Genomic DNA, 57,546 nt, shown 5'->3' with positions numbered 1-57,546 from the left:
AGATCTACCGCAATGCGCTGAGCTTCGGCAACTTCACGCAGTCCGGCGACTATCTCGACCCGGCGCGCCAGGTTTTGGGCACGGAAGAGGAAAACTGGCTGGCCGGCAAGCTGCGCGGCTCGACCGCGAAGTGGAAACTGGTCGGGCAGGGCGTCATGTTCGCCCAGCTCAAGTCGGTCGGCGGCGTGGTCGCCGACGGCGGCGGCACCTTCTTCAATCCCGACCAGTGGGACGGCTACCAGCCGGCCCGCGACCGGGTATACGACGTCATCAAGGGCGGCGCCGGCGCGCCGGCCGTCAACAACGTGGTGATCCTGACCGGCGACATCCACAGCTCGTTCGCGGCCGACCTGTCGCAGGATCCGAACAACGGCGACGTGGCCTCCGGCGGCTACGACGGCGACACCGGCGCCGGCTCGCGCGCGGTCGAACTGGTGGCGACCTCGGTCACGTCACCCGGCGCGATCGACCCGAAGGGCATCGCCGCCGCCGCGCTCAAGCTGGCCAACCCGCATCTCAAGTATGTCGACCTGACCGAGCGCGGCTACATGCTGCTCGACATCGACGCCACCCGCGTCGTATCGGAATGGTGGTATGTCGACACCGTCACCAGCCGCAGCACCAGCCAGTCCATGGGCCATGCGGTGCAGATCGGCGACGGCGCCAACCGGCTGAGCGCCGGCGCGCAGACCGCGGCGCGGCCGAATCCGCCGGCGCTGGCGCCTTAAGCGCGCCCGGGCAGCGCCAGCCGGCGCTGCATCGCCGCAAACTCTGGCCACAAAGTCGGTGCGCTTCCGGCATGCATTGGTAAAATGCCCATTCGCCTCTTACCGTGACGACATCCCATGCGCACCGACACCTCCCCGGCTATTCTCCGCAGCAACTATGCCCCGCCGAATTACCTGGTCGACACCGTCGAACTGGGCTTCGACCTCGACCCCGCGCTGACCCGCGTTGCGGCGCGCCTGACCATGCGGCGCAATCCCGACGGCCGCAGCAACGAGATCGTGCTGTACGGCGACGCGGTCGAACTGGTGGCGCTGCGCATGAACGGCAAGCCGCTTACCCGCCGCGCCTACCGGCTGAACGGCGGCGAACTGCATATTCCGAATGCGCCCGACGAAGTCACGCTGGAGATCGAGACCGCGCTGCAGCCCGACGCCAATACATCGCTGATGGGCCTGTACGTATCGAACGGCAATTTCTTCACCCAGTGCGAGGCGGAAGGCTTCCGCAAGATCACCTGGTTCCCCGACCGCCCCGACGTGATGGCCCGCTACACCGTGATGCTGCGCGCCGACAAGCGCGCCTACCCGGTGCTGCTGTCCAATGGCAACCTGGTGGAGGAGGGCGACCTCGGCGACGGCCGCCATTACGCGCTGTGGGAAGACCCGTTCATGAAGCCGTCCTACCTGTTCGCGCTGGTGGCCGGCAAGCTGGTCTGCCAGGAAGAGCGCATCACCCAGCCCTCGGGCCGCGAGGCGCTGCTGCAGGTGTGGGTGGAGGAGGGCAACCTTGACAAGACCCAGCATGCGATGGATTCGCTGGTCAACAGCATCCGCTGGGACGAGGCGCGCTTCGGCCTGGAACTGGACCTCGACCGCTTCATGATCGTCGCCGTCGGCGACTTCAACATGGGCGCGATGGAAAACAAGGGCCTGAACATCTTCAACACCAAGTACGTGCTGGCCAACCCGCGCATCGCCACCGACGCCGACTATGCCAACATCGAAGCGGTGGTCGGCCATGAATATTTCCATAACTGGACCGGCAACCGCGTCACCTGCCGCGACTGGTTCCAGCTGTCGCTGAAGGAAGGCCTGACCGTGTTCCGCGACCAGGAGTTCTCGGCCGACATGGTGGGCACCGACAGCGGCCGCGCGGTCAAGCGCATCGACGACGTGCGCGTGCTGCGCCAGGCCCAGTTCCCGGAAGACGCCGGCCCGATGGCGCACCCGGTGCGGCCCGACAGCTATGTCGAGATCAGCAACTTCTATACCGTCACGATCTACGAGAAGGGCAGCGAGGTGGTGCGCATGTACCAGACGCTGCTGGGCCGCGACGGCTTCCGCAAGGGCATGGACCTGTACTTCGAGCGGCATGACGGCCAGGCCGTCACCTGCGACGACTTCCGCGCCGCGATGGCCGACGCCGGCGGCCGCAACCTCGACCAGTTCGAGCGCTGGTACAGCCAGGCCGGCACCCCGCGCGTGACCGTGGCGACCCGCCACGACATCGAGGCCGGCACCTATGACATCACGCTCGCCCAGTCATGCCCGCCGACGCCGGGCCAGAAAACCAAGCTGCCCTTCCACATCCCGGTCAAGGTCGGCCTGCTGGCCGCGACCGGCGCCGACCTGCCGCTGGTGCTGGAAGGCGAGGATGCCGCCAGTGCGCCGACCACCCGCGTGCTGGAGCTGACCGAGGCCAGCCAGACCTTCCGCTTCACCGGCATCGAAGGCAAGCCGGTTCCCTCGCTGCTGCGCGACTTCTCGGCGCCGGTGATCCTGGAATACGACTACAGCGACGACGAGCTGGCCTTCCTGATGGCCAACGACAGCGACCCGTTCAACCGTTGGGAAGCCGGCCAGCGGCTGGCCACGCGCCGCCTGCTGACGCTGACCCGCATGGTGCAGGACCAGGAGCCGATGCGCGAGACCACGGCCAACCTGGAAACCTACACGGCGGTGCTGCACAAGACCCTGGACGACGCCACGCTTGACCCGTCGTTCCGCGAGATGGTGCTGACGCTGCCCAGCGAAGGCATGCTGGCCGAGCAGATGGACGTCATCACGCCGCAGGAAATCCATACCGCCCGCCAGTTCATGCGCCGCCTGCTGGCGCGCACGCTGCGCAACGAGCTGGTGCAGCTCGTCGACCTGAACCAGACGCCCGGCGACTACAGCCCGGACGCGCTGTCGGCCGGCAAGCGCGGCCTGAAGAACGTCGCCATGCTCTACCTGTCCGAGCTCGACGACACCGACACCCATGCGATGGCGCAGGCGCAGTACGACCAGGCCAGCAACATGACCGACCGCATCGCCGCGCTGTCGGCGCTGCAGAACAGCAGCGCGCCGGGCCGCCAGGATGCGCTGGAGCGTTTCTACACCGAGTTCGAGGACGAGCCGCTGGTCATCGACAAGTGGTTCGCGCTGCAGGCCACGTCGCCTGCGACCGATGTCGCCGCGGTGCGCGCGCTGATGCGGCACCCGGCGTTCAGCATGAAGAACCCGAACCGGGCGCGCAGCCTGATCTTCAGCTTCTGCAACGGCAACCCGTCGCGCTTCCACGCGGCAGACGGCAGCGGCTACAGGTTCTGGGCCGAGCAGGTCATTGCGCTCGACGCGATCAACCCGCAGGTCTCGGCCCGCCTGGCCCGCACCCTGGACCGCTGGCGCAAGTACGCGCCGGCGCTGCAGTCGCAGATGCAGGACGCGCTGCAGCGCGTGGCCGCCACGCCCAAGCTGTCCAAGGACCTTTCCGAAGTCATCAACAAGTCACTCGCCACAGATTAACGTCGTCTAGGAAAAATATTTATGAAACGTATCAGCCTGACCCAGCATTTGATTGAAGAACAGCGCCAGCACAACACCATCCCCGCCGAGCTGCGCCTGCTGATCGAAGTCGTCTCCCGCGCCTGCAAGACCATCAGCCATGCCGTCGGCAAGGGCGCGCTGGGCGAAGTGCTGGGCACCAGCGACGCCAGCAGCGAGAACATCCAGGGCGAGATCCAGAAGAAGCTCGACATCATTTCCAATGACATCCTGCTGGAAGCCAACGAGTGGGGCGGCCACCTGGCGGCCATGGCGTCGGAAGAGATGGAAAGCATCCACCCGATTCCCAACCGCTACCCGATGGGCGAATACCTGCTGCTGTTCGACCCGCTCGACGGCTCGTCCAACATCGACGTCAACGTGTCGATCGGCACCATCTTTTCGGTGCTCAAGGCGCCGCCCGGCATGGCCAACCCGACCGAACAGGATTTCCTGCAGCCCGGCCGCCAGCAGGTTGCCGCCGGCTATGCCGTCTACGGCCCGCAGACCGTGCTGGTGCTGACCACCGGCAACGGCGTGCAGTCGTTCACGCTGGACCGCGAGATGGGCTCGTGGGTGATGACCGACAGCCGCGCGCAGATCCCCGAGGACACCAAGGAATACGCGATCAACGCGTCGAACGCGCGCCACTGGCATCCGCCGGTCAGCCGCTACATCGACGAACTGCAGGCCGGCGTGACCGGCGAGCGCGGCCGCGACTTCAACATGCGCTGGGTCGCCTCGATGGTCGCCGACGTCCACCGCATCCTGACCCGCGGCGGCATTTTCATGTATCCGGCCGACGCCCGCGACCCCGGCAAGCCCGGCAAGCTGCGCCTGATGTACGAAGCCAACCCGATGGCCTTCATCGTCGAACAGGCCGGCGGCGCCGCCACCGACGGCCGCCACCGCATCCTCGACATCCAGCCCGAAAAGCTGCACCAGCGCGTCGCCGTCTTCCTCGGCTCGAAGAACGAAGTCGAGCGCGTGACCTCCTACCACAACGAGGCATGATCGCCGGCAAGCACAAGCAGTGGCAAGTTACGCGGATTTCTTGTTAGAATACGCGTCTTCGCTGATGTAGCTCAGTCGGTAGAGCAACTGATTCGTAATCAGTAGGTCGGACGTTCGATTCGTCTCATCAGCACCAGGAGATTCAAGCAAAAAGCCCAGCTTATAAAGCTGGGCTTTTTGTTTTCCGGCTGGCGATTAATAAACGTGCCTCCGGAATCGCCTGGCCCGTGCCGCGTCTACTCCTCCAGCCGCACGTCCTTCAAATGAAAATAGTCGGCAAAGCAGACATTGCGCCAGTCTTTCGCGTCCGGCTGAATATCGTCGAAAAATGTCATCGACCGTGTTTTGTCCGGATATCGGGAAACTTCCAGCGACGCGCCGGGAGCATGTTCAGCCTGTTTGAACCTGGCATCCATCGACTGTTTCAGCGGCCGGCTATATTTCAGGCTTGTCAGGGTATCAGTGAAAGAAACGCCATCGGCGCCGGCGCGCAAGGTGACCGCAGTGATAAAGATGCCGACGAAGCTCATAAAGATAGGCATCAGTTTCCGGCTCTGGAAAACTGCCTCCCTATTGGCCGAATAGACATGGCGCGCCGCGTGGAAAGCCAAAAGGCTGACCAGCAGGAGGTCGACCGTGTGCACGCGGGAGGGGCCGGAACCATTCAATGCGTAGGCCCGGGTAAAGAGGGCGGCCCATAAGGTAATGAACAATGCGGCTGCGATCATCCTGAATTCGGATTTTTCGAGCGTGTTTTTCTGCAATGGGTTGAATACGATCAGGCTGCTGTAGAAAAGCAGCCAGCAACCCAGGAAAACATGGGTGTACCGCTCGAAAATCCACAGGAATGATTTGCCCATGCTTCGGAAAAGCGCGGGTGGCGCCAAGGTCGCTTCCCGGGCCAGATTGCCTGGCGCATTAATGACGATCAGTGCGCCCAGGATTGCAAACGCAAGAATTATCCCTGTTCGAAAAATGACACCGTTTTTTCTTCGGGCGACTACGCAAAATGAAAAAAGCAGCGACAACAGGGCCGCATGCGCAACCATCAGTGTTTCATTGAAGCCGGCCAGGACCAGGCTTGCGCCGGAAAGCATGAATGTCCTTGCCCAGGATGGTGGATCTTCATGTTTGCGGGCTTGCAGGAAGATGCCGGATTCCTCCGCAATCAGTACAAGAAATAAGGCACAGCCGATGCCGTAGGTAAAGCCGCCCGCCATCCAGAAAACGGCTTCCCGAAAACTGAATACTGCAATTGCAATGGCAAAGAATACGAACTTGTAGCTTTTGGTCGGGATTCCCGTTTTATTGAGAAAGTGGGAAACCGCCAGGAAATTGGCGGCGAGGATCGCAAGCGGCGCGAGAAAATAGCCGTTGAGGAGAATTTCCCTGGAAGAGGCAAACGCCGATATGAGCAGGGTTGCCGCGTAACGCCCGCCCCAGCTCATGTATTCCGATGCCACTGAGCCAAGTATGCCGTCCCTGTTTGCGCGGGCGCCATAGCAAAAATCGTCGACCGCAGGAAAGGCGTTGGTCGTGTTCCAGATGAGCCAGGTAAAGCAGATTCCTAAAAAGACGAGTATTCCCCGCTGCGAATACATCAATGCTTTATTGGACGATGGTCCGTGTGCGGGACAAACATTGTTTTTTCTGTCTTGGTCTGGATTCATGCAATTTACTCGTTTATGGCCATGCGGGATTTTATAAGCCGACTGCGGGCGGCGGAGATGATGGTCAGTAGCAAAAAACGATTTCTTGTGCCAACAGGCGCTGAATGGCAACGTTTTTCCACTGCGGCGCAAGAAATATTGCGCAGAAGATAGATTAAAGGCGCGCCATTTTATCGGATGTTCTGACGAACTGAGGCAAGAGATGCAGGCGGTTGTCCAGTGTGTTTAATGGCCGAAAAACTTTATCCGTCCGACGGTTTGCCGCCTCACCAATCCAGGCCCAGCAGGCGCTCCGCCATCCGCGGCCAGCACAGGCTCCGCACCTCGTCCCGCCCGGCCCACATGAAGCCGTCCGCTTCCGGCGTCATCACGCCCGTGTACTTGTGCGGGAAATAGCTGGTGCATTTCAACGTCTCCAGCGACGCCAGCTCGGCCGGCGCCCGCACCTTGTACAGGTGCAGCCGCTTGTCCCGCCGGTAATCGAAATTTCCCAAATCCTCGAATGCCGAGGCGTCGAACACCAGGCCGGCCTCCTCGTACAGCTCCCGCATGGCCGCTTCGAGCGTCGACTCGCCCGGGTCCTGCATGCCCTTGGGGATGTCCCAGTTGCGGGTGCCGGTGACATGGCACAGCAGGATCTGGCGGCGGTCATTGACGAGCAGCGTGCCGCAGCTGGTTGGCAGGATTCGGCTCGATATGGTCATGGTTGCCTGCTTGCAAAGTGGTCGGGAAAAGCGAGTATGCCGCAAGACGGACGGTGCCTGCAGCACGGTTATTCGGCACAATCGCGGATAAAGATTGCATCGCGGACAGCACAGGTATTGAAGATCGGGAAAACCGGTGGTAGAATCCCGGCTCCTGACGACGAGACGCTACGTCGAGTCGTTGGAAACAGTCATGACGGGCAGCACGCTGTCTGTTCGTGACAAGCCGTATCAATAACGGTGTGCATTACCAAGCGGCTGTAGCTCAGCTGGATAGAGTACTTGGCTACGAACCAAGGGGTCGTGGGTTCGATTCCTGCCAGCCGCACCAATTTAGCAAGGAGTCAGATCGAAAGATCTGACTCCTTTATTTTTTGCCGGTACCGTTCGAAGCGTTTTCTTTATTTGCGGCGCAACACGCCCAGCCAGACCGACAGCGCCACCGGCAGCCCCAGGCAGATTGCCGCCAGCCAGTCCCATATCCCTTCTCCCACCAGCCCGACAACCAGGCCCGCCAGGCTCACGACGGCGATCGCGACCGGCCATCCCCATGTCCGCGTGACATCCTGCCGCATCATCGCTCCATCTCCTCTGCATCGACCGGCAGCCGTTCCGGGCTGGCCATTGCCGCGCCCGCCTTCGCCGGCCTGCGCGGGCCGCGCCGCAGCCACAGGTAGAGTCCGCTGCCCAGCACGATGATGGTGGCGATGTCGAGCGCCGCCCATAGTAGTTGCATCGCCAGCCCGCCGTAGTCGCCGAAATGCAGCGGCTGCGACAGCAGGAGCGCCGACACGTACCACGGCAGCGGGCGGCTGTCGGTCACTTTCGTTGTCTGCGCATCGACCAGCACCGGGGTGAACAGCCGCGCCGTCAATGGCGCATCGCCGCGCAGGAACACGCCGTAATGATGCGGGCTGGAGAAGGTCGTGCCGGGGAAGGCGATGAAGCGCACCGTCATGCCGGGTTGCGCCAGGACGGCCGCATCCAGCGCCGCCTGCAGCGATCCCAGGCGCTCGGGCGGCGGCAGGCCCTTGTACTGCGCGGTCATCTGGCTGACCTGGTCATTGCGCCAGAGGTCGATCACCGGGTCGGCCAGCGTATTGATGATGCCGGTCAGCGTCACCACCGACGCCCATGCCAGCGTGACGATGCCCAGCATGTTGTGCAGGTCCAGCCAGCGCGTGCGCGGCGCATGGTCGTGCCGGACCGTGCCGAAGTCGAGCTTGCGCATGAACGGCGCATACAGCACCACGCCCGAGACGATGGCGGCCATCAGCAGCAGGCCCATGAAACCGAGGAAAAGGGTGCCCGGCAGGCCGGCGAAGAGGTCCACGTGCAGGCTGTGGATGATGTGCATGATGCCCTCGTCGAGCTTGGGTTCGGCCAGCGCCTGGCCCGTGCGGGCGTCGACGGCGACCTGCTTCAGGTCGCTGGCAGAGGTCGGCGTATCGGCCAGCGTCACGTACCAGATGCGGTCGTCGTCCGGTTCCTGCGACACGAACATGCCTTGCTTGCCTGGATAGCGGCCGATCGCCACTTCCATTACCCGGTCGAGGCTGACGCGCGGCGTGCCGGCCGGCAGCGCGGGCGCCTCGACCTCGGTGCCCAGCAAGTGCCCGATCTGGTGATGGAAGATCAGCGGCAGGCCGGTGAGGCACAGCAGCAGCATGAAGGCGGTGCAGACCAGGCTGCTCCATTTGTGAACCCAGGACCAGCGGCGGAGGGAAGCGGAAGTCATGATTGTCGTTCGGGATGGATTTTCGATTGCTTGCGGTAAAGTCGCATTCTATAATAATAATCATTCTCATTTAGATTTACTCAAATCCGCCGCCATGTCCTTCCCTAAATTCAAGCCTTCCGCCATCAGCCTTGCCGTGCTGGTGCTGTCCTGCAGCCTGGCCCAGGCCCAGGTTCAAGTCCAGGCCCAGCCCGCCGCGCCGGCCGCCGATCCCGCCGCCATCCAGACCATGCCCACCGTGAATGTCAACGTGTCCGCGGACGCCACGGCCAGCGGCTTGCCGGCCGAGTATCCGGGCGGACAGGTTGCGCGCGGCGGGCGGCTGGGCGTGCTGGGCAATGTCGACCAGATGAATGCGCCGTTCAGCAGCACCGTCTATACCCAGACCCTGATGCAGGACCAGCAGACCCGCAGCATCGCCGACGTGCTGCAGAACGACCCGACAGTGCGGGTCGCGCGCGGCTTCGGCAATTACCAGGAGCTGTACATGATCCGGGGCTTTCCGGTGAACTCGGACGACCTCGCCTACAATGGCCTGTACGGACTGTTGCCGCGGCAGTTCGTCGCCACCGAATTGCTGGAAAGGGTGGAAGTGCTGCGCGGCGCCAATACCTTCATCAACGGCGCGACGCCGGGCGGCGGCGGCATCGGCGGCGCGATCAACCTGGTGCCCAAGCGCGCGCCCAATGACCCGCTGACGCAGGTCACCGCCGGCGTCGACAGCGGCGGCCAGGCCTATCTGGCGACCGACCTTGCGCGCCGCTTCGGCCCGGACAACAGCACCGGCATCCGCGTCAACCTGGTGCGCCGCAGCGGCGACACCGCGATCGACAATGAAGAGCGCCAGCTGAGCGTGGCCTCGGTCGGGCTGGACCACCGCGGCCGCGACTTCCGGCTGTCGGCGGACGTCGGCTTCCAGGAGCACAAGCTGGACCAGTCCCGCCCCAGCCTGCTGCTGGCGCCCGGCATCGCGGTGCCGGGCGCGCCGGATGCATCATCCAATTTCTCCCAGCCCTGGGTCTATTCCAACGAGCGCGACACCTTCGGCACCGTGCGCGGCGAGTTCGACCTGGCGCCGGACGTTACCGCCTGGGCCGCCGCCGGCGCGCGGCGCGGCAGCGAGAACAACAGCCTGGCCAATACCACGGCGACCAGCGCCGCCGGCGACACCAGCACCTACCGCTTCGACAATGCCCGCCGCGACACCGTGACCACCGGCGAAGTCGGCATCCGCGGCAAGCTGCGCACCGGCGACGTCGGCCACGCGCTGAGCGCCACCGCATCGACCTTCACGCTGAAGTCGCGCAATGCCTATGCCATCAGCGACTTCGCCGGCTTCGCATCGAATATCTATTCGCCGGTGTCGGTGGCGGCGCCCGCGGCCGATTTCTTTGTCGGCGGCGTGCTGTCCGATCCCTTGCTGACCCAGAAGAGCGAACTGTCCAGCATCGCGCTGGTCGATACGCTGTCCTTCGCCCAGGACCGGCTGCTGCTGACGGTGGGCGCGCGGCGCCAGACCATCAAGGAAAAAGGCTACGACTACACCAGCGGCGCCGAGACCGCGAATTACGACAAGAGCGCGGTGACGCCGGTGGCCGGCGTGGTGTTCAAGCCGATGCAGAACCTGTCGCTCTACGCGAACTATATCGAGTCGCTGACCAAGGGCCCGGTCGCCGGCGGCACCGCGCTCAATGCCGGCGAAGTGTTCGCGCCTTACCGTTCGAAGCAGAAGGAGATCGGTGCCAAGTACGATGCCGGCACCTACGGGATGAACCTGGCGCTGTTTACAACCTCGCAGCCGATGGGCGTGCTGAACGGCAGCAACATCTTCGGCATCGACGGCGAGCAGCGCAACCGGGGCGCCGAGTTCACGGTGTACGGCGCGCCGGTCCGCGGCCTGCGCCTGCTGGGCGGCCTGACCCTGCTCGACGCCAAGCAGCGCCGCACGGCCAGCGGCGCCAACGATGGCAAGGATGTGATCGGCACGCCGGACCTGCAGGCCAACCTCAGCGCCGAATGGGACGTGCCCGGCGTGCGCGGCCTGAGCCTGAGCGGGCGCGTGCTGCATACCGCGTCGCAATATGCCGACGCCGCCAACACGCAGAAAGTGCCGTCATGGCGGCGCGTCGATGCCGGCGTGCGCTACGTCACCAGCCTGGGCAAACAGGCGCTGACCCTGCGCGGCCAGGTCGAGAACCTCACCAACCGCGACTACTGGGCATCGGCAGGCGGCTATCCCGGCTCCGGCTACCTGGTGCTGGGCGCGCCGCGCACGCTGACGGTGTCGGCGACGCTGGACTTCTGAGCGCGTCCGGCAGCGGCGGTCGCCCGCAGATGGCGTAAGCGGCGTCAGGCTGGGTTAAAGTGTCGACAGGAAAACGTGCCCCGCCGGGCAACATCGACGCCAGACAACCAGCAAAGGACCCGTCTTGTTCAACATGCCGCCCTCTTTTTCCGGCTTGCGCGCTTCCGTCGCGCGCGGACTGCGCTGGTCCGACTCCCACGCAATGCTGCTATGGGCCGCATTGGCCGGGGTAGTCGGCGCCAGCGCCACCATCGCATTTCGCGAAGGCATCAACGGCCTGCAATGGCTGATGGTGGGAAAGACCGTCAGCCTGGTCGACATGGCGCGCGGCCTCGACTGGCCGCTGCGCATCGCCATACCGACGCTGGGCGGCGTCGTCGCCGGGCTGCTGCTGGCATGGGCGCGGCGCACCGACACCGGCGAAACCAAGCCCGACTACATGGAAGCCATCGCCATCGGCGACGGCCGCATCCCGGTGCGGCAAAGCCTGCTGCGCAGCCTGTCGTCGATGTGCACCATCGCCAGCGGCGGCTCGATCGGCCGCGAAGGTTCGATGATCCAGCTGGCCGCGCTGTGCTCGTCGCTGACCGGGCAGTGGCTGCGTTTCGACCCGGCGCGGCTGCGCCTGCTGGTGGCTTGCGGCGCGGCGGCCGGCATTACCTCCGCCTACAACGCGCCGATCGCCGGCGCCGTCTTCGTGACCGAGATCGTGCTCGGGTCGATCGCGATGCAGAGCTTCGGCCCCATCCTGGTGGCGTCGGTGACGGCCAACATCATGATGCGCGAACTGGCGGGCTACGCGCCGCCGTATGAAATGCCGGTGTTCCCGGCCGTTTCCGGCGCCGAAGTCATCCTCTTCATCGGGCTGGGCATCCTGGCCGGGGTGCTGGCGCCGCGCCTGCTGCAGCTGCTCGACCTGTCGCGCCGGCTGTTCGGCCGCAGCAAGCTGCCGCTGCCGCTGCGCCTGGGCGTCGGCGGGCTGCTGGTCGGGCTGATGTCGCTGCTGATGCCGGAAATCTGGGGCAACGGCTACGAGGTCGTCAATGCGCTGCTGCATAACCCGTGGCCGTGGACCATGCTGCTGGCGGTGCTGGCGCTGAAGGTGGCGGCCACGGCGATGACCGTGGGTTCCGGCGCGATCGGCGGCATCTTCACGCCGACGCTGTTCTTCGGCGCGGTGGTGGGCTGCCTGTTCGGCCAGCTCGCGCAGGCGCTGTGGCCGGGCGCGACCTCCGCGCCGTTCGCCTATGCGATCGTCGGCATGGGCGCATTCCTGGCCGCGGCCACCAGCGCGCCGCTGATGGCCATCCTGATGATCTTCGAGATGACGCTGAGCTACCAGGTGATGCTGCCGCTGATCCTGTGCTGCGTGGTCGCCTACTTCGTCGCGCGCTCGGTCGACGAGCAGTCGATGTACGAGATCACGATACGCCGCAACCGCGCCGAGCAGGAAAGGCTGCGGCTGAAGGCGATCCGGCTGGGCGAGCTGATCCAGCCCGCCGTCACGGTGATGCCGCTCGACGCCAGCATCGCCAGCCTGATGCAGGTCTTCGTGGAACACCCGGTGAAGTACATCTATATCGTCGACGCGGCGCAGCGCTACTGCGGCGTGGTGGCGCTGAAGGACATCAGCCATGACCTGCTCACCGGCCACGGCCAGCCGGACAAGACTGCCGCCGACTTCGTCTGCCAGGACATTAGGCCGCTGACGCCGGACATGTCGCTGGGCAATGCGCTCGAGCATTTCATGACGCACCAGGGCGAACGGCTGCCAGTGGTGCGCGCGGACGACGACCCGGTGCTGCTCGGCGCGGTGCACAAGACTTCCCTGCTCGACGCCTATGTCCGGCTGAGCGGCGGCGTATAGCCCGGGCATGTGCGCTGTCGTACTGACCGGCGCAGGCAACGGGGCTATGATCCGCACTTTCCATTTCCTGGCGCGGTTGGCACGGTGCTGTGCTTGTTGAACGATCGCATGCGCCGCGGCAGCCGCCATTTCCATCATGGTCCGACCGTCACGCTGTTCCAGGCTGTTCCAGGCCGCTTTCCTTGCCGCCTCCCTGCTTGCCCTGCCGGCCGCGCATGCGCTGGATCCCGGCGCCGCCGACACGCTGCGCCAGAAGCATGCGGAACTCAAGCCCCGGCTCGCCAGCAACCAGTACGGCCAGCCGCTGTTCCTCGAATCGACCGAAGCGCCCGGCCAGCTCAAGGGCGAGGCCTATGCGCTGCTCGACTATCCGCTGGAGAAAGTGGCTGCCGCGCTTCGCACCCAGCAGCAGTGGTGCGACGTCCTGATCCTGCATCTCAACACCAAGTACTGCCGCGCCGCGCAGGTCAATGGCGGCCAGGGCCTGACGGTCTACATCGGCAAGAAGGAGCCGGAAGAGCTGGAGCAGGCCTACCGGGTCGACTTCACCTACAAGGCCGACGCCGGCCCGGACTACATGGACGTGCGCATGACGGCCGGGAAAGGGCCGATGGGCACCAGCGATTACAAGATCCTGGTGGAGGCCGCCGCGGTGGACAGCCGCCGCACGCTGCTGCACCTGACCTATTCGTATTCGTATGGCATGGCCGGCAAGATCGGCATGCAGGGTTACCTGGCGACGGTGGGCGCAAGCAAGGTGGGCTTCACCGTGACCGGCAACGAAGGTGGCAAGCCGGCCTACATCGGCGGCGTGCGCGGCGTGGTCGAGCGCAACACCATGCGCTATTACCTGGCGATCGATTCCTACCTGAAGGAAATGGATGCGCCGAACGGCGAGCAGCAGGAGCGCCGCCTGCGCAGCTGGTTCAGCGCGACCGAGCGCTATGCGCGGCAGCTGCACGAAGTGGAGCGGGAAGACTACATGGAAATGAAGCGCGCCGAGATCAAGCGCCAGCAGCAGCCGCGCTGACGGCGCAAACGAAAACGCGGCGCATTGCGCCGCGTGAAGGGTGCCGGCCCGGAGGCCATCGCCCGAAGGCTGTCGAGCTTAGATCTTGAACTTGGCGATTGCTTCCTTGAGCGCCGGCGCTGCCTTGAAGCGGGCATTCTTGGAGGCCTTGATCTTCAGCTTTTCGCCGGTGGCCGGGTTGCGGCCGGTGCGTGCCGCGCGCTTGGTGACGCTGAACGTGCCCAGGCCAGGGATCGCGCAGCGGCCTTCCTTGCGCAGGTCCGTGTGGATGATGCCGATCACGGTGTCGAGCACGCGGCTGGCTTCCGCCTTGGTGATCGTGTGGTTCTGCGCGATATGGTCGATCATTTCCGATTTTTTCATGGTGCTTGCCTGTGAGATAGAGGGGATTGAATTTTAGCGGAATCCCGCCGGCGCACAGGTGCCATCGATCAATTTTTTCATGCGGGCGGCGCAATGCAGCCCCGGCGCGACAATCGCCGCGTGTCCGCGGCTGGCCGCATCGTCCTGATACAGGCCAAAGCCGCTGGATCCGCATCCAACGCACCGGAGATAGTGTCTATACTGGGTAACCGATGGAATCGCCGCATTTTCAACCAGACCAAGGATGAACGATGAAGACCGTTTCCCAGATACTCCATGCAAAGGGCGCAGCCGACGTGCATGCGGTCAGCCCCGACGAAACCGTGCTGGAAGCGATACGGCGCATGGCCGAGAAGGGCATAGGCGCGCTGGTGGTGAAGGAGGGCGAGTCCATCGTCGGCATGGTCACCGAGCGCGACTATGCGCGCAAGGTGATCCTGATGGGCCGCAACTCCGACCAGACCGCGGTGCGCGAGATCATGAGCCCGACCGTGCTGTACGTCAGGCCGCAGCAGACCAACGAGGACTGCATGGCGCTGATGGCCACCAGCCGCGTGCGGCACCTGCCCGTCATCGAGCACAACCGGCTGGTGGGCCTGATCTCGATGGGCGACCTGGTCAAGGACATCATCTCGGACCAGCAGTTCACCATCGAGCAGCTGGAACACTACATCAGCGGCCAGCATGCGTGATGGCTAAGAGCGCAGGGCCAGCGGGCGCGCATGCCGGCAGCGCCGCGCGGGAAACGCCGATCGAGCGCTATCGCAATATCGGCATATCGGCCCATATCGACGCCGGCAAGACCACGCTGACCGAGCGCGTGCTGTTCTACGCCGGCATCAGCCACCGGATGGGCGAGGTCGACCAGGGCTCGGCGGCGATGGACTGGATGGAGCAGGAACAGGAGCGCGGCATCACGATCACCGCGGCCGCCACCACCTGCTACTGGAAAGGCATGCGCGGCGACCGGCCGCCCCATCGCATCAACATCATCGACACGCCGGGTCATGTCGATTTCACGGTCGAGGTCGAACGTTCGCTGCGGGTGCTCGACGGCGCCTGCATGCTGTACGACGCGGTCAGCGGCGTGCAGCCGCAGTCCGAGACCGTCTGGCGGCAGGCCGCCCGCTACAAGGTGCCGCGCATCGCCTTCGTCAACAAGATGGACCGCACCGGCGCCGACTTCTTCCGGGTGCGGCAGCAGATCATCGACCGCTTGAAAGGCATGCCGGTGCCGGTGCAGATCCCGCTCGGCGAGGGCGCCGCCTTTCGCGGCGTGATCGACCTTTTTTCGCTGCGCGCCATCGTCTGGGACGAAGCCGGGCAGGGCGCGCAATTCCATGACGAGGCGCTTGCCGGCGGCGACATGGAGCGCGCGCTGCAGTGGCGCGCCGCGATGGTCGAGGCCGCGGCCGAGGCCGACGACAACCTGCTGCAGAAATACCTCGACGGCGTGGCGCTGAGCGACGACGAGATCCGCGCATCGCTGCGCCGCCGCACCATCGCCGGCGAGATCGTGCCGATGCTGTGCGGCAGCGCCTTTCGCAACCGCGGCGTGCAGCCGCTGCTGGACGCGGTGCTCGACTACCTGCCGGCGCCTTCCGACATGCCGCCGGTGTCCGGCCTCGACAACACGGGCGAGCAGTCGCCGCGCCAGGCGCGCGACGACCAGCCCTTCGCCGCGCTGGCGTTCAAGATCATGACCGACCCGTTCGCCGGCCAGCTGGTGTTTTTCCGGGTCTATTCGGGCAGGCTCAGGACCGGCGACACGGTGCAGAATTCGCTGCATGGCAAGCGCGAACGCATGGGACGGCTGCTGCAGATGCATGCGAACCATCGCACGGAAATCAGCGAGGTGCATGCGGGCGACATCGCCGCCGCGGTCGGCCTGAAAAGCGTGTCGACCGGCGACACGCTGTGCGACCCGATGCATCCGCTGACGCTGGAGCAGATCAGGTTTCCCGAGCCGGTGATTGCGCAGGCGGTCGAGCCGCGCACCCAGGCCGACCATGACCGGATGGCGCATGCGCTGGAGCGGCTGGCGCAGGAAGACCCGTCCTTCCACGTGCGCATCGATCCCGAGTCCGGCCAGACGCTGATTTCCGGCATGGGCGAGCTGCACCTGGAAATCCTGGTCGAGCGGATGCGGCGCGAGTTCGGCGTCGACGCCAGCGTCGGCGCGCCGCAGGTCGCCTACCGCGAGAGCATCGGCAGCATCTGCGAGGAGAGCGAGGGCAAGTTCATCCGCCAGTCCGGCGGCCACGGCCAGTACGGCCACGTGGTGCTGAAGCTCGAGCCCATGCCTGCAGGCGGCGGCTTCCAGTTCGTCAATGAGATACGGGGCGGCGCGATCCCGCACGAGTTCATTCCCGCGGTGGAGAAGGGCGTGCGCGATGCGATGGCGGCCGGCGTGCTGGCCGGCTATCCGCTGGTGGACCTGAAGGCGACGCTGCTGTCGGGTTCGTACCACGACGTCGACGCCAGTGAAAACGCCTACCGGATGGCGGCGGCGATAGCGCTGCGCGAGGGCTGCCGCAAGGCCGGAGCGTACCTGCTCGAGCCGGTGATGGCGGTGGCGGTGGATGCGCCGGAAGAGCATACCGGCGACGTGCTGGGCGACCTGTCGAGCAGGCGCGGCCAGGTGCGCGGGATGGAGGAAGTGGCCGGCGGCGGCCGCCTGCTGCGGGCCGACGTGCCGCTGGCCGAGATGTTTGGCTACGCGACCACGCTGCGCTCGCTGACCCAGGGGCGGGCCACGTTCAGCATGGAGTTCCTGCGCTATGCCAGGCTGCCTGCCAGCCTGGCGCAGGCCATGCTGGCAGGCAGGAGCATCCGCTAGGAAGGCTTCGTTCCCGGTCCCGTTCTTACTGGACCGAGATCGCCTTCGCCGTCAGCGAGGCGTCGAAGATCACCTTGCGCGGCCATGCGGGCCAGGTCACGCCCAGCGCCGCATCGTTCGGGTTGCCGGTGCGGGCAAAGGAACCCAGGCTCTTCATCATTGCATCGGACAGGTCCAGCCGGCCGCCGCGGTTGGCGGTGGTGTTCATGATGTTGGCCATCAGGGACGGGCCGAAATTGCCGAAGATGAACGGCAGGTCGAACAGGTGGGCTGCGCCGTAGATGTCGTTCCACGGCGCCGGCTCCTTGTCCCAGTTGAACTGGTAATACCAGACCTCGGGCTGCTTGGCCTTCAGCGTGTCGAGCATGTTGATCGCGCTGGCCAGCAGGAAGCGGCGGTTCAGTTCCTGCGAGACGGCGGTGAAGCCCGTGCCCGGCTTGTCGACCGGCAGGTAGCTGGCGGCGATCCACTGCTCGATGCCGATCTGCGGCGCCGCATCCGGCTTGTAGTTGATCTGGGTGCTGACCAGCTGCGCGTCGGTGACGATGCGGGCGTTCCCGGAGCCGCCGACCAGCGGCAGGAAGGACGGGAACAGCTTGCCCTCGTCGCGGGTATTGCCGGCCATGACCGGGCCCTTTACGTAGTTGCCGGCGTTGATGGCGGCGATCGCATCGGTCGGCACCACCGTGCCGTCGGGGATGGGGCCGGAGCCGGCGAGACCCAGCGCGGCCAGCTTGCCCAGCAGGACGTTGAGCAGCAGCGCCGGGTCCTTGGCGCGCATGTAGTCAGCCAGCTGCGCCGGCGTCTGGGTCGCGATGTAGGCATCGACCGTGGCGTCGGTCGCCCGGCCGTCCGCGACCAGCACCTGCTTGAGCAGCGCGTTGCCCTGCGCCAGGTAAGTGGACGCCGGGCTCATCGTGGGGATGCTGCCGGCCGGCAGGTTGGACGCCAGCGACAGGCCGCCGCTCAGCGGCACCGACTTGTGGAACAGCTTGGGGCTGGCATTGGCCATCTGCGGCGAGGTCAGCAGCGCATAGACGTTGATGGCGCCGGCGGACTGGCCCATGATCGTCACGTTGTTGGGGTCGCCGCCGAAGCTGGCGATGTTCTTGTTGACGAACTGCAGCGCCTTGATGCTGTCGAGGATGGCGAAGTTGCCCGAATCATTGGACGCGTCGCCGGTCTTGAGCTGCGGCAGGTTCATGAAGCCGAAGATGCCGAGGCGGAAATTGACCGTGACCACCACCGCGTTGGCGGTGCGCGCCAGGTTGGCGCCGTCGTAGACCGGGTCGGCGGTATAGCCGGAGACGTTGCTGCCGCCGTGGTAGAACACGATGACGGGCAGGTTGCCGGTGTCGGAGGCGGGACGCCAGACATTCAGGTACAGGCAATCCTCGCTGCCGACCGCCTGGTTCAGCGTGGTGCCGACGGTCGCGTCCCAGGTGTTGTTGGCGCCGGGGCCGTAGATGCGGCCGTACTGCACGCAGGCCGGGGCGAAGGACTTGGTCGACTTCGCCGTCGCCCATGCGTCGGGATCGGCCGGGGCCTTCCAGCGCAGCGCGCCGACCGGCGCCTTCGCATAGGGAATGCCTTTCCAGGACAGCGTGCCGCTGGCGCCGGCGTCATTGACGCCGGTGACCTGGCCGAATTGCGTGGAGCGGGTGGCCGGATCGCTGTTGTTGTTGTTGTCGCTGCCGCCGCAGGCAGCCAGCATGGGAAGGGCGATGGCGGCGGCCGCGAACGGCCGCGCGTAGCGTTTGAACTGCATTGATGTCTCCTCAGGATACGGGAAGTGGCTCTTTTTTGATGCCGGTTTTCTTGTGGCCATTGCCGCCGGCTGATGGTGGCGACCAGCGGCAATGGCTGAAACGATCTTATCCCGGTTCCAGAGGCAATTGTTGCCTACCGTATTTTTACGATAACGTTCCGTCGCGCAGCCGACTTGCGGCGGCTGCGCGACGGGACTGCGGCGGCGCAAACCTGTCCCGATTCACAAGGCGCGGTGAACATCCGTAGGGTGTAGTAAGCGCAGGCGCATTACACCATTCGCTTCGAAGAGGCGACGGTGGTTGATCGGCCAGTGGTGTGATGCGCTCCGCTTATTACACCCTACGAATCGGAGCCATCGGCCTCATCCGGTGCGCCGTGCCCGGGATCGGTATTACTTCGCGGCGAAGCAGTAGAGGAGTCCGCCGCCGCCGGTCGCGGCCAGCGCTTCCTGCCCGCATCCGCGCGATGGGTGCGATGAATTCCACGACATCGCCGGCGGCGACTGGTCCAGCCCGGTGCGGTCATGGTGGCCGACCACGGCGGAGCCGGTGCCGCTGCTGGTCCAGTTGCTGCAGGTCATGTCCTTGTCGCCGCCAAAGGCGCGGCCGTCCGGCTGCGAGCCGGTCAGGATGTCATGCAGGTTGGGCTGGTCGCCGCGGCCATTGATCCGGTTGCCCTTTTCCGTCAGCGCGGTGTCCTTGTTGAGGTTATTGACGCCATGCAGCGTCTCGACATCCTTGGCGATCACCACGCCCTTGGCGTTCTGCCATGGCCCGCGGCCGATGCGGTCGCGCGCGTTCACCGCGGCGGCCATGCCGTTGGCGCTGGTGCTCAGGTAGGCGCGCCAGGTATGGCCGCCGGCGCCGACGCTGGCCGCCAGGTTCTGGCAGATCTGGTCGGCGCCGCCCAGGCCGCCCAGGTCGGCGCCCTTGCCGGAACCGGCGCTGGTGACGAAGAAGGTCATCGGGCTGGCTGAGGTTGCAGACCCCGGCATGCTGCCGGCGCAGCCGACGACGGCAGGTAAGAGGACGGTGCATGAGGCAAGCAGGGCAAGGCGGTTGGTCAGGCGCATGGCGGTCTCCTGGTTTATTGGATGGTATTGGGCGGCGTCGGATGCAGGATGCCGCGATGCCGCGATGCAGGCCGTGGGCCTGTGTCGCGACTGGTGTTGATAATAGGGCAAGGACCGTGCCGCAACAACTGCCTGCCGTGCAGCGGATTGGGCAAAACGGACTCCGCTGTGCGGATGCGTTGACACCGGTTGCGGCAGCCACTATGGTCCCTGCACACCGCCCCGCCGACTTTCATCACGGAGAACAAGGATGCCCGCTGGACCGCAAGCCTGGAATCGCATTGAGCCGAGCTGATCCGGCTACCGCTGCGCGGCCCGCAGCGGCGCCCGGATCATGGCGCGGCCTGCTCTACCTGGCCGCCATCGTCATTTTCCTGCTCGCCAGGCTGGCCCACCTGCCGTGGCTGATGCCGGTGGCATCGGTGCTGGCGCTGGTCTCCATCGTGGTGTCGCTGCCGGCCTGCGGGCCGATTGCCCGCACGCTGACCTTGCTGTTCCTGGCGGGCGGCTACCTGATGCTGTGGCGCGCCGGCGTCGGCTGGCCGCAGTACCTGCTGGCGCATGGCGAGATGCTTTACCTGCTGGCGCTGTTCGCGGTGCTGCCGCTGTTGTCCATCCCGGTCCAGCTCGGCGCTTACGGCGCCTCGATCCAGGCCGTGCTGCGTTCCCGCATTTCCGGGCTGTTCCAGCTGAACTGCGTGGTGACCGTGCTGGCCTACCTGTGCGGCTCCTTCATGAGCCTGGCCGCGGTGCCCATCATGCTGACCAGCCTGGCGCCGGTCGTCGACAGCTTTCCATTGCGCGACCCGCAGCGCTTCGCCACGGTGTCCACGATCTACGGCTATGTGCTGCCCATCCTGTGGACGCCGGTATCGGGCGTGGTGGGCGTGGTGCTCTACAGCCTGCATCTCGAATGGACCGCGCTGCTGCCCATGCTGATGGGCCTCAGCGTGGCCGGACTGCTGCTCAACTGGGGATTGTTCTGGCTGATCGAACTGCGCGGCAAGCCGGCGGCCGTTCCTGATGCGCCCCTTCCCGACGCCGGCCACGCGTCACTGGGCCCGGCCTTGCGGCATCTGTCCCAGATGCTGGTGGGCATCGCGCTGATGGTCACGCTGATCGCCGTGTTCGACCGGCTGCTGAAGATAGGCATGCTGACCGTGGTCACGCTGCTCGCCATCCCGTTCTCGCTCGGATGGAGCCTGGCGCTGGGCAAGGGCGGCGCGTTCATGCGGGCGGCGACGACGCAGATGACATCGCGCCTGCCGCGCCTTGCAGACCAGTTCGCGATCTTCCTGGCCGCCGGCTTCTTCGTCAGCGCAATGCATCTGTCCGGTGTCGACCATGCGGTCAACCAGGCGTTCCTGGCGCTGCATCATGTTCTGGGCACCAGGCTCTTCCTGCTCGCGATGCCATTGATGGCGCTGGCCGCGGCGATGGCGGGCGTGCATCCTCTGGTGGCCATCGCGCTGCTGGGCCAGTCGCTGAAGCCGGAGGTGCTGGGCATCGACGCCGAACTGCTCGCACTGACGCTGATCGGCAGCTCGGTGCTGACTTATATGCTCGGTCCGTTCAGCGGCACGCTGGGGCTGGTGCAATCGCTGACACGAGTATCGGGCTACCGGCTTGCGCTGTGGAACCTGCCCTATGCGCTTGGCTATGTCGGGCTGCTGGGGCTGGCTATCCTGCTGCTGCAGTGACTTGCCCCGTCCGCGGGTTGTATAACCGTGCCCCGCCCATACCTGCTTTGAAAGGCAACAGGAGCGCATCATGAATGAACCAGGCAATAACCTGAATGAACAGCAGGCGATCGAACAGGAGCTGCATCAACTCGCGCTCCGGATGGCGCAGGCGCTGGCCGACCTGGAATGTCCAGATTGCTGCGGCGAGCTGCATACCTTCATCGAGCACGGATGCGAGGTTTACCGCGAGGAGTGGGAATGGGCCTGCTTCGTGCAGGTGGTCCGGCACCGCTGCCGGCGCTAGCTGCCGGCGCCGCCCGGAGAACGGCATGAGCCGGCCTTTCCGTCCGGCCCTGTGCCGGTTTCAGGGGCCGGACGTCCGTGCTGTGTGCTTGTGTGCTGTGTGAGTACTGTTGAGCGGCCATGTTCAGCCGCCGCGCTTAGCGCCTGAAGCGCCGGTACAGGAAGTAGGCGATACCGGCGACCACCAGCATCATCAGCAGCGAGCTTCCGCCGCCGCCGCTGCTTTGCGCCGGCATGCCATCCTGGTTCACTGCGGCGGGGTTGCCATTGTTATTGTTGGCGTTGTTATTGGCCGCGCCATGGCCCAGCATCGAACCGACGCCCAGTCCCAGCAGCGCGCCGCCCACCATGCCGCCCATGCCTGAACGCGCCTGCTGCTGCGCCGGGGCCGGCGCCGGATAGGCGGGGGCCGGTTGCGCCTGCTGCCGCATCGGCGCTGTCGGGGCGGGCGCCTGCCGCATCGGCGCCGATGGCGCGGGCGCCATGCGGCCCGCCTGCCTGCCGTACGAGCCGCCGCCGCCAAGGCGCTTGGCCTCTACCGTGGTGGTCAGCGTGGTAAAGGCGAACAATGCCATCAGCACCGTCAGGAAAAATCGCTTCATAGAACCTCCATTACAGGATTGCATTATCGGCTTGCTGGCGGCGCGGCACAGTACGCCAGCGCACCCGGAGCCTCGGGCCGCATCAACTTTATCTCGCCTGATGTTGTTATTCCGCTACTCCTATGTGCGCCCGCGTACCGATAAGGTATTTGGGGCCGGGTTATGCTTTTTTAAAGTTCGGCCGTGCCTTGTGGCGTAGCCGTATCCTGCAAAGACCCGCTCGGACCACACTATGAACAAAGTAAGCGATATTCCATCGGGGCCGCTCGATGGCGCCGATGCGCCGGATGAGACCCTCATCCATTACCGGCCGGTCGATGGCAACCTGGCCGACATGGTCGCCACCCCGGCCAAGGTCACCGGCGCCGTGCTCGGCGCCGCCGCGTTGGGCTACCTGGCGCTGCTGGCCAAGCGCCGCACGCGGCCAGCGCGCACGCGCGTCCTGACGCCACAGGAAGCGGCCCATCGGCTGGCGTCCAAGCCTGTGCCTGGCCTGACGGCCCGGAACGCGCCTGGCGGCAAGCCGACGGCGAAGCATGCCGGCGCGGCGCGTCACAAGGCCCATAGCGCGAAGGCCGGCGCCAAGCCGGGCGCCGCACGACAGCTCATGAACACCGGCAGGTCGCTGTGGACGCTGTTCAACGCGGTCACCGCGTACAAGACAGCCCAGATGCATGTCGACCCGCCGCCCGCGCCCGAAGCGGCCGCGCAGCCGCTGCCGGCGCCTATCCCGCCCAAGCCGGCCGCGCCGGCGCCCGCCGTGGCGGCCCCGGCCTTCAAGCCGATTCCGCAGGGTTCCTTCCTGGCCCGCTCATGGCACCTGATCAAGGCAGCGGTCAGTTCCTGGGTCGACGACTTTGCGCCCAGCATGGGTGCGGCGCTGTCCTATTACACGGTGTTCTCGCTGGCGCCGATGCTGCTGATCGTGATCGGCGTCGCCGGTCTCGTGTTCGGCGCCGATGCCGCGCGCGGCGAAATCGTCACCCAGCTGCGCGGGCTGATGGGCGAGCAGGGCGCGGTGGCGGTCGAGGAGCTGCTGAAATCGGCCAGCGATCCCGGTCAGGGCATACTGGCCACCATCATCGGTTTCGCCACGCTGCTGGTCGGCGCGACGGCGGTGTTCGCGGAACTGCAAAGTTCGCTGGACCGTATCTGGCGCACGCCGGCGCCCATCAATGAAAACGGCATCTGGGGCATGATCCGCACCCGCTTCCTGTCATTCGGCCTGATCCTTGGCCTGGGCTTCCTGATGATCGTGTCGCTGGTGCTGAGCGCAGGCCTGGCGGCGCTGGGAACCTGGTTCGGCGGCCTGATGGACGGCTGGGAATTCGTCCTGCAGGCGCTCAACTTCATCGTTTCCTTCGGCGTCGTCACCGTGATGTTCGCAGCCATCTACAAGTTCATGCCGCATGCGAAGATCGACTGGCGCAATGTCTGGGTCGGCGCGCTCGTGACCGCGCTGCTGTTCACGATCGGCAAATTCCTGATCAGCCTGTATATCGGCAAGAGCGGCGTCGCCTCCGGCTTCGGCGCGGCGGGATCGTTCGCGGTGCTGCTGGTCTGGGTGTATTACTCGGCGCAGATCTTCCTGCTTGGCGCGGAATTCACCTGGGTCTATTCCCACCGCAACGCGCCGCCGCCGGACGCAGCGCCGGTGCCAGTGCGCAACGACGCGCCCGCGACCGCCCCGGCCTGAGCAAGCGGCGCGGCATGCTGCCGCAGCATCGACGCCAGTGCGTCGCGCACGATGGGCTTGGCCAGGTAATCGTCCATGCCTGCGTCCAGGCAGCGTTCGCGGTCGCCCTCGGCCGCATTCGCGGTCATCGCGATGATGGGCAGGTGGCGGCCGCTGGCGCGTTCGGCGGCGCGGATGCGGCGCGTCGCCTCGAAGCCGTCGAGCAGCGGCATCTGGCAGTCCATCAGCACCAGCGTGTAGTCGTGCAGCGCCACGGCCTTCAGCGCCTCCTCCCCATTCGACGCCACATGCGCGGCATAGCCCAGCCGGCTTAGCTGGTGCAGCGCGACCTTCTGGTTGATCAGGTTGTCTTCCACCAGCAGCACCAGGCTGGGCGCCTCGGCGTCGGGCGCATGGGCGGCGGCGCCCGTTGGCGTCGCCTCGGCCGCGCCCAGCATGTAATGGCGGCGCTCCAGCGCGAACAGCAGTGCTTCCTGCAATGCCGCCTGCCGGAACGGCCGACGCAGCGTCGCATGGAATCCGATGCGCACGGCAAGCTCCTGCGCGCTGCCGCTGTCGGCCAGCAGCAGCAGCCGCAAGCCGGAATGGGAGGCGGCCAGCATGCGCGCCGCTTCCTCGGCCTGCGGCAATGCGCCGTCGATGATGGCCAGCGCTGGAAGAACGGCCTGCGCCGATGCCAGCGCTTCCTCCATGCTGGCCGCATGCCGGGGCTGCATGCCCCACGCGTTCAGGTAGCCGGCAATAACGTCCGCATGCCGGCTCAGCGGCGTGAGCAGCAGCACGTTCTCGGGCGGCAGCAGCGGCGTCACGGCGGGCGGCGCCGCGACGCCCAGTTCCAGGTTGAAGCGGAAGGTCGAGCCGCGCCCCGGCTGGCTGTCGACCTCGATGCGCGAACCCATCAGTTCCAGCAGCCGCTTGCAGATGGAAAGGCCCAGGCCGGTCCCGCCGTAGTTGCGGGTGATCGAATTGTCAGCCTGCATGAAAGGCTGGAACAGCCGCGCAAGCGCCTGGTCGCCGATGCCGATGCCGCTGTCGGTAATGTCGAAGTTGACCCGGCAGAAGCCGTTCGCCTGGCCGGCCAGCGTCAGGCGCAGCGTCACTTCGCCGGTCGGCGTGAACTTGATTGCATTGTCCACCAGGTTCAGCAGGATCTGCCGCAGCCTGCCGCCGTCCGCCCTGACGATGGCCGGCAGCGCCGGGTCGACGAAGCTGGCGAGCACCAGGCCGCGGCTCGCGGCGCGGCTTGCGAGCGTGTCGATGCAGCCCTCGGCCAGCGGCAGCAGGGCGCAGTCGACGATGTCGAGGTCCATGTGGCCGGCCTCGATCTTCGAGAAATCCAGGATGTCGTTGATGATGGCGAGCAGCGCTTCGCCGGACTCGCTGATGGTGCGGGCAAACTCCTGCTGCTGCGCATTCAGCGGCGTCTCGCGCAGCGCCGCCGCCATGCCCAGCACGCCGTTCATGGGCGTGCGTATTTCATGGCTCATGGTGGACAGGAAAACGCTCTTGGCTTCGTTCGCCGTTTCCGCCGCGTCCCTGGCCTTGCGCAATTCTTCCCGGGTGCGTTCGCCCGCGGCCATGGTCCGGTGCAGCGCCGCGGTGTACAGCAGCGCCAGCAGCGCCGCGGCAAAGCCGATCGTCTCCAGGCTGCGGGCGCCGTTGCGCCAGCTGGCCAGCACGCGCTCTTCGGAGAGCGCGACCACCGCGACGACCGGGAAGCTGCGGCTGGCGCGGAAGTTCGCCAGGTACCTGCTTTCGCTGCCTTCGGCGTCCTTGCGCACCAGATCGAAGCGGCCGTATTCATTGTCGTTATTGAGCAGGTCGTACATCGGCAGCCGGGCATTGCGGCTGCCGATGGCGAAGGGCGCATCCGGCGTTGCCGCCAGCACCATGCCCTGGTAGTCGAACAGCACTTCATAACCTGCGCTGTCGCGCGGTCCGGCGCGGTGGTCGGGGAACAGGTAGGCCGGATTCACCAGCGCCAGCAGGGTCAAATTGACGCCGCCTATCTTGAGCAGCGTGGCGACCGGCAGCACATAGACGCCGCGCTCGGCGTAGGCGTTCGCAGTGCCGGCGTCGGTCTGTTCGTCGAGCTCGTGCAGGTCGCGCACGAAAAGCGGCCGGCCGTTCTGCAGGCTGTTGTTGATCTCGTTCGGGAAGCCGAGCTGGGACATCGAAAAGCTGCGCCCGATATTCTGCCGGTTCGAGCTGCTGACCACCTGGCCGCCGGCGTCCAGCACCGACACCGAGCGCAGGTAGGTGGAGCTCGACGCGATGGTGTCGAGCAGCGCCTGGACGTCGACGCCGCCCGGCCGCAGCCCGGCCCGGCCCGACGGCAGCAGCAGCACGCGGCTGATCGCGTTGAAGCTGTTGTCGACGCTGGACAGCGTGCGGCTGACATGGCTTTCCAGCACGCTCGCCAGCAGCAGGCCGCGCTCGTCCTCGGCCCGCAGGTCGCCCTTGCGGTCGCGGTCGAGCAGCAGCAGGGTGCCGGCCAGTATGCCTATGCCGCACAGCGCGCCGACGGCGACCAGCAAATGCCGCACCTTCAGGGCCTTGCGGCCCAGCCGTATCAAAATCATGGTTGCTTGCCCGCTGTCATTTCATTGCGTGACGATGATAGCGTCAAGCTGGTGCTTGCGTGCGAACTGCCGCAACCGGCCGTCCTGCCGGATGGTGTCGATGAACGCGTTCATCCGGTCCAGCAGGCTGGTGTCGCCCGGCGCCAGCGCGTACGCGTAGTCGGTCAGGTGAAAGGGCTCCGGCGCGCTGACCAGGCGCGCCCAGTCGGTCAGGGCGAGCATGCGCCGGCTGTACGGGAAGTCGGTCATGAAGGCGTCGGCGCGGCCGGACTCCACCTCCTGCTCGCGGGTTTGCGGCGGCTGCACGGCGAGAAGCCGGGCATGTTTCAGGGTTTGCCGCATCAGCGGCTCCATCAGGGTTCCTGCCTGCACCGCGATCACGCGGCCCGGCTTGTCCAGGTCTTCCCAGCGGCGCACCGCGTTCGAGGTGCGCGAGACGATCGCGTAGACATCGCTGCGCATGGTCGGCTTGGTGAACTGCAACTGGCTGCGGCGCGCCGGCGTGATGCCGACGCTGTGCATCGCGACGTCGCATTCGTCATTTGCCAGCCGCTCGACCAGTTTCTGGAAATCGCTGTCGACATACTGCACCACGACCCCCAGCTCCTTGCCGAATTCGGCCGAGATGTCGATATCCAGGCCCGACAGCAGCCGGGTCTTGGGATTGCGGTAGGTGATGCCGTAGTACTCGGGCCAGATGCAGACCCGCAGCGTCTGGGTTTCGAGCACGCGCTGCAGGCGCGGCGTCGCGCTGGCGCTTGCAGCCGCGATGCACAGCATGCAGGCCAGGGCGAGGCGGCGCGGGATGAGAGTCATGCTGTCCTGTCTGGGAGAAATGCCAGGTTGAATTGCCTATGGTCAATAATATGATTCTACGTGCTTTTGTCGATCCGCTATCCAAACAAGGCGAATCGCGGCGGCGACTGTCGCTTCTTCGGCTACAATGGCGCCCGAAGCAGGCCAGACAGCCGCTGGCCGGCGCTGCGATTCGTTGCAACGCTGGCGGGAGGAAGGTCCGGACTCCATAGAGCAGGGTGACGGCTAACGGCCGTCCGTCGCAAGGCGCGGAATAGGGCCACAGAGACGAGCGTATTTAGTTACGGTGAAACGCGGTAACCTCCACCCGGAGCAATTCCAAATAGGCACGCGTTGATGTTGCTCGCGGAGCGTGCGGGTAGGAAGCTTGAGCCGTGGAGTAATTCACGGCCTAGAGGAATGGCTGTCATAGCGTCCGGGTCACACCGGCCGCCGTAACAGAATCCGGCCTATCGGCCTGCTTCAACTTCCATTAAAATTTCGGCAATTACAGGTCGGGTGTCGCTTGCCATGTCTGTCGCGCCGGAATCCCTTATCGATGCCGCCCAGGCTGCTTTCCTGCAGGGCGGCGTGTCCATCAGCGCCGCCTCCTGCGGCGCCCGTCCGTTTCCCGGCGTCTGCCGCGTGCTGGCATGCAGCGTGGCCCCAGACCGCCGCCGGCTGACGCTGATGGTGGCCCGGCCCTGCGCCCGTGAACTGCTGGAAGACATAGCATACAGCGGACGGGTCGCCGCCGTGTTCAGCCAGCCATCGACCAACCGCACCATACAGATCAAGGGCGACCATGCCCATGCCGGCGTGCCGGATGCGAGCATGCTCGAGGCGGTCCGCGTCCATGCCGACGCCTTTGTCGAGGAAGTCCGGCCCATCGGCTTTCCGGCGCCGCTGGTGCGCTCGCTGCTGCACTGCGCCGACGACGATGTCGTCGCCATCGAATTCACGCCGACCGCCGCCTACGACCAGTCGCCCGGCCCGCGCGCCGGCGCGCCGCTGAAGGCGGGCGCCTGATGCTGCCGCTGGAGAGCATCCGCGAATGCTTCGAGGGCGTGATCCCGGCCGCGATGGCCACCGTGGGCGCCGACGGCATGCCCAACATCGCCTACCTGTCGCAGGTCCAGTATGTCGACCACGAGCATGTCGCATTGTCCTACCAGTTCTTCAACAAGACCCGCCAGAACATCCTGGCCCGCCCGCTGGCGCGGCTGCAGGTCACCAGCCCGGTGACAGGCGCGCAATACCAGCTGTCGCTGGAATTCCGCCGCACCGAGACCGCCGGGCCGCTGTTCGAGAACATGAAGGCCAGGCTGGCCGGCATCGCCTCGCATACCGGCATGGCCAACGTGTTCCGGCTGCTGGGCGCCGACCTGTTCCGGGTCCACCAGGTAGTGCAGGTCGCCAGCCCGTCGCTGCCGCCGCCGCCGCGGCGCAACCTGCTGCCGCCGTTGCGGGAGGCGGCGCAGCGCCTGGCCTGCTGCGCCGACCTCGAAAGCCTGCTGGCCGCCACGCTGGACGCGCTTCGGAACGGCTTCGGCGTCAGCCATGCGATGGTGCTGATCGCCGACAGCGCGCAGCTGCGCTTGTATACAGTGGCGAGCTGCGGTTATGGCGAGTCGGGCGTCGGGTCTGAAATACCGTTCGGCCAGGGCGTGGTCGGCGTGGCGGCGCGCGAGCGCACGCCGATCCGCATCGGCCACATGACGACCGAATATGCGTACAGCCGCGCGATCCGGGAAAACCTGCGGCAGGACGGCGGCGGCGGGGAGATCGACGGGGAGATCCCGCTGCCCGGCCTGGCCGCGCCGTACAGCCAGATGGCGGTGCCGGTGCTGGCCTGCCAGCGCCTGCTCGGCGTGCTTTATGTCGAGAGCGCCGAGGACCTGCGCTTCGGTTACGACGACGAGGATGCGCTGGCCGCGCTGGCGACCCAGCTGGGCGCGATGATCTGCCTGCTGCAGGGCGCGTCCGACGAGCCGGGCGACGGCCCGCGCGACGCCGCGGCCGCTGCGCCGCCCGCACTCCCGCAGGCAGGACCCGGCCCACCGCTTGTCGTGCGGCATTTTGCCGGCAGCGACAGCATCTTTCTCGACGAGGATTACCTGATCAAGGGCGTGGCCGGGGCAATCTTCTGGACCATCCTCGGCGACTACGAGCAGTCCCGGCGGGTCGTGTTCAGCAACCGCGAGCTGCGCCTGGACGGCCGCATCCGCCTGCCCGACATCAGCGACAACCTCGAGGCGAGGCTGCTGCTGCTGTCGCGCCGGCTGCTGGAGCGGCAGGCGGCGGTGCAGCTGAAGAAAACCGGCCGCGGCCGGTTCCAGCTGTGCGTGTCGCGCCCGGTGCAGCTGGTCGACCAGCGCTAGGCGGCGGAGGGCGTCAGGCCGCGATCCGCAGCGGCGACAGCGACGCGGCCAGCTTGTCCCAGGCGCGCGCATCCAGGACCTGGCGCGCCATTTCCAGCATCGCATCGAACACCGGCGGCGGCGCGTCGGCGCGGATGCCGGCCATCACTTCGGCGCGTTCGGCCGGGCTGGAAGCGATCAGTATCCAGCGCAGGCCGGCGGCCAGTTCCTGCGGCGGCATCGCGGCCAGGATCTGCTGGTGCAGTCCGATCAGCTCGCTGTCCATGTAGCAGGCATGCAGCACGGCATTGTTGGCGGTTTCCTCGACATCCATGTGAAGCAGGTTGTCGCCGGTGAATTGCGCCAGCTGCCGCTGCAGCCGCCGCCATGCGGCATCCCTTTCCGCGCCCCGCTGCGTTTCCATCGTCGCGCAGTCGGCCAGCATCGCGGCTACCGACTGCGCATGGTGCAGGTGGTCGTCGGCGGTATCGACGGATGAACCGGGTTGCCGCACCTCCATCGCCGGATGCACGAATCGTTCTTCGTTATGGATATGGTGCTCGCAAAACGCCAGCAGCTCCCGCACCTGCAGCACGGCGCCCGACAGTTCGTCCGGATCTTCCAGGTCGAGCCGGGCAAGCCGGGTCAGGGTGTCGCACAGGAAGGCGCGCACCGCCTTGTGGATGCCGGCGTAGATATCCACGCGGCCTGCCCGTGCGCCGTTTTGCCGGTCGAAGTTGCTTTTTTGCATGTCTGTCTCCATTCGTATGGTGGGTAGGACGCCGCCTCGGCGACGATGGAGATCATGCTAGTCCGTCATCCGGACACGTTTTGCTAAAACAATCCTCAGCAAATCTTAAAAAAACCTTAACACAATAAGTTTCTCTTAAAACACACTTCTGGTCGGAAACCTGGGCATGAAAGTTAATTTTAGCCAATCCCGACTTTTCCGGCTTTTGCAACAATTTAGGACAAAAAAACATGGTATTTGCACACTTTTGATGCGATTAAGCATCAACTTCGTTGATTCATAGAAATTTACAATTTGAAATTGTTTCTTATGGTAAATTTTTAAACACATGTGTTTGCTTCAGAAGTAACTTTCAGTACAGTGCACAAGTCATTGATTTTTATAAAAATAAGGGTAAACGTAGTTCTTAAACGAAATCTGCTAAGTCCTTGACTTCATTAGAGAAAATGCATCTTCAGCCTGTGATATTCCTTGACCGCAAATAGAGCATCCACTAAAGTGGGCGGCAGTGTGAAAAAGTGTCTTTTTGTGGGTGAGTTGGCAAGGCAGGACGCGGCGAAATAATGCACCGTGGCAAGTAGCAAAAATTATAAACAGAGGAATCCAGGGTGTTTCAAGGCGCGTCCGCACTAACTCTCGATGCGAAGGGCAGGATGACTATTCCTTCCCGGCATCGTGACGCGCTGGCAGTGCAATGCGAGGGACGGGTCACCCTGACCAAGCATCCGCACGGCTGCCTGCTGTTTTTTCCGCGCCCGGTGTGGGAAGCCCACCGCGAGCAGATTGCAGCATGGCCAATGTCGGCACGGGCCTGGCAACGGATTTTTCTGGGTAACGCGTCGGATGTCGAAATGGATTCCGCCGGCCGCATTCTGATTGCGCCGGAGCTGCGCAGCGCAGTCGGGCTGTCGCGGGAGGTCATGGTGCTCGGCATGGGCAGCCATTTCGAGATCTGGGATGCGGCCAAACTCGCCGAGAGCGAGGCGCAGGCAGTGGCGGACGGCATGCCCGATGTGTTGAACAGCTTTTCCTTCTAGACCGTGATGACAGAAAACACGGTGCCAGAGTTGCAGCACCGTACGGTGCTGCTGGAAGAAGCAGTCGACGCACTGGCGATCGAAGGCGCGCGCGCGGATGGCATCTTTGTGGACGGCACGTTTGGCCGTGGCGGGCATAGCCGCCGGATTCTGGAGCGACTGAGCCCGCGCGGGCGTCTGATCGCTTTCGACAAGGATCCGCAGGCAATTGCCTCCGCCCATGCGCTGACGCAGTCCGACAGCAGATTTGAAGTAGTGCATGACAGCTTTGCCACGATGGCAGCGGCGCTGGCGGAACGCGGCGTCACGCAGGTCGACGGCATCTTGCTGGATTTGGGGATTTCCTCGCCGCAGGTGGACGACGCGGCGCGGGGATTCAGTTTCAGGATGGACGGCCCCCTGGACATGCGCATGGACACCACGCGCGGGATCTCGGCGGCACAGTGGCTGGAAACGGCGAGCGAACAGATTATCGAGAGGGTGGTACGGGATTATGGGGAAGAACGGTTTGCTTTTCAGGTTGCAAAGGCGATTGTTGCTAGCCGGTCAGTCGCGCCAATTTCAGGCACACGACAGCTTGCCGAGATCGTGGCACGCGCCGTCAAGACCCGCGAGAAAGGCAAGGACCCGGCAACTCGCACCTTTCAGGCTATCCGGATTTTCATCAATCGGGAGCTTGAAGAACTCGAAGTAGGCTTGCGCGGCGCGTTTGGCTGCCTGGCTCCGAACGGGAGGATGGCTGTGATCAGCTTTCATTCGCTGGAGGACCGCATGGTCAAGCAATTCCTCGCCGCCCGGGCCACTGCGCACCAACCCGACCGCCGCCTGCCGATACGCGCGGTGGACCTGCCGCAGCCGGAAATGAAGCTGCTTGCCAAAATGAAGCCGTCCGCCGCCGAAATCGCCGACAACCCGCGTTCACGCTCCGCCGTGATGCGGGTCGCCGTCCGTCTCCCCTATACGCCGCAAGCCGGAGCGCCGAAATGACCGGTCGCCTGAGCCTGGTGCTGACCACGCTGCTGGCCTGCAGCGCGCTGTCGCTGGTCAATGCCCAGTACCAGGCGCGCCGGCTCTTCATCGAGATCGAGCGCGCGCAGGCAGTGACCCGCCAGCTCGAGATCGAATGGTCGCAGCTGCAGCTGGACCAGTCCACGCTCGGCAAGCATGCACGCATCGAAGCCAATGCGCGGCGTGACCTCAACATGGTGCCGCTGACCCCGGCCCGCACGCAATACATCACCGGAGAGGCCAAGTAATGGCGGCCGTGCCACGTCCCAATCCGCGCCGCGCCACCGCGCGCGGCGTGCCGTTTTCCGCCAGCCCGCTGCTGGACGTGAAGCTGCCCGCCTGGCGTTCGCGCCTGGTGCTGTTCATCATGTTCGCCGCTTTCCTGGCGCTGGCCGGCCGGGCGCTGTGGCTGCAGGGGCTGTCGACCGAGTTCCTGCAGAAGCAGGGCGCCGCCCGCTATGCGCGCACGCTGGAGCTGCCGGCCACGCGCGGCAAGATCACCGACCGCAACGGCGAGGTGCTGGCGTCGTCGGTGCCGGTCAAGGCGGTATGGGCGATACCGGACGACGTGCTGGAAGCGCCGCCCGAGAAGCTGCGCGCCTTGTCCGCGTTGCTGGAAATGCCCGAGGCCGAACTGCGCAAGAAGCTCGACTCCGACCGCAATTTCGTCTACCTGAAGCGCCAGGTCGAGCAGGAGACGGTGGACAAGATCGTTAAATTGCAGATCGCCGGCATCGAGACCCGCAAGGAATACAAGCGTTTCTACCCGCAGGCCGATGTGACCGCCCACGTGGTCGGCTTCACCAACGTCGAGGATGCAGGGCAGGACGGCATGGAGCTGGGCATGCAGAAAACCCTGGCCGGCGTCACCGGCAGCCGCCGCGTGATCAAGGACAGGCTGGGCCGCATCGTCGAGGACATCGCCGCGGTGCGCGAGCCGCATGACGGCCGCGACCTCGTGCTGTCGCTGGACAGCAAGATCCAGTACATCGCGTTTACGCACCTGAAGGAAACGGTCGACAAGTTCAAGGCCAAGGCCGGCGGCGTGGTGGTCGTCGACATCAAGACCGGCGAAGTGCTGGCGCTGGCCAACCTGCCGACCTATAACCCGAACAACCGCTCCATCCTGACCGGCGCGATGCTGCGCAACCGGGTCATTACCGACACCTTCGAGCCGGGTTCGACCCTGAAGCCTTTCGCGATCGCGCTGGCGCTGGACACCAAGCGCGTCACGCCCAACACCGTCGTGCAGACGGCGCCCGGCAAGCTGACCATCGGCACCGCCACCATCGGCGACTCGCATGCGCATGGCCCGCTGACCGTCACCCAGATCATCCAGAAGTCGTCCAACGTCGGCACCGCCAAGATCGCGCTGCAGATGCAGCCGCAGGAAATGTGGGAGATGTTCACCACCGTCGGCTTTGGCCAGCAGCCCAAGTTCGGCTTCCCCGGCGCCGTCGCGGGCCGGGTGCGGCCGTTCAAGTCGTGGCGGCCGATCGAGCAGGCGACCATGAGCTATGGCCACGGCATCTCGGTCTCGCTGCTGCAGCTGGCGCATGCGTACACCATCTTTGCCCGCGACGGCGACCTGATCCCGCTGTCCTTCCAGAAGCTGTCGGCGCCGCCGGTCGGCCAGCGCGTCATTACCGAGAAGACCGCCCGCGAAATGCGCGCGATGCTGGAAACCGCGACCGGTCCCGAAGGCACCGCGCCCAAGGCGCAGGTGCCGGGCTACCGGGTCGCCGGCAAGACCGGCACCGCCTACAAGATCGCCGGCGGCCGCTATGTCAGCAAGTACGTGTCGTCCTTCGTCGGCTTCGCGCCGGCGTCCGACCCGCGCATCATCATTGCGGTGATGATCGACGAGCCCAGCGGCGCGCACTACGGCGGCGAAGTGGCGGCGCCGGTTTTCTCCGCAATCGCCGGCAGCGCGCTGCGCGCAATGAACGTCGGGCCTGATTCCACTGTCACCAGCATCATCGTGCCCGCCACCGTGCCGCAGGAGAGCATGTAATGGCGGACGCGGCAGCGGGCATCGTCGCGCTGGTCGACTGGCTGCGTTCGTTCGCGCCCGCCGCGCAGCTGACGTCCGACTCGCGCCTGCTGGCGGCCGGCGACGTGTTCCTTGCCTATCCCGGCGACAGCGCCGACGGCCGCAACTTTATAAGCGCGGCAGTGCAGCGCGGCGCCAGGGCGGTGCTGTTCGACGACGGCGACGGCTTCGAATGGGATGCCGCGCCCGACGTGCCGCATCGCGCCGTCGCCGGCCTCAAGCAGCTGGCCGGCCCGCTCGCGAACGCCTGGTACGACGCGCCCGATGCGCCGATGCTGGTCGTCGCGGTGACCGGCACCAACGGCAAGACATCCTGCAGCCAGTGGCTCGGACGCGCGCTGTCCAGGCAGGGCGAGCCGACGCTGGTGGTCGGCACGCTGGGCACCGGCATCTATCGCAACGGCATGGCCGGCAATTTCAGCGAGACCGGCTACACCACGCCCGACGCCGTGCTGCTGCAGCGCCGGCTGGCGCAGGCCCGCAGCAGCGGCGTGCGTGCGCTGGCCATCGAGGCGTCGTCGATCGGCATCGACCAGGGCCGGCTCAACGGCCTGCATGTCGACATCGCGCTGTTTACCAATTTCACCCGCGACCATCTCGACTACCACGGCGACATGGCGGCCTACGAGGCGGCCAAGCGCCGGCTGTTCGACTGGCCCGGCCTGCGCCACGCGGTGATCAACCTCGACGACGCGATGGGCCGGCGCCTGGTGGACCACCTGCGCAGTCAAGCGCCGGCGGTCGGCATCATCGGCTACAGCATCGCCGACGCCAGCGCTGGCGACGTCCCGGTGCTGCGCGCCAGCGATATTCGTTCCAGCAACAGCGGCACCGTGTTCCAGCTGAGCACGCCGCAGGGCGCAATCCAGGTGCGCACGCAACTTGTCGGCCACTTCAATGTCAGTAACGTGCTCGGCATCGCCGGGGTGCTGCTGGCGCGCGGCGCATCGCTGCGCGCAGTGGTTGATTTACTCGAAGCGCTGCAGCCGGTGCCCGGCCGGATGCAGCAACTGGGCGGCCAGGAAGCGCCGCTCGTGGTGATCGATTACGCGCACACGCCCGATGCGCTCGTGAAAACCCTTGCCACCCTGCGCGAAGTCGCGCAGCAGCGGCATGGCCAGCTGTGGTGCGTGTTCGGCTGCGGCGGCGAGCGCGATCCCGGCAAGCGTCCGCAGATGGGCGCGGCCGCCACCGCGGCCGACCATGTGATCGTCACCAGCGACAACCCGCGCGGCGAAGAGCCGTCGGGCATCATTGAACAGATTATTGAAGGCATGAAGATTTCCAACGCAATGCACAGCGCGCCGCACGTGATTGAAGACCGCGCGGCAGCCATACTTTACGCAGTCAAGCACGCGGCCCGGGCCGACGTCGTGCTGCTGGCCGGCAAAGGCCACGAGACTACCCAGGAGATCAAGGGACGCAAGCTGCCATTCCTCGACGCCGATCATGCCGCGCTGTCGCTGGCCGCGCGCGTGACGATGAAAGGGATGCTGTGATCAAGTCTTCCCTGACGCAACTGCAGACCCGCCTCCATTCCGCACAAGCCACCGCGGCCGCTGCATTCCACGGCCTGTCCACCAACAGCCGCGAAGTCGGCCCCGGCATGCTGTTCGTCGCGCTGCGCGGCGAGCGTTTCGATGCGCACGACTTCCTCGGCGACGTGGCCGCGCGCGGCGCGGCCGCCGTGGTGGCGGAAAAACTGCCGGCGGGCTTCGGGCTGCCGGCGCTGCTGGTGCCGGACACGCGTGCGGCGCTCGGCGAGATCGGCGCCTACTGGCGCCGGCAGTTCGACATCCCGCTGATCGGCGTCACCGGCAGCAACGGCAAGACCACGGTCAAGGAAATGATTGCCGCGATCCTGGCCGCGGAGTTCGGCCCCGACCGCTACCTGGCGACCCGCGGCAACCTCAACAACGACATCGGCGTGCCGCTGACGCTGGTCAGGCTGGAGGCGGCGCACAAGGCCGCGGTCATCGAGCTGGGCATGAACCATCCGGGCGAGATCGCGCAGCTTGCCGCGCAGGCGCAGCCCACCGTGGGCCTGGTCAACAATGCGCAGCGCGAGCACCAGGAATTCATGGCCAGCGTCGAGGCGGTCGCCCATGAAAACGGGTCCGTGATCAGCGCGCTGCCGGCCAACGGCATCGCGGTGTTCCCGGCCGACGATCCCTACACGCCGCTGTGGCGCAGCCTGGCCAAGGCCAGCGGCCAGCGCAAGGTCCTGACGTTTGGCCTGTCGCAGGACGCCAGCGTCAGCTGCACCTACGTGCCCCAGGCCGTCGGCAGCCTGATGCAGGTGCGCGTGGGCCAGCGCGAATTCCCGCTGCGGCTGGCCGCGGCCGGCGTCCACAACGTGCGTAACGCGCTGGCGGCGATCGCCTGCGCGCTTGCCATCGGCATTCACCGGCGCGCCATCGTGCAGGGCCTGGAAAGCTTCCTGCCCGTCAGCGGTCGGCTGCAGCACAAGGCCGGGCGCAATGGCGCCACCGTCATCGACGACACCTACAACGCCAATCCCGATTCGGTGAAGGCCGCGATCGACGTGCTGGCGCAGGCGCCGGCGCCGCGCGTGCTGGTGCTGGGCGACATGGGCGAAGTCGGCACCGAAGGCCGCAAGTTCCATGAAGAGATCGGCGCCTATGCGCGCGGCCGCGGCATCGACCACCTGCTGACGCTGGGCGACCTTGCCGGCAGCGCCAGCAATGCCTTCGGCGCCCGCGCCCGCCATTATGAAAACGTGGAAACGCTGAACGATGCGGCATCGTCGGTCGTGACGCCGTCCTCCACCGTGCTGGTCAAGGGTTCGCGCTTCATGCGCATGGAACGCGTGGTCCAACGCCTGGCAGTCGATGCCGCGCAGGAGGCGCACTAGCATGCTGCTCTGGCTGGCCCAACATTTCCAGGACGAACTCGGCCCGTTGCGGGTCTTCAACTTCATCACCTTCCGCGCCGTGTTCGCCACGCTGACGGCGCTGGCGATCGGCCTGTTCTCCGGCCCGGCGGTGATCCGCATGCTGACCCGGCTGAAGGTCGGGCAGGCGGTGCGAACCAACGGGCCGCAGACCCACCTGATCAAGTCCGGCACCCCGACCATGGGCGGCGCGCTGATCCTGATCTCGATCGGCGTCTCCACGCTGCTCTGGAGCGACTGGAGCAACCGCTTCATCTGGCCGGTGCTGGTGGTGACGCTCGGTTTCGGCGCGATCGGCTGGGTCGACGACTACCGCAAGGTGGTCCACAAGGACCCGAAGGGCATGACGTCCCGCGAAAAGTATTTCTGGCAATCGCTGATCGGCGTCGGCGCCGCGCTCTACCTGGCGTTCTCGGTGTCCGGCGTCAGCAATGCCAACGTGCTGCAGCTCTTCCTGAGCTGGGTGCGCTCCGGGTTCTCGATGGACCTGCCGCCCAAGGCCGACTTCATCGTGCCCTTCTTCAAGACCATCAGCTATCCGCTGGGCGTCTGGGGCTTCATCGCGCTAACCTATTTCGTCATCGTCGGCACCAGCAACGCCGTGAACCTGACCGACGGCCTCGACGGCCTGGCCATCATGCCGACCGTGATGGTCGGCACCGCGCTCGGGCTGTTCGCCTACCTGACCGGCAGCGCGACCTATGCGCGCTACCTGTTCATCCCGCATATTCCCGGCGCCGGCGAACTGATCATCTTCTGCGGCGCGATGGCGGGCGCGGGCCTGGCCTTCCTCTGGTTCAACGCCCATCCGGCCCAGGTCTTCATGGGCGACGTCGGCGCACTGGCGCTCGGCGGCGCGCTGGGCACCATCGCCGTGATCGTGCGCCAGGAAATCGTGCTGTTCATCATGGGTGGCGTGTTCGTGGTGGAAACCCTGTCGGTGATGCTGCAGGTCGGCTATTTCAAGTACACCAAGATGCGCTTCGGCACCGGCCGCCGGGTGCTGCTGATGGCGCCGCTGCATCATCACTATGAACAGAAGGGCTGGAAGGAAACGCAGGTCGTGGTGCGTTTCTGGATCATCACGATGATGCTGGTGCTGTTCGGCCTCTCCACATTGAAGCTGCGATGATGAACGTCCAAGGTAAACAGGCGCTGGTGCTGGGGCTCGGGGAATCCGGGCTCGCGATGGCGCTCTGGCTCGCGCGCTGCGGCGCCGCCGTGCGCGTGGCCGACACCCGCACCGCGCCCGACCGCCTGCCGGCACTGCAGGCGCAGGCGCCGGACGCGGTCTTCATCGGCGGCGCGTTCACCGCGGCGCTGCTGGACGGCGTCGACTTCATCGCGGTCAGCCCGGGCCTGGCGCCGGGGCGCGAGCTGGCGGCCCTGCAGGCGCCGGCGGCGGAGCGCGGCATTCCACTGCTGGGCGAGATCGAGCTGTTCGCGCAGGCGCTGGCCGCCTTGCGCGAGGAACGCGCTTATGCGCCCAGGGTGCTGGCTGTCACCGGCACCAATGGCAAGACCACGGTCACCAGCCTGACCGGCATGCTGGCCGAGCGCGCCGGCCTGTCGGTGCAGGTGGCCGGCAATATCAGCCCGGCCGCGCTCGACATGCTGCGCCAGCGCCTCGATGCGGACGACCTGCCGCAGCTGTGGGTGCTGGAACTGTCGAGCTTCCAGCTGCATGCGACATACAGCCTCAACCCCGATGCGGCGACCGTGCTCAACATCACCCAGGACCATCTCGACTGGCATGGCGACATGGCGTCCTATGCCGCGGACAAGGCCAGGATCTTCGGCGCCGGCACCGCGCGCATCCTGAACCGCGACGATCCGCTGGTCATGAAAATGACGGCGCCGGGCGCACCGCTGCTGAGCTTCGGTTCGGACGAGGCGACGACGCCGGGCGCGTTCGGCCTGGTCCAGGAAAACGGCATGCTATGGCTGACCGAGGCGGTTCCGGCCGAGGATGGCGAACGCAAGCGCCGCAAGAAGGACGACAGCGCGGCGCCGGTCAGCCTGAAACGGCTGATGCCGGCCGACGCGCTGCAGATACGCGGCCGCCACAACGCGCTCAATGCGCTGGCGGCGCTGGCGCTATGCCGCGCCATCGGCCTGCCGCTCGCGCCGCTGCTGCACGGGCTGCGCGACTACCGCGGCGAGCCGCACCGGGTCGAGCTGGTGGCGACCGTCGTCGGCGTCGACTTTTACGATGACAGCAAGGGCACCAATGTCGGCGCCACCGTGGCCGCGCTCAATGGCCTTGGGGCAGGGCGCGCCGTGCCCCAGCTGATCCTGATCGCCGGCGGCGACGGCAAGGGGCAGGACTTCGGCCCGCTGGCCGCGCCGGTCGCGCGCCATGCGCGCGCGGTGCTGCTGATCGGCCTCGACGCCGGCGCGATACGGGCCGCGCTGGCCGGCGCCGGCGTCACACTGATCGACTGCGACACGCTGGAGTCGGCGGTGCAGCAGGCGGCGGCGCTGGCCGCCCCCGGCGACGCGGTGCTGCTGTCGCCGGCCTGCGCCAGCCTCGACATGTTCCGCAACTATGCGCACCGGGCCGAAGTGTTCGTCGAGGCGGTGCGCGAACTGGCGCTGTCGCGCGGTGAGGTGATGGCATGAAACTCGCGATTCCTTCCTTCTTCTCCCGTTCCGCGCCGTCGTCGGAAGCGCTGGCCCAGCGTCCGCGCATCGCCGAGTACGACCAGGTGCTGATCTGGGTCACGCTGCTGCTGATGCTGTTCGGCCTGGTCATGGTGTATTCCGCATCGATCGCGCTGCCCGACTCGCCCAAGTACGCGTCGTATCACAACAACCATTTCCTGGTGCGCCAGGCGATGTTCATTACCGTGTCCCTGGTCGCCGGCGCGCTGGCATTCCGGGTGCCGATGAAGACCTGGCAGAAGGCCGCGCCCTACCTGTTCGTCGGCACGCTGATCTTGCTGGTCCTGGTGCTGGTGCCCGGCCTGGGCAAGGGCGTCAACGGCGCCAAGCGCTGGCTTTCGTTCAAGGTATTCAACCTGCAGCCGTCCGAGCTGATGAAGCTGTTCATGGTGCTGTATGCGGCCGATTACACGGTCCGCAAGCAGCAGTACATGCACCAGCTGACCAAGGGCTTCCTGCCGATGGCCGCGGCGGTCGGCTGCGTCGGCCTGCTGCTGCTGCTCGAACCCGACCTCGGCGCGTTCGGCGTCATCGTCTGCATCGCGATGGGCATCCTGTTCCTGGGCGGCATCAACGGCATCTGGTTCGGCGGCATTGCCAGCATGCTGGTCGTGGTGTTCGGCCTGGTGATCGGGCTTTCGCCATGGCGGCGCGAGCGCATCTTTGCCTATCTCAATCCGTGGACCGAGGAAAACGCGCTCGGCAAGGCTTACCAGCTGTCCCATTCGCTGATTGCGTTCGGCCGCGGCGAGCTGTTCGGCGTTGGCCTCGGCGGCAGCGTCGAGAAGCTGCATTACCTGCCGGAAGCGCACACCGACTTCCTGCTCGCCGTGATCGGCGAGGAGCTGGGTTATGCCGGCGTGCTGGTCGTGGTGCTGATGTTCTACTGGCTGATCAAGCGCGCCTTCGAGATCGGCCGCCAGGCCATCGCCATCGATCTCACGTTCGCCGGCCTCACCGCCAAGGGCATCGGGCTATGGATCGGCGTGCAGGCCTTCATCAACATGGGCGTGAACCTGGGCCTGCTGCCGACCAAGGGGCTGACGCTGCCGCTGATGAGCTATGGCGGCTCCGGCGTGCTGATCAACTGCGTCGGCCTCGCGATCCTGCTGCGCATCGATTACGAAAACCGCATCCGCATGCGCGGGGGCCGGCTATGAAGCGGCTGATGGTGATGGCCGCCGGCACCGGCGGCCATATCTTCCCCGGACTCGCGATCGCGGCGACCATGAAGGCGCGCGGCTGGGACGTGTCATGGCTGGGCACCGAGCGCGGCATGGAGCGCGAACTGGTGCCCAGGCACGGCGTGCCGATGGACACCATCGACTTCTCCGGCATGCGCGGCAAGGGACTGATGCATACGCTGGGCGGCGCCTTCCGCCTGACGGCCAGCTTCACCGCCTGCCTGCGCATCCTGGCGCGGCGCAAGCCCGACGTGGTGCTGGGCATGGGCGGCTATGTCACCGTGCCGGGCGGCATGATGGCGCGGCTGCGCGGCGTGCCTGTCGTGCTGGTCAATGCCGACGCCGCGCTGCTGCTGTCGAACCGCACGCTGACGCCGCTGGCGCGCCGCGTGCTGTTCGGCTTCCCCGCCGACTTCGGCGCCGCGGCCGGAAAGGCGACCGTCACCGGCAACCCGGTGCGCCGCGAGATCATCGACATGCAGCTGCCGGAGCAGCGCTTCGAAGGCCGCAGCGGTCCGCTGCACATCCTGGTCGTCGGCGGCAGCCTGGGCGCGAAGGCGCTGAACGAGGCGATGCCGGCGGCGATGGCGCTGATCCCTGAAGAAAAACGTCCGAAGCTGGTGCACCAGTCCGGCAAGCAACACGTTGAGGCGCTGCGCCGCGGATATGCCGATGCCGGCGTCGAGGCCGAGGTGCTGGATTTCATCGACGACATGCCGGCACGCTATGCCGAGGCCGACCTGGTGGTCTGCCGCGCCGGCGCGATCACCGTATCGGAACTGACCGCGGCCGGCATCGCCAGCGTGCTGGTGCCGTTCGTGGCGTCCACCACCAGCCACCAGCGCGACAACGCGCAATGGATGGAAAAACAGCAGGCCGCGGTGTACCTGCCGCAGTCGGAACTGACGCCGCAGCGGCTGGCAACGCTGCTGACGGACATGACGCGCGAAGGCTGCGTGGCGATGGCGGAGGCGGCCTACCGCCAGGGCCGGCGCGACGCCAATGAAACCATCGCGGATATTTTGGAAAAGCTGGCGGCAACGCCAGGAAAAGCATGAAACATAAAGTAAAGAACATTCATTTTGTCGGCATAGGCGGCAGCGGCATGAGCGGCATCGCCGAAGTGCTGCTCAACCTCGGCTATACCGTGTCCGGTTCCGACCTTGGCGGCAACGCGGCTACCGAGCGCCTCGCGCAGCTGGGCGCTCGGGTCACGCGCGGCCACCAGGCCGCCAACGTCGACGGCGCCGATGCGGTCGTGACCTCGACCGCGGTCAAGCCCGACAACCCCGAAGTGCTGGCCGCGCGCGCCCGCAGCATCCCCATCGTGCCGCGCGCGATGATGCTGGCCGAGCTGATGCGTTTGAAAAGCGGCATCGCGATCGCCGGCACCCACGGCAAGACCACCACCACCAGCCTGGTCGCCAGCGTGCTGGCGCAGGGCGGGCTGGACCCGACCTTCGTCATCGGCGGCCGCCTGACCAGCGCCGGCGCCAACGCCAAGCTGGGCGCCGGCGACTTCATCGTCGCCGAGGCAGACGAGTCGGACGCGTCCTTCCTGAACCTGTCGCCGGTCATCGAGGTCATCACCAACATCGATGCCGACCACATGGAGACCTACGACCACAGCTTCGCGAAGCTGAAGCAGGCCTTCATCGAATTCACCAACAGGCTGCCGTTCTATGGCGTCGCCATCCTGTGCGTCGACGACGCCAACGTGCGCGAGATCATGCCCTTCATTTCCAAGCCGGTGCTGACCTACGGCTTCGACGCGAAGGCGCAGGTGCGGGCCATCGACGCCCGCGCGGTCGACAGCCACATGCGCTTCACCGTGATCCAGGACGGCTACGCGCCGATGGACATCAGCCTGAACCAGCCCGGCATGCACAATGTGCAGAACGCCTGCGCCGCCATCGCCATCGCCCGCGAACTCGGCGTGGACGACTGCGCGACGCAGAAGGCGCTGTCCGAATTCAACGGCGTCGGCCGCCGCTTCACCCGCTACGGCGACATCACGCTCGCGTCGGGCGTGCGCTTCACGCTGGTGGACGACTACGGCCACCATCCGGTCGAGACCGCCGCCACGCTGGCGGCCGCCCGCGGCGCCTACCCGGGCCGCCGGCTGGTGCTGGCATTCCAGCCGCACCGCTACACCCGCACCCGCGACCTGTTCGAGGATTTCGTCAAGGTGCTGTCGTCGGCGGACGCGCTGGTGCTGGCGGAAGTCTATGCGGCCGGCGAGCAGCCCATCGTCGCCGCCGACGGCCGCGCGCTGGCGCATGCGTTGCGCGTGCTGGGCAAGGTCGAGCCGGTATTTGTCGAGGATATTGCAGAAATGAGCGCCACGATTTCCGATGTCGTCCGTGACGGCGACGTCGTCATCACCATGGGAGCCGGCTCGATTTCCGGCGTGCCGGCGCAGCTGGCGCAACTGGCCCGGCCGGCACAGGAGGCCGCATGACTACCCCGACCTTGGCGCAGGAGCTGGGCAAGGTCGGCGTGCTGTACGGCGGCCGTTCGGCGGAGCGGGAAGTGTCGCTGATGTCGGGCGAAGGCGTGCTGGCCGCGCTGCGCTCCAGGGGCGTGGATGCGCATGGCTTCGACCCGGCGCGGCAGAACCTGGCGCAGCTGGCGGAGCAGGGCTACAACCGCGTCTTCATCGCGCTGCACGGCCGCTACGGCGAGGACGGCACGCTGCAGGGCGCGCTCGAGCAGCTCGGCATCCCGTACACCGGGCCGGGCGTGATGGCCTGCGCGCTGTCGATGGACAAGACCATGAGCAAGCGCGTCTGGATGTCGCATGGCCTGCCAACGCCGCGCTTCATGGTGCTGGAAAAGGACGCGAGCCCGGCGCAGCTCGATGCGGTGGCCAGCGAGCTCGGCCTGCCGCTGATGCTCAAGGCGCCGCATGAAGGCTCGACCATCGGCATCAGCAAGGTCGCTTCGGCAAGCGAGATGCAGGCCGGCTTCGACAACTGCGTGCGCTACGACGACACCGTGCTGGCCGAGGAATTCATCAGCGGCCGCGAACTGACGGTGCCGGTGATGGGCGCGGGCCGCGATGCCCACGCGCTGCCGATCGTCGAGATCCGCGCGCCGCAGGGCAATTACGACTACGAGCACAAGTACTTCAGCGATGAAACCCAGTACCTGTGCCCGGCGCCGCTGGACGCGGCGCTGACCGCGCGCATCCAGTCGCTGGCGGTGGAGGCGTACCGCGCGCTGGGCTGCAGCGGCTGGGGCCGCGTCGACTTCATGCTGCGGGACGTCGACAATGCGCCCTTCCTGCTCGAGATCAACACCTCGCCGGGCATGACCGGCCATTCGCTGGTGCCGATGTCGGCGCGCGCCGCGGGCGTCAGCTACGAAGACCTGTGCATCGACATCCTGCGCCTGGCCCGGCTGGACCTGAAACCCACGCCCGGCTGGAAGCCGGCCTGACCCCGCAAACGGAAAGCGACGACATACACCATGTGGCAGGACATCCGACTACTCAACGCGACAGCCAATGCGCTGCTGGGCCTGCTCGCGCTTGCGATACTCGGTTCGGCGCTGTGGTGGGTCGTGCACCGGCCGCTCTTCACGCTGCGCGAAGTGCGGCTGGAAGGGCCGGAACACAGCACGCTGCGCCATGTGAGCCCGTCCACCGTGCGCGGCACCGCGCTGCCGCAGATCAAGGGCAACTTCTTCACCGCCGACCTCGAACAGGTGCGGGTGGCGTTCGAGTCGGTGCCCTGGGTGCGGCGCGCGGCCGTGCGCCGCGAATGGCCCAACAAGCTGGTGGTGGTGATCGAGGAGCACAAGCCGCTCGGCACCTGGGGCGAGGACGGACGCCTGGTTTCGGTGCAGGGCGACCTGTTCACCGCCAACCTGGACGAAGCCGAGGAGGAGGGCGACCTGCCCGAATTCAGTGGCCCGGCAGGCTCCGAGCGCGAGGTCGTCGCGCGTTATCGCGACTTCGGGCAATGGCTGGCGCCGGTGGAGCTGACGCCGGAAGCGGTGCAGCTGTCGAGCCGCTATGCATGGAGCGTGCGGCTCAGCAATGGCATGAACGTCGAACTCGGACGGGAAGAAAACAGGGAGACCCTGAAAGCCAGGGTAGAACGGCTGGTGCAGATTTATCCGCAACTGGTCGCACGGTTGCAAGACCGCATTGAAAACGTGGACATGCGTTATCCGAGCGGTATGGCGCTGCAGGTCGCTGGCCTGAAAATTGCACCCGAAACAAAGAAAAAATAAGCGAAAGAACATGACAAAAGACGCGAAAAACCTGATCGTCGGCCTCGACATCGGCACCTCCAAGGTGGTGGCGGTAGTGGCCGAGGTCATGTCGAATGGACGGCATGAAGTGATCGGACTCGGGCAGCATGAATCGCGTGGCCTGAAAAAAGGGGTGGTGGTCAACATCGAGGCGACCGTGGAGTCGATCCAGCGGGCGCTGGAAGAGGCCGAGCTGATGGCGGACTGCAAGATCCGCAATGTCTACACCGGCATCGCCGGCAGCCACATCCGCAGCTTCAACTCGCGCGGCATGGTCGCCATCAAGGACAAGGAAGTCACCGCGGCGGACGTCGCCCGCGTGATCGAGACCGCGAAGGCGGTCAACATCGCCACCGACCAGCAGCTGCTGCACACGGTGCCGCAGGAATTCATCGTCGACAACCAGGAAGACGTGCGCGAGCCGATAGGCATGAGCGGCATCCGGCTCGAGGTGAAGGTGCATATCGTCACCGGCGCGGTGTCGGCGGTGCAGAACATCGTCAAGTGCGTGCGCCGCTGCGGCCTCGAAGTGTCCGACCTGATCCTGCAGCCGATGGCCTCGGCCGACGCGGTGCTGACGCCGGACGAGAAGGAGCTGGGCGTGGTGCTGATCGACATCGGCGGCGGCACCACCGACGTGGCCATCTTCACCGAGGGCGCGATCCGGCATACCGCCGTGATCCCCATCGCCGGTGACCAGATCACCAACGACATCGCGATGGCGCTGCGTACGCCGACCGCGGAAGCCGAAGAAATCAAGCTGCGCTACGGCGTGGCCAAGCAGGTGCTGGCCGATCCTGGCCAGCAGCTTGAAGTGCCGGGGCTGGGGGACCGCGATCCGCGGACCCTGTCGCGCCAGGCGCTGGCCGCGGTGATCGAGCCGCGCGTGGAAGAATTGTTCGCACTCGTGCACCAGGTGGTGCGCGAGTCGGGCTACGAGGAAGTCCTGTCGTCAGGCCTGGTCCTGACCGGCGGCACCTCGATGATGCCGGGCATGGTCGAACTGGCTGAGGATATCTTCCTCAAGCCGGCCCGCCTGGGCATGCCTGAGTACAGCGGTCAGCTGGCCGACGTGGTGCGCAGTCCGCGCTACGCGACCGTGCTTGGACTGCTGCTGGAGGCAAAGAAGCAATATTTACGCGGTCATATCGTCACGCGGCAGGAAGGATCGATGAAAGCGGTATGGCAGCGAATGAAAGAATGGTTTTTGGGGAATTTTTAATCGGGTTTGTTTTCAACATCACTAGGCTTTGTCGGTCGCCACGGGTTGTAATGCCTACCGGCTGCGCATCGCAAATCAAATAAAGGAGTCATCATGGAAATCGATATTCTGGATAACACATCCGACGGCACCGTCATCAAGGTGGTTGGCGTCGGCGGCGCCGGCGGCAATGCGGTACAGCACATGATCAACAAGGGCGTATCCGGCGTGGAGTTCATCTGCGCAAACACCGACGCGCAGGCCTTGAAGGGTTCGAAGGCGCACAACGTTATCCAGATCGGCGACACCGGCCTCGGCGCCGGCATGAAGCCGGCCATCGGTCGCCAGCTGGCTGAAGAGTCGCGTGCCCGCATCGAGGATGCGCTGCGCGGCGCGCACATGGTGTTCATCGCAGCAGGCATGGGCGGCGGCACCGGCACGGGCGCGGCGCCCATCGTCGCCCAGATCGCCAAGGAGCAGGGCGCGCTGACCGTGGCGGTGGTCTCCAAGCCGTTCTCGTACGAAGGCCAGAAGTGCATGGACATCGCCAACGAGGGCCTGGAAGCGCTGTCGCAGCATGTCGATTCGCTGATCATCATCCTCAACGAGAAGCTCGAGGAGATCTATGAGGACGACAGCATGATCGAGTGGCTGCAGCATGCCGACGACGTGCTGAACAACGCGGTGGCCGGCATCGCCGAGATCATCAACGTCCCCGGCCACATCAACGTCGACTTCAACGACGTCAAGACCATCATGGGCGAGCAAGGCAAGGCCATGATGGGCACCGCCGTCGCCTCCGGCGTCGACCGCGCCCGCCTGGCGGCCGAGCAGGCAGTGGCGTCGCCGCTGCTGGACGGCATCGACCTGTCCGGCGCGCGCGGCGTGCTGGTCAACGTCACCGCCAGCCGCAGCCTGAAGGGCAAGGAAATCAAGGAAGTCATGGCCACCGTGCGCGCATTCGCCGCGCCGGACGCGTCGATCGCGCAGGGCATCGCCTACGACGAGACCATGGGCGACGACATCCGCGTGACCGTGGTCGCCACCGGCCTGGGCCGCACCCGCAAGACCGTGCAGCTGGTCCAGACCCAGGCGCTGCGCACCGGCACCCATGACGAAGTGATGATGGGCGGCATGTCGCATTCGACCGGCCATACGCATGGCCATGGCCATGCCGGCTCGACCGACGGCCTGAAAGCGCCGGCGGTATGGCGCAACAAGTCGGCGTCCGAGACCGTGCGCGCGCTGGAGAAGAACGGCATGGAAACCTACGACATTCCGGCTTTCCTGCGCAAGCAGGCGGACTGACCCGGCAACACCCGGTTGCCCGTTCTGCAGGAAGCTGCAGAACGAGGCATACTCTGCCTTTCGAGCCGAGCCCATGTCGGGCCCGGCTTTTTTTCGCGCCTTTTCAGCAAACCAAGAGGAACATCATGACCATCAAAGTCGGCGACCGCCTGCCCGAAGCCACCCTGGCTGAATTTATCGATGTCGAAACCGAAGGCTGCACGCTCGGCCCCAATACCTTCAAGGTGAGCGAGCTGGTCCGCGGCAAGAAGATCGCCATCTTCGGCCTGCCCGGCGCCTACACGCCGACCTGCTCGGCACAGCACGTGCCCGGCTACATCGCCAACGCCGACGCGCTCAAGGCCAAGGGCATCGACGAAATCTGGTGCGTTTCCGTCAACGACGCCTTCGTCATGGGCGCCTGGGGCCGCGAGCAGAAAGCCACCAATATCGTGCGCATGATGGGTGACGGCAGCGCCGAATTCACCAAGGCGCTGGGCCTGGAATTCGACCTCACCGCGCGCGGCATGGGCGTGCGTTCGCAGCGCTATTCGATGCTGGTCGAAGACGGCGTGGTCAAGCAGCTGAACCTGGAAGCGCCTGGCAAGTTCGAGGTGTCCAACGCCGAAACGCTGCTGAAGCAGCTGGGCTGATCGTGGGGGGTGGCAGGCGCGGCGCGTCACTTCCGCGCCGGCGCACTGCCGCTTCCCACGCGCGGCGGCAGCCGCAGCCGCGGAGCGCCGCTTTCTCCCCATGCCAGCCGTCGCGGCGGGCATGGGGCTGCCGTCCGTCCGGCCCGCGGCCTGTTGGCTGCGCGCATCAAACCGGCCCGCGCCGCCGCGCCCGGCAAACCCCGCTTGTTATAATTTCCCGATGTTAAAACAACGCACTATCAGGCAACTCGTCAAGACCACCGGCGTCGGTCTCCATTCCGGCACCAAGGTCGAACTGACGTTGCGGCCGGCCGAGGTCGACACCGGCATCCTGTTCCGGCGGGTGGACTTCGACCCGCCGGTGCTGCTTCCGGCATCGGCGCTTGCCGTCGGCGACACCCGCATGGCGTCCACGCTGCAGCAGGAGGGCGCCAAGGTCTCGACCGTCGAACACCTGATGTCGGCCTGCGCCGGCCTGGGCATCGACAACATCTGCATCGACCTGACCGCGGAGGAGATTCCGATCATGGACGGCTCCGCGTCCTCCTTCGTCTTCCTGCTGCAGCAGGCCGGCCTGCAGGAGCAGCCTGCGGCCAAGAAATTCGTCCGGGTCAAGAAGCCGGTCGAAGTGCGGGAAGGCAGCGGCGCGCAGGAAAAATGGGCGCGGCTCGATCCGTACGACGGCTTTCGCCTGAAGTTCTTCATCGAGTTCAACCATCCGGCGGTCGACCGCACCGGCCAGATCGCCGAAGTCGATTTCAATGCCGAGTCCTATGTCCGCGAGATCGCGCGCGCCCGCACCTTCGGCTTCATGCAGGACGTTGAAACCCTGCGCGGCCTGGGCCTGGCCCGCGGCGGTTCGCTGGAAAACGCGATCGTGATGGATGAATACCGCATCCTCAACCCGGACGGCCTGCGTTACGAAAACGAGTTCGTGCGCCACAAGATCCTGGACGCCATCGGCGACCTGTACCTGGTCGGGCATCCGCTGCTGGCAAGCTATACCGCGCACAAATCGGGGCATGGCCTGAACAACCAATTGCTGCGCGCCTTGCTGGCCCAGCCCGATTCCTACGACCTGGTCTCCTTCGACCAGTTGAACGACGCGCCGCCGGCCTATGCCCGGCAGGTCAGCGCGGAGTGGGCGCTGAACTGATTCCCTACTTGCGGTGACGCTCCACCAGCGCCGCAATCGCCGAGCGCAGCGCCGCATTGCGCGGCGAGTCTTCCAGCGCGCCGCCGAGGCTGGCCAGCGCGGACACGGCCTGCGACGGCAGCCGTAGCTGCTTGGGCGGCGGCGGCGGCGGCAGGTTTTCGCGGACCTGTATCTTCAGCCGGATCGCGTTGAGCTGCCAGCCCTGGACAGCCAGCGCTTCCTGCAGTTTCGGCAGCCGGTTCTTCAGCTTGGCGGCGACCGACGCGTTCGGAACGCCCAGCACCAGCTGGTCTGCGTTACACTGCAGCACCTCGCAATAGCCAAACATTTCCGGAAGGATAGCCGCACACGCCTTCTGGAGTTGCCCCATCCGTTTCACTGCTGGCAGCAGCGCCGCCAGTTTTTCATTTCCACCAAGGTAGGAAGCAGCGTCATGCGCGGCTGGCGTCTTGGCGCCGCGCACCAGATTGCGCGGAAATCCTTGTGAACTAATCATCGTCGCAGCCTATCACACCGTCCGGACGGATTCGATAAAGGAAAACGATGCAAATCATTCTGCTCCATCCGCGCATGACGCAGGCCAGGTCGATCACCCTTGCGCCGCGGCATATCGCCTTGTTCCTGCTCGCCTTTTTCTCGGCGGTGCTGCTGGCCGCCGGCATGCTCTATTACCTGCTGCTGGCCAGCGGCATCGTCTGGAAGCTGCCTTACCCGCAGGCGGCGCAAGGCGCGACCGCGACGGTACAGGCGGCGCGCCCGGACCCCCAGGTGAAGCAGAACCTGACGCAGATGGCGACCCGGGTCGGCGAACTGCAGGCGCAGCTGGTGCGGCTGGATGCGCTGGGCGAGCGGGTGCAGGGCCTGGCCGGCGTACGGCCGGAGGAATTCAACTTCCGCGAAAAGCCCGGACGGGGCGGCGCGGAGTCGTCGAGCGCGCACATGCGCGAGCTGGGCGTCCCGGAATTCCAGCAGATGCTGGATGCGCTGGCCCGCGACATCGAGCACCGGGCCGATTACCTGAACGTGGTGGAAAGCGCGCTGATGCGCGACCGGGTGCAGGCCAAGCTGCTGCCGACCAGCCAGCCGGTCTCGGTCGGCTACAACGCGTCGAGTTTCGGCTGGCGCTTCGATCCGTTCAACGGCCGCAGCACTTTTCATGAAGGCATCGATTTTGCCGCGCCGAGCGGCACGCCGATCGCGGCGGCCGCCGGCGGCGTCGTCGTGACGTCCGAATACCATCACCAGTTCGGCAACCTGCTCGAAGTGGACCATGGCAACGGCATCGTCAGCCGCTACGCCCATGCGTCGCGGCTGCTGGTGCGGGCCGGCGACATCGTCCGGCGCGGCCAGCATATCGCCGACATCGGCGCGACCGGCCGGGCCACCGGCGCCCACCTGCACTTCGAAGTGCTGGTCGCGGGCATTCCGCAGGATCCGTCCAAGTTCCTCGCGGCTGGCGCCGCCCAGGCGCTCCAGACCGCGCAGAACGGCTATTGAGGCCGATTGAGGCTGGTTGAGACCGCGCTGGAACGGCATAAACACCCGGCTTTCGCCGGCCATTGTTTCCGCACGGGTAGACCCAATGTATCCGGGGCTGCATGCTAAAATCCCCCGATTTGGCAAAATTCCCTATTCTGCTCGACGCGATCATGGTGGTTTGCGCGAGGTTTTTCCACGCCGCCCTTATTAGAATCCAAGCATGTCATTACTGACCCAGATTTTCGGCAGCCGCAATCAGCGACTGCTCAAGCAGTATCAGAAAACCGTACGCGAGATCAATGCGCTCGAGGCTGTCGTCGAGAAACTCTCCGACGCCGAACTGCAGGCAAAGACGCCGGCCTTCAAGGAACGCATCGCCGGCGGCGAACCGCTCGACGCGCTGCTGCCGGAAGCCTTCGCGGTCTGCCGCGAAGCCAGCAAGCGGGTGCTGAAAATGCGGCATTTCGACGTCCAGCTGATCGGCGGCATGGTCCTCCACAGCGGCAAGATCGCGGAGATGGGCACCGGCGAGGGCAAGACGCTGATGGCGACGCTGCCGGCCTACCTGAATGCGCTGGCCGGCAAGGGCGTGCACATCGTGACCGTCAACGACTACCTGGCGCAGCGCGACGCCGAGTGGATGGGCAAGCTGTACGGCTGGCTGGGTCTTTCCACCGGCATCAACCTGTCGCAGATGGACCATGACATCAAGCAGCAGGCCTACGCCGCCGACATCACCTACGGCACCAACAATGAATTCGGCTTCGATTACCTGCGCGACAACATGGTCTACGAGGCCGGCGACCGGGTGCAGCGCGCGCTGCATTTCGGCATCGTCGACGAGGTGGACTCGATCCTGATCGACGAGGCGCGCACGCCGCTGATCATTTCCGGCCAGGCCGAGGACCATACCGACCTGTACCTGAAGATCAATGCGCTGCCGCCGATGCTGACGCTGCAGATCGGCGAGGACAAGCCGGACGGCAAGTCCACCGTCGAAGTGCCGGGCGACTACACCAAGGATGAAAAGTCGCACCAGGTGCTGCTGACCGAGGCCGGCCACGAGAAGGCCGAGCGCATCCTGACCGAAATGGGGCTGCTGCCGGAAGGCGCGTCGCTCTACGACGCGGCCAACATCACGCTGATCCACCACCTGTATGCAGCGCTGCGCGCGCACGTGCTGTACCACAAGGACCAGCATTACGTGGTGCAGAACGGCGAGGTCGTGATCGTCGACGAATTCACCGGCCGCATGATGACCGGCCGCCGCTGGTCCGACGGCCTGCACCAGGCAGTCGAGGCCAAGGAAGGCGTGCGCATCCAGAACGAGAACCAGACGCTGGCCTCGATTACCTTCCAGAACTACTTCCGCATGTACGGCAAGCTGGCCGGCATGACCGGCACGGCCGACACCGAAGCCTACGAATTCCAGGAAATCTATGGCCTGGAAACCGTGGTCGTGCCGCAGAACCGGCCGAACCAGCGCAAGGACCGCCAGGACCAGGTCTACAAGAGCGCCGAGGAAAAATACAATGCGATGCTGAAGGATATTCAGGATTGCTACGAGCGCGGCCAGCCGGTGCTGGTCGGCACCACGTCGATCGAGAACTCCGAGCTGCTGTCGTCGATCCTGACCAAGGCCAAGCTCGAGCACAATGTGCTGAACGCCAAGCAGCATGCGCGGGAAGCGGAGATCGTTGCGCAGGCAGGCCGTCCGCGCATGATCACCATCGCCACCAACATGGCCGGCCGCGGCACCGACATCGTCCTGGGCGGCAACGTCGAGAAGCAGGTCCAGCTGATCGAGGCCGACCCGGCGCTGTCCGACGCCGACAAGGCGCAGCGCTCGCAGAAGCTGCGCGACGAATGGCAGTCGCTGCATGACCACGTGGTGCAGGCCGGCGGCCTGCACATCATCGGCACGGAGCGCCACGAGTCGCGCCGGGTCGACAACCAGCTGCGCGGCCGCGCCGCGCGCCAGGGCGATCCCGGTTCCTCGCGTTTCTACCTGTCGCTGGACGACCCGTTGCTGCGCATCTTCGCCGGCGACCGCGTGCGCGCGATCATGGACCGGCTGAAGATGCCGGAAGGCGAGCCGATCGAAGCCGGCATCGTGTCGCGCTCGATCGAGTCGGCGCAGCGCAAGGTCGAGGCCCGCAACTTCGACATCCGCAAGCAGCTGCTCGAATACGACGACGTCGCCAACGACCAGCGCAAGGTGATCTACCAGCAGCGCAACGAGCTGCTGGAATCGCAGGACGTGTCGGAAATGATCGCGTCGCTGCGCCGGGGCGTGTTCAACGACCTGTTCCGCGCGCATGTGCCGGAAGAGTCGCTGGAAGAACAATGGGACCTGGCTGGCCTCGAGCAGGAGCTGGCAGCCGAGTTCCAGCTGCCGGTGCCGCTGTCGGCGATGCTGGCGGCCGAGCCCAACCTGACCGATGAAGACCTGCTGGAACGCCTGCTGAAGGCCGCCGACGATGCCTACGACGCGAAGATCGCCGTGGTCGGCAAGGAAGCCTTCGCCGGCTTCGAGCGCAGCGTGATGCTGCAAAGCGTCGACAGCCACTGGCGCGAACACCTGGCCGCGCTCGACCACCTGCGCCAGGGCATCCACCTGCGCGGCTATGCGCAGAAGAACCCGAAGCAGGAATACAAGCGCGAGGCCTTCGAGCTGTTCGGCCAGATGCTGGACCTGATCCGCAATGAGGTCGTGCGCATCGTGATGACCGTTCGCATCGAGTCGCGCGAGGAAATCGACGCGGCCGAGCAGGAACTGGCGCACCAGCAGCCGGCCAATGTCCATTACCAGCATTCCGACTTCAACCCGGCGCTGGCGCCGGAAGAACTGATGTCGCCGGACATGTCGGCCCAGGGCGGCGCAATGCCCGACACAACCGAGGTGCCCAAGGTCGGCCGCAACGACCCGTGCCCGTGCGGCAGCGGCAAGAAATACAAGCAGTGCCACGGACGGCTGTCCTGACACCTTCATTCACCTGGACAAGATAAGAGCAAGCAGCCCATGGCCGTCAATCTTCCCCTCCCCGTAGCCGCCAACCTGAAGCCGGTGGCCGGCCTGGAACTCGGGCATGCCGAAGCCGGCGTGCGCAAGGCCAACCGCAAGGACCTGCTGGTGATGCGTCTCGCCGCCGGCGCGACAGTCGCCGGCGTCTTCACCAAGAACCGTTTCTGCGCGGCGCCGGTGCAGGTATGCCAGGCGCACCTGGCCGCCGGCAAGGGCATCGCCGCGCTGGTGGTCAACACCGGCAACGCCAACGCCGGCACCGGCGAAGCCGGCCTTGCCAATGCCAACCGCACCTGCGCGGCGCTGGCCGCGCTGCTGGGCTGCGACGCCGCCCAGGTGCTGCCGTTTTCAACCGGCGTGATCCTCGAGCCGCTGCCGGTCGAGCGGATCGAGGCCGGCATGCCGCAGGCGATCGCCAACCTGAAGGCCGACAACTGGTACAACGCGGCCGAGACCATCATGACCACCGACACCCAGCCCAAGGCGGCGTCGCGCACGGTCGAGATCGGCGGCAAGACCATCACGCTGACCGGCATCAGCAAGGGCGCCGGCATGATCAAGCCGAACATGGCGACCATGCTGGGCTACCTGGCGACCGACGCGAAGGTCGCCCAGCCGGTGCTGGACCAGCTGGTCAGGGTTGCCGCCGACCAGTCGTTCAACTGCATCACCATCGATGGCGACACCTCGACCAACGACTCCTTCATGCTGATCGCCACCGGCGCGTCGGGCGTGGACGTGGGCGCGCCGGGCTCTTCCGACTATGCGCTGTTCGAGGCCGCCGTGGTCGGGTTGTCGCAGGAACTGGCGCAGATGATCATCCGCGACGGCGAAGGCGCGACCAAGTTCATCACCGTGACCGTGGAAGAGGGCGCCAGCGTCGACGAATGCCGCAAGATCGCCTACTCGATCGCGCATTCGCCGCTGGTCAAGACCGCGTTCTTCGCGTCCGACCCCAACCTCGGGCGCATCCTGGCCGCGATCGGCTATGCCGGCGTCGACGATCTCGACGTCAGCAAGCTCAACCTCTACCTCGACGATGTATGGGTCGCCCAGAACGGCGGACGCAATCCCGACTACCAGGAAGCCGACGGCCAGCGCGTGATGAAGCAGAGCGAGATCACCGTGCGGGTAAAGCTGGCGCGCGGCGAGCAGCGCGCCACCGTCTGGACCTGCGACCTGTCGCATGACTACGTCAGCATCAACGCCGACTACCGTTCCTGAACCCGACCCGTCCCTCACTAGCGGCGCCTGCGGGCGCCGCATTGCCATCATGACCCAACTCGACTCCTTCCTGACCCGCGCCGAAGCCCTGCTGCAGCGCATCGAAACCCTGCTGCCGCAAGCCGGCGCCGCGCCCGACTGGGATGCCGGCCACGCCTTCCGCTGGCGCAAGAGCAATGGCCGCGGCCACCTGCAGCCGGTGCGGCACATCGCGCCGATCGCGCTCGACGACCTGCAGCACATCGGCCCGCAGAAGGAACAGATCGCGCAGAACACCCGGCAGTTCGTCGCCGGCCGCCCGGCCAACAACGTGCTGCTGACCGGCGCCCGCGGCACTGGCAAGTCGTCGCTGATCAAGGCCTGCCTGAACGAGTATGCGGACCAGGGACTGCGGCTGATCGAGGTCGACAAGGACGACCTGGTCGACCTGCCGGACATCGTCGACCTGGTGGCGGCACGGGCCGAGCGCTTCATCATCTTCTGCGACGACCTGTCGTTCGAGGAAGGCGAAAGCGGCTACAAGGCGCTGAAGGTCGCGCTGGACGGCAGCGTGTCGGCGCAGTCCGACAACGTGCTGATCTACGCGACGTCCAACCGCCGCCACCTGATGCCGGAACGTATGTCCGACAACGCCACCTATACCCATGACGACGACGGCGACCTGCATCCGGGCGAGACGGTGGAGGAAAAAATCTCGCTGTCCGAGCGCTTCGGGCTATGGGTAACGTTCTACGCATTCAAGCAGGGCGACTACCTCGACATCGTCGGCCACTGGCTGCGCCATTTCGGCTGCGACGACAGCCAGGTGGAAGCGGCCCGCGGCGATGCACTGCGCTGGGCGCTGCAGCGGGGATCGCGCTCCGGCCGCGTGGCATGGCAGTTCGCGCGTGATTATTCCGGCCGCAGCGGCGACTGATGGCGGCGCCCATCGATGTCGCTGTCGGCATCCTGATGAAGGCCAATGGCGATGTGCTGCTGGCGCAGCGGCCGGAAGGCAAGCCGTATGCGGGCTACTGGGAGTTCCCGGGCGGGAAGGTCGAGCCGGGCGAAGCGATTGTCGATGCGCTGCGGCGGGAGTTCGTCGAGGAACTGGGTGTGAGGATCGGTTCTGCGGAGCCATGGTGCTGCGTGGAGCATGTTTATCCGCATGCGCATGTGCGGTTGCATTTCTTTGTTTGCCGGGAGTGGGAGGGGGAGCCTCAGAGCCTGGAGGGGCAGGCGTTTTCCTGGGAGGGGAGCGTGGGGGTGGGGCCGTTGCTGCCGGCGAGCGTGCCGTTGATTGGGTGGTTGGAGCGTGGTGGGGCCGCGGTAACGCGGCGGCGTTAGAGCGTGGCGGTGGCGTCGCGCTTTCCTTGGCGAAGGGGTGTTACGGCGCAGGGTGCAGGCGCAGTCGTCGTTCCGCGTAGCGACCGTTGCTGTTGACGTTGCCCGCGCAGCGACAGTTGCGGTTGCGGTTGCAGTGGCCGTTGCAGTGGCCGTTGCCGTTGCAGTGAATCCCCGTCGATGGCGACACGTCGCCAGTGCCGAAATCGGATAAAGAAGCGTCCGCTGTCTGAGCGAAGCGAGTTTCGGACGCTTCCCGATTTCGGTGCTGGCGGCGTGTGCACCCCGCGCAGCGGGGCGCCATCATCGGGGTCGCCTTCTCTTGCCTACTTCTCTTGGCGAAGCAAGAGAAGTAGGTCGGCTGCCGGGCCGAAACCCGGCCAGGTCGTCCGGCAGGCCAGC

The 57,546-nt window shown here is 65.9% G+C and carries 47 protein-coding genes, 2 tRNA genes and 1 other RNA gene (1 of these 50 only partly in view); 38 read left to right on the top strand and 12 right to left on the bottom strand.

Translation table 11 applies throughout. The annotated features are described in order from the left end of the window. The 4 genes from QOL82_RS17170 to QOL82_RS17155 form a co-directional block, all read left to right on the top strand. A protein-coding gene (locus QOL82_RS17170; protein WP_283443521.1) for an alkaline phosphatase D family protein crosses the window boundary here: on the top strand, positions 1–728 show its 3' portion. 988 nt of this gene lie to the left of the window's left edge; the window shows 728 of its 1,716 coding nt (coding positions 989–1,716); its start codon lies off the left edge, out of view; the stop codon is at positions 726–728. Positions 729–845: 117 nt separating this feature from the next. Then, complete coding sequence (gene pepN, locus QOL82_RS17165) at positions 846–3,515, top strand: aminopeptidase N (protein WP_283443520.1); 2,670 nt, start codon at positions 846–848, stop codon at positions 3,513–3,515. 21 nt (positions 3,516–3,536) lie between these two features. Beyond that, positions 3,537–4,547: a class 1 fructose-bisphosphatase gene (locus QOL82_RS17160; protein WP_283443519.1), complete on the top strand. Its 1,011-nt coding sequence runs from the start codon at positions 3,537–3,539 to the stop codon at positions 4,545–4,547. Positions 4,548–4,607: 60 nt separating this feature from the next. Continuing rightward, positions 4,608–4,683: transfer RNA gene (locus tag QOL82_RS17155), tRNA-Thr, on the top strand. Positions 4,684–4,783: 100 nt separating this feature from the next. On the opposite strand, the gene QOL82_RS17150 is transcribed toward QOL82_RS17155, so the two are convergent. Together QOL82_RS17150 and QOL82_RS17145 are read right to left on the bottom strand one after the other, a co-directional pair. Next, positions 4,784–6,217: a DUF6056 family protein gene (locus QOL82_RS17150; RefSeq protein ID WP_283443518.1), complete on the bottom strand. Its 1,434-nt coding sequence runs from the start codon at positions 6,215–6,217 to the stop codon at positions 4,784–4,786. 266 nt (positions 6,218–6,483) lie between these two features. Then, positions 6,484–6,921, bottom strand: a complete 438-nt coding sequence (locus QOL82_RS17145; protein WP_283443517.1) for an NUDIX hydrolase — start codon at positions 6,919–6,921, stop codon at positions 6,484–6,486. A gap of 254 nt (positions 6,922–7,175) precedes the next feature. Here QOL82_RS17145 and QOL82_RS17140 point away from each other — a divergent pair. Further along, positions 7,176–7,252: transfer RNA gene (locus QOL82_RS17140), tRNA-Arg, on the top strand. A 70-nt stretch (positions 7,253–7,322) separates the two neighbouring features. Here QOL82_RS17140 and QOL82_RS17135 read toward each other — a convergent pair. Continuing rightward, positions 7,323–7,499 carry a hypothetical protein gene (locus QOL82_RS17135; RefSeq protein WP_283443516.1) on the bottom strand — a complete coding sequence of 59 codons (177 nt, stop codon included), beginning with the start codon at positions 7,497–7,499 and terminating at the stop codon, positions 7,323–7,325. Next, positions 7,496–8,659, bottom strand: a complete 1,164-nt coding sequence (locus QOL82_RS17130; RefSeq protein ID WP_283443515.1) for a PepSY-associated TM helix domain-containing protein — start codon at positions 8,657–8,659, stop codon at positions 7,496–7,498. Before QOL82_RS17130 ends, QOL82_RS17135 begins: the two co-directional genes overlap by 4 nt. A gap of 94 nt (positions 8,660–8,753) precedes the next feature. Between QOL82_RS17130 and QOL82_RS17125 the strand changes: the two genes are divergently transcribed. The 3 genes from QOL82_RS17125 to QOL82_RS17115 all read left to right on the top strand — a co-directional run bounded on the left by QOL82_RS17125 (position 8,754) and on the right by QOL82_RS17115 (position 13,861). Then, complete coding sequence (locus QOL82_RS17125; protein WP_283443514.1) at positions 8,754–10,964, top strand: TonB-dependent receptor; 2,211 nt, start codon at positions 8,754–8,756, stop codon at positions 10,962–10,964. 133 nt (positions 10,965–11,097) lie between these two features. Next, positions 11,098–12,831: a ClcB-like voltage-gated chloride channel protein gene (locus QOL82_RS17120; RefSeq protein WP_283443625.1), complete on the top strand. Its 1,734-nt coding sequence runs from the start codon at positions 11,098–11,100 to the stop codon at positions 12,829–12,831. 136 nt (positions 12,832–12,967) lie between these two features. Beyond that, complete coding sequence (locus tag QOL82_RS17115) at positions 12,968–13,861, top strand: hypothetical protein (protein WP_283443513.1); 894 nt, start codon at positions 12,968–12,970, stop codon at positions 13,859–13,861. A 78-nt stretch (positions 13,862–13,939) separates the two neighbouring features. On the opposite strand, the gene QOL82_RS17110 is transcribed toward QOL82_RS17115, so the two are convergent. Then, positions 13,940–14,242 carry an HU family DNA-binding protein gene (locus QOL82_RS17110; RefSeq protein ID WP_283443624.1) on the bottom strand — a complete coding sequence of 101 codons (303 nt, stop codon included), beginning with the start codon at positions 14,240–14,242 and terminating at the stop codon, positions 13,940–13,942. 233 nt (positions 14,243–14,475) lie between these two features. Between QOL82_RS17110 and QOL82_RS17105 the strand changes: the two genes are divergently transcribed. Then, positions 14,476–14,916, top strand: coding sequence for a CBS domain-containing protein (locus QOL82_RS17105; RefSeq protein WP_283443512.1), 441 nt, complete (start codon positions 14,476–14,478; stop codon positions 14,914–14,916). After that, a complete protein-coding gene (gene fusA, locus QOL82_RS17100) occupies positions 14,916–17,063 on the top strand; it encodes an elongation factor G (RefSeq protein ID WP_283443511.1) in 2,148 nt (715 codons plus the stop codon). Before QOL82_RS17105 ends, fusA begins: the two co-directional genes overlap by 1 nt. 25 nt (positions 17,064–17,088) lie before the next feature. Here the strand turns inward: fusA and QOL82_RS17095 are convergent, their stop codons facing one another. Further along, positions 17,089–18,831, bottom strand: coding sequence for a carboxylesterase/lipase family protein (locus tag QOL82_RS17095; RefSeq protein WP_283443510.1), 1,743 nt, complete (start codon positions 18,829–18,831; stop codon positions 17,089–17,091). A gap of 393 nt (positions 18,832–19,224) precedes the next feature. Then, positions 19,225–19,899 (bottom strand): hypothetical protein, encoded by a 675-nt coding sequence (locus tag QOL82_RS17090; protein WP_283443623.1) that lies wholly within the window; start codon positions 19,897–19,899, stop codon positions 19,225–19,227. 287 nt (positions 19,900–20,186) lie between these two features. Between QOL82_RS17090 and QOL82_RS17085 the strand changes: the two genes are divergently transcribed. Continuing rightward, the gene (locus QOL82_RS17085) at positions 20,187–21,605 is read left to right on the top strand and encodes a hypothetical protein (protein WP_283443509.1); all 1,419 of its coding nucleotides are present in this window, start codon (positions 20,187–20,189) and stop codon (positions 21,603–21,605) included. Between the two features lie 70 nt (positions 21,606–21,675). Then, positions 21,676–21,891, top strand: a complete 216-nt coding sequence (locus tag QOL82_RS17080) for a hypothetical protein (RefSeq protein WP_283443508.1) — start codon at positions 21,676–21,678, stop codon at positions 21,889–21,891. 136 nt (positions 21,892–22,027) lie between these two features. On the opposite strand, the gene QOL82_RS17075 is transcribed toward QOL82_RS17080, so the two are convergent. Then, the gene (locus QOL82_RS17075; RefSeq protein WP_283443507.1) at positions 22,028–22,492 is read right to left on the bottom strand and encodes a hypothetical protein; all 465 of its coding nucleotides are present in this window, start codon (positions 22,490–22,492) and stop codon (positions 22,028–22,030) included. A gap of 232 nt (positions 22,493–22,724) precedes the next feature. Here QOL82_RS17075 and QOL82_RS29205 point away from each other — a divergent pair, with 232 nt between their 5' ends. After that, complete coding sequence (locus QOL82_RS29205) at positions 22,725–24,188, top strand: YihY/virulence factor BrkB family protein (RefSeq protein ID WP_346772302.1); 1,464 nt, start codon at positions 22,725–22,727, stop codon at positions 24,186–24,188. Here the strand turns inward: QOL82_RS29205 and QOL82_RS17065 are convergent. Both QOL82_RS17065 and QOL82_RS17060 read right to left on the bottom strand, forming a co-directional pair. Beyond that, complete coding sequence (locus tag QOL82_RS17065; protein ID WP_283443506.1) at positions 24,107–26,770, bottom strand: ATP-binding protein; 2,664 nt, start codon at positions 26,768–26,770, stop codon at positions 24,107–24,109. The two genes, QOL82_RS29205 and QOL82_RS17065, sit on opposite strands and share 82 nt — an antisense overlap. Before the next feature lie 21 nt (positions 26,771–26,791). Then, a complete protein-coding gene (locus tag QOL82_RS17060; RefSeq protein ID WP_283443505.1) occupies positions 26,792–27,586 on the bottom strand; it encodes an ABC transporter substrate-binding protein in 795 nt (264 codons plus the stop codon). A 136-nt stretch (positions 27,587–27,722) separates the two neighbouring features. Between QOL82_RS17060 and rnpB the strand changes: the two genes are divergently transcribed. The 3 genes from rnpB (at position 27,723) to QOL82_RS17045 (ending at position 29,946) form a co-directional block, all read left to right on the top strand. After that, an RNA gene (gene rnpB, locus QOL82_RS17055) (RNase P RNA component class A) lies at positions 27,723–28,054 on the top strand. A gap of 42 nt (positions 28,055–28,096) precedes the next feature. Next, positions 28,097–28,594, top strand: coding sequence for a hypothetical protein (locus QOL82_RS17050; RefSeq protein WP_283443504.1), 498 nt, complete (start codon positions 28,097–28,099; stop codon positions 28,592–28,594). Further along, positions 28,594–29,946: a GAF domain-containing protein gene (locus QOL82_RS17045; protein ID WP_346772301.1), complete on the top strand. Its 1,353-nt coding sequence runs from the start codon at positions 28,594–28,596 to the stop codon at positions 29,944–29,946. Before QOL82_RS17050 ends, QOL82_RS17045 begins: the two co-directional genes overlap by 1 nt. Positions 29,947–29,959: 13 nt before the next feature. Here QOL82_RS17045 and QOL82_RS17040 read toward each other — a convergent pair whose 3' ends face one another. After that, a complete protein-coding gene (locus QOL82_RS17040) occupies positions 29,960–30,676 on the bottom strand; it encodes a hemerythrin domain-containing protein (protein WP_283443503.1) in 717 nt (238 codons plus the stop codon). Positions 30,677–31,284: 608 nt separating this feature from the next. Between QOL82_RS17040 and mraZ the strand changes: the two genes are divergently transcribed. The 17 genes from mraZ to lpxC all read left to right on the top strand — a co-directional run bounded on the left by mraZ (position 31,285) and on the right by lpxC (position 50,093). After that, positions 31,285–31,713, top strand: a complete 429-nt coding sequence (gene mraZ, locus QOL82_RS17035) for a division/cell wall cluster transcriptional repressor MraZ (RefSeq protein WP_283443502.1) — start codon at positions 31,285–31,287, stop codon at positions 31,711–31,713. A gap of 6 nt (positions 31,714–31,719) precedes the next feature. After that, positions 31,720–32,700, top strand: coding sequence for a 16S rRNA (cytosine(1402)-N(4))-methyltransferase RsmH (gene rsmH / locus QOL82_RS17030; RefSeq protein ID WP_283443501.1), 981 nt, complete (start codon positions 31,720–31,722; stop codon positions 32,698–32,700). Then, positions 32,697–32,969 carry a cell division protein FtsL gene (gene ftsL, locus QOL82_RS17025; RefSeq protein WP_283443500.1) on the top strand — a complete coding sequence of 91 codons (273 nt, stop codon included), beginning with the start codon at positions 32,697–32,699 and terminating at the stop codon, positions 32,967–32,969. Before rsmH ends, ftsL begins: the two co-directional genes overlap by 4 nt. After that, on the top strand, positions 32,969–34,735 hold the full coding sequence (locus tag QOL82_RS17020; RefSeq protein ID WP_283443499.1) for a peptidoglycan D,D-transpeptidase FtsI family protein: 1,767 nt from the start codon (positions 32,969–32,971) through the stop codon (positions 34,733–34,735). Before ftsL ends, QOL82_RS17020 begins: the two co-directional genes overlap by 1 nt. Further along, on the top strand, positions 34,735–36,273 hold the full coding sequence (locus tag QOL82_RS17015; RefSeq protein ID WP_283443498.1) for a UDP-N-acetylmuramoyl-L-alanyl-D-glutamate--2,6-diaminopimelate ligase: 1,539 nt from the start codon (positions 34,735–34,737) through the stop codon (positions 36,271–36,273). The genes QOL82_RS17020 and QOL82_RS17015 overlap by 1 nt, the downstream gene beginning before the upstream one ends. Next, positions 36,273–37,649 carry a UDP-N-acetylmuramoyl-tripeptide--D-alanyl-D-alanine ligase gene (locus QOL82_RS17010; RefSeq protein ID WP_430438504.1) on the top strand — a complete coding sequence of 459 codons (1,377 nt, stop codon included), beginning with the start codon at positions 36,273–36,275 and terminating at the stop codon, positions 37,647–37,649. Before QOL82_RS17015 ends, QOL82_RS17010 begins: the two co-directional genes overlap by 1 nt. A gap of 1 nt (position 37,650) precedes the next feature. Further along, the gene (gene mraY / locus QOL82_RS17005; RefSeq protein ID WP_283443497.1) at positions 37,651–38,820 is read left to right on the top strand and encodes a phospho-N-acetylmuramoyl-pentapeptide-transferase; all 1,170 of its coding nucleotides are present in this window, start codon (positions 37,651–37,653) and stop codon (positions 38,818–38,820) included. Continuing rightward, the gene (gene murD, locus QOL82_RS17000) at positions 38,820–40,310 is read left to right on the top strand and encodes a UDP-N-acetylmuramoyl-L-alanine--D-glutamate ligase (protein ID WP_283443619.1); all 1,491 of its coding nucleotides are present in this window, start codon (positions 38,820–38,822) and stop codon (positions 40,308–40,310) included. Before mraY ends, murD begins: the two co-directional genes overlap by 1 nt. After that, positions 40,307–41,512, top strand: coding sequence for a putative lipid II flippase FtsW (ftsW, locus tag QOL82_RS16995; RefSeq protein ID WP_283443496.1), 1,206 nt, complete (start codon positions 40,307–40,309; stop codon positions 41,510–41,512). Before murD ends, ftsW begins: the two co-directional genes overlap by 4 nt. After that, positions 41,509–42,594, top strand: coding sequence for an undecaprenyldiphospho-muramoylpentapeptide beta-N-acetylglucosaminyltransferase (gene murG, locus QOL82_RS16990; RefSeq protein WP_283443495.1), 1,086 nt, complete (start codon positions 41,509–41,511; stop codon positions 42,592–42,594). The genes ftsW and murG overlap by 4 nt, the downstream gene beginning before the upstream one ends. Then, on the top strand, positions 42,591–43,997 hold the full coding sequence (murC, locus tag QOL82_RS16985; protein ID WP_283443494.1) for a UDP-N-acetylmuramate--L-alanine ligase: 1,407 nt from the start codon (positions 42,591–42,593) through the stop codon (positions 43,995–43,997). Before murG ends, murC begins: the two co-directional genes overlap by 4 nt. Beyond that, the gene (locus QOL82_RS16980) at positions 43,994–44,977 is read left to right on the top strand and encodes a D-alanine--D-alanine ligase (RefSeq protein ID WP_283443493.1); all 984 of its coding nucleotides are present in this window, start codon (positions 43,994–43,996) and stop codon (positions 44,975–44,977) included. The genes murC and QOL82_RS16980 overlap by 4 nt, the downstream gene beginning before the upstream one ends. A gap of 30 nt (positions 44,978–45,007) precedes the next feature. Further along, positions 45,008–45,775, top strand: coding sequence for a cell division protein FtsQ/DivIB (locus tag QOL82_RS16975; RefSeq protein ID WP_283443492.1), 768 nt, complete (start codon positions 45,008–45,010; stop codon positions 45,773–45,775). 10 nt (positions 45,776–45,785) lie between these two features. Next, entirely contained in the window at positions 45,786–47,018 is a 1,233-nt protein-coding gene (gene ftsA / locus QOL82_RS16970) for a cell division protein FtsA (protein ID WP_283443491.1), read from the top strand. A gap of 93 nt (positions 47,019–47,111) precedes the next feature. Continuing rightward, the gene (gene ftsZ / locus QOL82_RS16965; RefSeq protein ID WP_283443490.1) at positions 47,112–48,305 is read left to right on the top strand and encodes a cell division protein FtsZ; all 1,194 of its coding nucleotides are present in this window, start codon (positions 47,112–47,114) and stop codon (positions 48,303–48,305) included. A 125-nt stretch (positions 48,306–48,430) separates the two neighbouring features. After that, the gene (locus tag QOL82_RS16960) at positions 48,431–48,937 is read left to right on the top strand and encodes a peroxiredoxin (protein ID WP_283443489.1); all 507 of its coding nucleotides are present in this window, start codon (positions 48,431–48,433) and stop codon (positions 48,935–48,937) included. A 220-nt stretch (positions 48,938–49,157) separates the two neighbouring features. Then, positions 49,158–50,093: a UDP-3-O-acyl-N-acetylglucosamine deacetylase gene (lpxC, locus tag QOL82_RS16955; RefSeq protein WP_283443488.1), complete on the top strand. Its 936-nt coding sequence runs from the start codon at positions 49,158–49,160 to the stop codon at positions 50,091–50,093. A 4-nt stretch (positions 50,094–50,097) separates the two neighbouring features. Here lpxC and QOL82_RS16950 read toward each other — a convergent pair whose 3' ends face one another. Then, complete coding sequence (locus QOL82_RS16950) at positions 50,098–50,589, bottom strand: DciA family protein (RefSeq protein WP_283443487.1); 492 nt, start codon at positions 50,587–50,589, stop codon at positions 50,098–50,100. 47 nt (positions 50,590–50,636) lie between these two features. On the opposite strand from QOL82_RS16950, the gene QOL82_RS16945 reads away from it, so the two are divergent. The 5 genes from QOL82_RS16945 to QOL82_RS16925 all read left to right on the top strand — a co-directional run bounded on the left by QOL82_RS16945 (position 50,637) and on the right by QOL82_RS16925 (position 57,147). Continuing rightward, positions 50,637–51,590 (top strand): M23 family metallopeptidase, encoded by a 954-nt coding sequence (locus QOL82_RS16945; RefSeq protein WP_283443486.1) that lies wholly within the window; start codon positions 50,637–50,639, stop codon positions 51,588–51,590. 202 nt (positions 51,591–51,792) lie between these two features. After that, a complete protein-coding gene (gene secA, locus QOL82_RS16940) occupies positions 51,793–54,555 on the top strand; it encodes a preprotein translocase subunit SecA (protein ID WP_283443485.1) in 2,763 nt (920 codons plus the stop codon). A gap of 39 nt (positions 54,556–54,594) precedes the next feature. Continuing rightward, complete coding sequence (argJ, locus tag QOL82_RS16935) at positions 54,595–55,821, top strand: bifunctional glutamate N-acetyltransferase/amino-acid acetyltransferase ArgJ (protein ID WP_283443484.1); 1,227 nt, start codon at positions 54,595–54,597, stop codon at positions 55,819–55,821. Positions 55,822–55,870: 49 nt separating this feature from the next. Beyond that, complete coding sequence (locus QOL82_RS16930) at positions 55,871–56,737, top strand: ATP-binding protein (protein ID WP_283443483.1); 867 nt, start codon at positions 55,871–55,873, stop codon at positions 56,735–56,737. After that, positions 56,737–57,147: an NUDIX domain-containing protein gene (locus tag QOL82_RS16925; RefSeq protein WP_283443482.1), complete on the top strand. Its 411-nt coding sequence runs from the start codon at positions 56,737–56,739 to the stop codon at positions 57,145–57,147. Before QOL82_RS16930 ends, QOL82_RS16925 begins: the two co-directional genes overlap by 1 nt. The last annotated feature ends 399 nt before the right edge of the window (positions 57,148–57,546 follow it).

Source organism: Noviherbaspirillum suwonense (genome assembly GCF_900182955.1).
In the GTDB taxonomy this organism is placed as follows: Bacteria; Pseudomonadota; Gammaproteobacteria; order Burkholderiales; family Burkholderiaceae_D; genus Noviherbaspirillum_A; species Noviherbaspirillum_A suwonense.
The sequence above is the reverse complement of the archived record's forward strand: the minus strand, read 5'-3'. Positions and strand labels throughout refer to the sequence as shown.

Bases quoted from the DNA above. Each gene is read 5' to 3' on its own strand.
- QOL82_RS17015 (WP_283443498.1), top strand. From the start codon at position 34,735: ATGGCGGACGCGGCAGCGGGCATCGTCGCGCTGGTCGACTGGCTGCGT.
- QOL82_RS17130 (WP_283443515.1), bottom strand. From the start codon at position 8,659: ATGACTTCCGCTTCCCTCCGCCGCTGGTCCTGGGTTCACAAATGGAGC.
- QOL82_RS17095 (WP_283443510.1), bottom strand. From the start codon at position 18,831: ATGCAGTTCAAACGCTACGCGCGGCCGTTCGCGGCCGCCGCCATCGCC.
- QOL82_RS17135 (WP_283443516.1), bottom strand. From the start codon at position 7,499: ATGATGCGGCAGGATGTCACGCGGACATGGGGATGGCCGGTCGCGATC.
- murC (WP_283443494.1), top strand. From the start codon at position 42,591: ATGAAACATAAAGTAAAGAACATTCATTTTGTCGGCATAGGCGGCAGC.
- ftsZ (WP_283443490.1), top strand. From the start codon at position 47,112: ATGGAAATCGATATTCTGGATAACACATCCGACGGCACCGTCATCAAG.
- QOL82_RS17080 (WP_283443508.1), top strand. From the start codon at position 21,676: ATGAATGAACCAGGCAATAACCTGAATGAACAGCAGGCGATCGAACAG.
- secA (WP_283443485.1), top strand. From the start codon at position 51,793: ATGTCATTACTGACCCAGATTTTCGGCAGCCGCAATCAGCGACTGCTC.
- QOL82_RS16950 (WP_283443487.1), bottom strand. From the start codon at position 50,589: ATGATTAGTTCACAAGGATTTCCGCGCAATCTGGTGCGCGGCGCCAAG.
- mraY (WP_283443497.1), top strand. From the start codon at position 37,651: ATGCTGCTCTGGCTGGCCCAACATTTCCAGGACGAACTCGGCCCGTTG.
- QOL82_RS17045 (WP_346772301.1), top strand. From the start codon at position 28,594: ATGCTGCCGCTGGAGAGCATCCGCGAATGCTTCGAGGGCGTGATCCCG.
- QOL82_RS16945 (WP_283443486.1), top strand. From the start codon at position 50,637: ATGCAAATCATTCTGCTCCATCCGCGCATGACGCAGGCCAGGTCGATC.
- argJ (WP_283443484.1), top strand. From the start codon at position 54,595: ATGGCCGTCAATCTTCCCCTCCCCGTAGCCGCCAACCTGAAGCCGGTG.
- ftsL (WP_283443500.1), top strand. From the start codon at position 32,697: ATGACCGGTCGCCTGAGCCTGGTGCTGACCACGCTGCTGGCCTGCAGC.
- murG (WP_283443495.1), top strand. From the start codon at position 41,509: ATGAAGCGGCTGATGGTGATGGCCGCCGGCACCGGCGGCCATATCTTC.
- murD (WP_283443619.1), top strand. From the start codon at position 38,820: ATGAACGTCCAAGGTAAACAGGCGCTGGTGCTGGGGCTCGGGGAATCC.
- QOL82_RS16980 (WP_283443493.1), top strand. From the start codon at position 43,994: ATGACTACCCCGACCTTGGCGCAGGAGCTGGGCAAGGTCGGCGTGCTG.
- QOL82_RS17120 (WP_283443625.1), top strand. From the start codon at position 11,098: ATGCCGCCCTCTTTTTCCGGCTTGCGCGCTTCCGTCGCGCGCGGACTG.
- ftsA (WP_283443491.1), top strand. From the start codon at position 45,786: ATGACAAAAGACGCGAAAAACCTGATCGTCGGCCTCGACATCGGCACC.
- QOL82_RS17125 (WP_283443514.1), top strand. From the start codon at position 8,754: ATGTCCTTCCCTAAATTCAAGCCTTCCGCCATCAGCCTTGCCGTGCTG.
- QOL82_RS17150 (WP_283443518.1), bottom strand. From the start codon at position 6,217: ATGAATCCAGACCAAGACAGAAAAAACAATGTTTGTCCCGCACACGGA.
- QOL82_RS17105 (WP_283443512.1), top strand. From the start codon at position 14,476: ATGAAGACCGTTTCCCAGATACTCCATGCAAAGGGCGCAGCCGACGTG.
- fusA (WP_283443511.1), top strand. From the start codon at position 14,916: ATGGCTAAGAGCGCAGGGCCAGCGGGCGCGCATGCCGGCAGCGCCGCG.
- QOL82_RS16975 (WP_283443492.1), top strand. From the start codon at position 45,008: ATGTGGCAGGACATCCGACTACTCAACGCGACAGCCAATGCGCTGCTG.
- QOL82_RS16960 (WP_283443489.1), top strand. From the start codon at position 48,431: ATGACCATCAAAGTCGGCGACCGCCTGCCCGAAGCCACCCTGGCTGAA.
- ftsW (WP_283443496.1), top strand. From the start codon at position 40,307: ATGAAACTCGCGATTCCTTCCTTCTTCTCCCGTTCCGCGCCGTCGTCG.
- QOL82_RS16930 (WP_283443483.1), top strand. From the start codon at position 55,871: ATGACCCAACTCGACTCCTTCCTGACCCGCGCCGAAGCCCTGCTGCAG.
- QOL82_RS17060 (WP_283443505.1), bottom strand. From the start codon at position 27,586: ATGACTCTCATCCCGCGCCGCCTCGCCCTGGCCTGCATGCTGTGCATC.
- QOL82_RS17020 (WP_283443499.1), top strand. From the start codon at position 32,969: ATGGCGGCCGTGCCACGTCCCAATCCGCGCCGCGCCACCGCGCGCGGC.
- QOL82_RS17050 (WP_283443504.1), top strand. From the start codon at position 28,097: ATGTCTGTCGCGCCGGAATCCCTTATCGATGCCGCCCAGGCTGCTTTC.
- rsmH (WP_283443501.1), top strand. From the start codon at position 31,720: ATGACAGAAAACACGGTGCCAGAGTTGCAGCACCGTACGGTGCTGCTG.
- QOL82_RS29205 (WP_346772302.1), top strand. From the start codon at position 22,725: ATGAACAAAGTAAGCGATATTCCATCGGGGCCGCTCGATGGCGCCGAT.
- lpxC (WP_283443488.1), top strand. From the start codon at position 49,158: ATGTTAAAACAACGCACTATCAGGCAACTCGTCAAGACCACCGGCGTC.
- pepN (WP_283443520.1), top strand. From the start codon at position 846: ATGCGCACCGACACCTCCCCGGCTATTCTCCGCAGCAACTATGCCCCG.
- QOL82_RS17065 (WP_283443506.1), bottom strand. From the start codon at position 26,770: ATGATTTTGATACGGCTGGGCCGCAAGGCCCTGAAGGTGCGGCATTTG.
- QOL82_RS17160 (WP_283443519.1), top strand. From the start codon at position 3,537: ATGAAACGTATCAGCCTGACCCAGCATTTGATTGAAGAACAGCGCCAG.
- QOL82_RS17115 (WP_283443513.1), top strand. From the start codon at position 12,968: ATGGTCCGACCGTCACGCTGTTCCAGGCTGTTCCAGGCCGCTTTCCTT.
- QOL82_RS17040 (WP_283443503.1), bottom strand. From the start codon at position 30,676: ATGCAAAAAAGCAACTTCGACCGGCAAAACGGCGCACGGGCAGGCCGC.
- QOL82_RS16925 (WP_283443482.1), top strand. From the start codon at position 56,737: ATGGCGGCGCCCATCGATGTCGCTGTCGGCATCCTGATGAAGGCCAAT.
- QOL82_RS17145 (WP_283443517.1), bottom strand. From the start codon at position 6,921: ATGACCATATCGAGCCGAATCCTGCCAACCAGCTGCGGCACGCTGCTC.
- QOL82_RS17075 (WP_283443507.1), bottom strand. From the start codon at position 22,492: ATGAAGCGATTTTTCCTGACGGTGCTGATGGCATTGTTCGCCTTTACC.